Raw genomic sequence first — 57482 nt, forward strand, 5'->3', positions numbered from 1 at the left:
GAATGTCTGAACCCACCCTGCTGCAACGCCGCCACCAGGTCATGGGCGATGCCTCGCCGCTGTTCTACGACGAGCCGCTGGAGCTGGTGAAAGGCGACGGCGTCTGGCTCATAGACGCCGCCGGCAAGCGCTACCTGGACTGCTACAACAATGTGCCCTGCGTCGGCCATTGCCACCCCAGGGTGGTGGCGGCCATGGCCGAACAGGCGGCGACGCTGAACATCCACACCCGTTACCTCAACGAGCGCGTGGTGCGCTACGCCGAGAGCCTCACCGCGACCTTCGCAGAGCCCCTCGACAGCCTGATGTTCACCTGCACCGGCAGCGAGGCCAACGAGCTGGCCCTGCGCATCGCGCGCTTCGCCACCGGCAACAAGGGCGTGATCGTCAGCGACTACAACTACCACGGCAACACCACCAGCCTGGCGGCAGTGACTACCGCGCTGCCCAGCTCCGAGCCGTTCTCCGCCCACGCGCGGGCCGTGCCGATCCCCTGCCTCTACCATGCCGACGGCACGCCCGAGCAAATCGCCGAGCGTTACGTGGCCAAGATCGCCGAAGCCATCGCCGAGCTGCAGGCAGCCGGCGTCGGCCTGGCAGCCATGCTGATCGACACCCTGTTCGCCAACGAAGGCATCCCCCGTCTCCCGGCCGGCTACCTGGAGCGCGTGGCGAAGCTGGTGCGCGATGCCGGCGGCCTGCTGATCACCGACGAGGTGCAATCGGGCTTCGCCCGCACTGGCGACCACATGTGGGGCCACCAGTCGCACCCGCTGGTGCCAGACATCGTCACCCTCGGCAAACCCATGGGCAACGGCTTCCCCCTGGCGGGCGTGGTGACCAACCGCGAGCGCGTGGAGACCTTCGGCCGCAGCAACATGTACTTCAACACCTTCGGCGGCTCGCCGGTGGCCGCGGCCGTCGGCCAGGCGGTGCTCGACGTGATCACCGAGCAGGACCTGCAAGGCAACGCCCGGCGCCAGGGTGCCAAGCTCAGCGCCGAGCTGCACCGCCTCGCCGAGCGCCACTCGATCATCGGTGACGTTCGCGGCCAGGGTTTGTTCTTCGCCGTGGAGCTGGTGCGCGACCGCGCCAGCCGCGAGCCGGCTGGGCTCGAAGCGCGGCGCATCGTCAACCGCATGCGCCAGCGCGGCGTACTGATCAGCAAGATCGGCGGCGACGACAACATCCTCAAGATCCGCCCGCCACTGGTGTTCGAGGCCGAGCACGGCGAGCTGTTCATCGACACCCTGGACCAGGTCCTGAGCGAACTCTGAGGAGCCACCATGAACGACTTTGCCAAGGCTGGTTTCGCAGAGCTTGATCACGACCAGCAGATCGCCTGCCTGCGCGACCTGGCGCTGGACGCGCTACGCCTCTGGGACGGCGATTTCGTCGGCCTGGAACTGCTCAAGTACCGCGAGAACGCAGTGTTCTGCGCCACCCGCAGCGACGGCACCCGCAGTGCCCTGCGCGTGCACCGCGGCGGCTACCACAGCGAAGCGGCGCTGCGCTCGGAGCTGACCTGGATGGAGCAACTGGCCGCCGGCGGTATCGGCGTGCCGAGCATCATCCGCACCCGCAGCGGCGAGCACCTGGCCGAGGTGCGCAGCACCGCGCTGGAAGAATCGCGCTTCGTCGACATGCTCGGCTGGCTGTCCGGCAGCACCCTGGGCTCCGCCGAGCAGGGCCTGAGCGCCGATGGCGATATCGAGGCGCTGTTCCACCAGGCCGGCGCCGTGGCCGCGCGCATCCACCTGAATTCGGCCCAGTGGCGCCAGCCCAACGAATTCACCCGGCACGCCTGGGACGAGGAAGGCCTTGTCGGCGCCAACCCGTTCTGGGGGCGTTTCTGGGAGCTGGACCTGCTCAGCACCGAGCAGCGCGAGCTGCTCCAGCGGGCACGCCAGGAAGCCCGCCTGGACCTGCGCCGCTACGGCCGCAGCCTGGGCAACTTCGGCATGATCCACGCGGACCTGGTGCCGGAGAACCTGCTGCTCGAAGGTGGCGAGCTGCAGCTGATCGACTTCGACGATGCCGGCTTCGGCTGGCACATGTTCGAGCTGGCCACCGCGCTGTACTTCTGCCTGGACGACCCGCGCCTGGCGCAGATCCAGGCGGCGCTGCTGGCCGGCTACGACTCGGTCAAGCCACTGTCGGAAGCCGACCGCGCCGCCCTGCCGCTGTTCCTCGCCCTGCGCGGCACCACCTACCTGGGCTGGGTGCATACCCGACGCAACAGCGAAACCGCGCGGGAACTGGCGCCCATGCTGATCGAGCGCGCCTGTACACTGGCCGCCGCCTACCTCGCCGGCCGCTGAAACTGGCAGAGCGCCGCAACACCCTGGCGCGCAGGCACAAGCCTGCGCGCCAGCACTGACCGATACTCGGCGCACAACCGAGGTGACCCGCAATGACCGGCATCGCCCGCCACCAGGCAACCGACTCCGATGAACTGGCCTGCGCCCTCGCCGGCTGGAGCCAGGACTACACCCAGCTCGGCCACGGCCGCCTGCAGGCGGAGCTGCTGCATGTGCAGTTGCCCGGCGCCTCGCTGATCTACGAACACTCCAACCTGCACCTGCACGAAAACATGGCGCCGCCCGCCGGCCACCTGGTGATCGGCATCCCCCTGCGCGCCAGTGCCGATTCGCGCTTCAACGGCCAGGCCCTGCACGACGACACTCTGCTGGTGCTCGAAGGCGGCCGCGAGCTGGAAATCTGCGCCGCCGGGGAAATCCACATGCTCGGCCTGACCTTCAGCCAGCCACAGCTGGAACGTCTGCTCGGCGCCGAGGAACGTGAGCTGTTCGAGCGCGCGCTGCAGCAGCGGCGCCTGGAGCTTTCCCCTACCGGCGCCGGCGACCTGCGCCGCAGCCTGTGCGACGCCCTCGCCGCCTTCGAAAGCGAGCCGTGGCGGGTGGATGATCCGCAGCAGGCCGGGCATGCCGTGGCCCTGGTGCTCAGCCACGTACTGCAAGCGCTGGAGGAAATCCTCCCCGGCAATGACCGCGAAGGCGCGCCGCGCTCGCTGCAGCAGCATCGCCGCCTGGTGCTGGCGGCCATCGAACGCATGCAGGCCGACCTCTCCGAACCGCTGTCGCTGCTGGAACTGAGCCAGAGCCTGAACACCAGCCAGCGCACCCTGCAGTACTGCTTCCGGCAGATCTGCCAGAGCACGCCGCAGCAGTTCTTCCTCAGCCTGCGCCTGGCCGAGGCGCGCCGCCGGCTCAAGCAGGAGCCGCAGCAGAGCATCACCCACCTGGCGCTGGACCTGGGGTTTGCCAGTTCCAGCCATTTCTCGGCTCTCTACAAACGCCTTTACGCCGAGCAACCGTCGGTAATTTCCCGCGCACGCTGAAGTCCGAGCCGCGTGTGGGAGCGGGCCATGCCCGCGATCGCGCGCATGGCGCGCTCCTACAGGGGACCGCGCGAGCCAAAAAAGCCCAGCGTCCATCTGGCAACCACACCCAATCACTTGGCAGACAGGAGCAACGGCACAGGGCCAGCCCTTACTTAGCATCGGCAGAAGTCACATCCCCTCAATCGACAATAACGAAACGGATGCCTTCACCATGACCCACGCCGCCGTGCTGCGCCCCACCCTGCTCGCCCTGCTCATCGCCGGGGCCAGTTCCGCCAGCGCCTACGAGCTGTACGCGACCGACGACACTCACCTGAACGCCGATCTCTCGGCGACCTTCGGGCTGTTCCACAGCCAGGAACGCTACAACATGACCGGCACCCTGGATGAGGGCTCGTCGTCCTGGCAGGAAGGCTTCATCAAGTACGGCCTGAGCGGCGACCAGAAGCTGGGCGGCGCGGGCACCGCCTACGGCGCCTTCAACCTGCTCAGCTCCGGTACCTGGGGCGATGGCGACGCCGCCGGCTTCAGCGACGGTTCCGAGCGCACCACCAAGATCGAGGACGCCTATGCCGGCTGGCGCTCGGCCGGGCTGTTCCCGGTGCTGGGCGAGGATGGCATCGACCTGTCCTTCGGTCGCCAGAACATCGTGGTCGGCGATGGCTTCCTGATCGACGGCGACGCCCTGAACATGGGCAAGGGCCTGGCCGACGGCGAATACAACCGTGGCGGCGGCTACTACCTGGCGGCGCGCCGCGACTTCGACGAAACCGCCGTGCTGCGCATCGGCGGCAAGGAAGGCTGGCGCGGCGACCTGATGCGCCTGAAGTCGGACAACCGCGCCCAGGCCAACTCCGAGCTGTATGTCGCCACCCTCGAACACGTCGCCCCGGAAGCCACCTTCGGCCTGACCTACATCGACGTCACCGACGTGGACGAGCGCTACGCCTCGCCCATCCAGCTCGACCGCAAGGACATGAAGACCTACAGCCTGCGCGGCACCGGCAATGCCGGCGTGGAGAACCTGTTCCTCTCCGGCGAATACGCCTGGCAGGACAAGCGCGACGCCCAGTACACCGACGACACCGCGAACGCCTGGTACCTGGAGGCCGGCTGGACCTTCTCCGACGTCACCTGGAAGCCCTATATCAGCTACCGCTTCAGCCGCTTCTCCGAAGGCTATGACACCCTCTTCTACGGCTTCAGCCGTGGCTTCGGCACCTGGTTCCAGGGCGAGGTGGCAGGCAACTACTCCGGCCCGTTCAACAACAACACGCGCGTACACAACGTCGGCGCCAGGGTCACCCCGCTGGAGAACCTCTCCATCGGCGCGCAGTACTTCGACTTCCACACCCTGGACACCGACCTGGGCAACACCGACGGTCGCGAGCTGGACCTCTACGCCGAGTGGGCGATCAACGAGCACCTGGTGATCATCCCGCTGGTGGGCCTGTACCAGCCGAAGAAGAGCGCAGCCGAAGGCGGCACCCAGATCGGCAACGACAACAGCAACCTCTACAGCCAGTTGCTGTTCTCCACCACGTTCTGATCCAAGGATTCGAAGCATAAGGAAAGCCCGCCATGCCCAGCCTCCTGACGTCCATCCAGGGCCGTATCACCTGGCTGGCGGGCCTCTGCCTGATCCTCGTCGCCAGCGTCCTGATCGGCCTTTCGCTGTACCAGGCGCGGCAGGACAGCCGTACCATCCAGCACGACAGCGGCGAACTGTTCGCCGTTGCCGCGCGGCACAACCTGGAAACCCAGGGCCAGGTGCAAGCCCTGCTGATCCGCGAGCGCCTGCAGAACAACCTGCTGCTCGGTGAAGGCTTGCTGCGCACCGTGCAGAGCCTGCGCGCGCAACAGCACCAGGGCGGCCTCGACCCCGCCGCGCTGCGCACCGCCCTCAATCATTCGATGGCCGATACCCTCGGCGCACACCCGGAGCTGCTCGGTCTGTTCCTGGTGTTCCAGCCCGATGCGCTGGACGCCGCCGACAGCCAGTTCGCCGCCCGCGAAGACCTGGGCAGCAACGAGACCGGCCGTTTCGCCCTCTACCTGCTGCAGAACGGCGGGCAAACCCAGCGGGTGATCGGCACCGAGCAGGTTCTCGGCGATACCACGCCCGGCCCCAGCGGCCAGCCCTACAACGCCTTCTTCACCTGCTCCACCGGGCACGCCCGCCCCTGCGTGCTCGACCCGTATTTCGACGATGCCTCCGGCCAGCGCCGGCTGGTCACCAGCATCACCCTGCCGCTACTGGAGAACGGCAAGGCCATCGCTGCCGTGGGCTTCGACATCGACCTGGCGGCGCTGCAGCAAAGCAGCGCGGAAGGCAGCCGCAGCCTGTTCGACGGCCAGGGCCGCATCCGCATCCTCAGCCCCAACGGCCTGATCGCAGGCGACAGTGGCGACGCCTCGAAGCTGGGGCAGAAGTTCGCAGACAAAACCGTGCTTGCCGAGATTGTGGCCGGGCGCTCGCAGTCCTTTGATGACGGTGCATCCATCAGCGTGCTGCACAGCCTCGCGCCGGTGCCGGACGCCGCGCCCTGGGGCATCCTGCTCAGCGTGCCGCGCGCGGTAATGCTCGCCCCAGCGGAACGCCTCAAGGGCACGCTGGATGACTTGCGCTGGAAAAGCACCGCGCTGGAAACCGGCGTAGGCATCGCCGCCGGGCTGCTCGGCATGCTGCTGGTGGCGCTCACCGCGCTCGGCATCAGCCGGCCGATCCTGCGCCTGGCGCGGATGCTGGAAGATATCGCCGACGGCGAAGGCGACCTCACCCGCCGCCTCGATTACCCGCGCCGCGACGAACTGGGCCGGCTGGCCACCGCCTTCAACCGCTTCCTCGACAAGTTGCAGCCGAGCATCGCCGCCGTGCAGTCGGCGACCCGCGAGGCGCACTCCACCGCCGACCGCTCGGCGCAGATCGCCCGGCAGACCAGCGACGGCATGCAGCAACAGTTCCGCGAGATCGACATGGTCGCCACGGCGCTCCAGGAAATGTCCGCCACCGCCCAGGATTCCGCCCGGAGCGCCGCCCGCGCTGCCGAAGCCGCGCGCACCGCGGAGCAGGCCTGCGACGATGGCTTCCGCACCCTGGACGCCACCAACAGCGGTATCGACCTGCTGGCCGCCGGGATGAACCAGGCGATGGCCGAGTTGCAGCAGCTGGCGGCGAGCAACGAGCAGATCGGTTCGATCCTCGAAGTCATCTGCGGCATCGCCGCGCAGACCAACCTGCTCGCCCTCAACGCCGCCATCGAAGCGGCGCGCGCGGGCGACGCCGGGCGCGGTTTTGCCGTGGTCGCGGACGAAGTACGCGGGCTGGCCCGGCGCACCCAGGAATCGGTGGAAGAGATTCGCGAAGTGATCGAGAACCTGCAGGCGCGCGGCCTGTCAGTGACCAGCGCGATGCATGGCAGCTTTGCCCAGGCGCAGGGCAACGTCGATCAGGCGCGCCAGGCCATCGACGCCCTGCGCCGGATCGGCGAGGCGGTGAATCTGATCAGCGAAATGAATCTGCAGATCGCCAGCGCGGCGGAGGAACAGAGCAGCGTCGCCGAGGAGATCAACCGCAACATCGCCGGCATCCGCGACGTCACCCAGACCATTTCCGATCACGCGCAGCAAGCCGCCAGCGCCAGTCGTTCACTGAACGACCTGGCCAGCCGGCAGCAGGGACTGGTGGAGCAGTTCCGCGCCTGAGTCAGACCTTGCTGCACATCGGGGTCTGGCGCAGGTACTTGACGGTGTGCTGCTCGCCCTTGGAGTCCAGGTAGACCATGGTGGCCTGGCTGACTTCGCAGCGTTCGTTGGGTTGCGAGATGCTCAGTACCTTGGCCACGTCGAGCGGCATGCCGTAGTGGTACACGGCAGCATCGTCGGCGAAAGCGCTGAAGGACAGCAGCAAGGCGGGGATGGCGAAGAGTGCGCTAAGGGTGGATTTCATGGCAGGAACCTCAGGGATCACGCGGGTCGCGTCGATCGTGGCCCACAGCCATAAATCTAGCCGAGCGGGCGCTCGGGACACAGCGCGACTTCGACAATGAATTTCTGCAGATAGCACAACAATGGCGACTCCCGAGCTGACCTGCCGTGTGATTGTCACGCTTGCTGTTGGCTGATTGGCAGCATTCGAACCCTCGAAGCGTTTGCGGCCAGCGCGTTCTCCCGCAAGAATGAACGCCATTGATCGGATCGGGAGGCGCCATGAGGCGCGTGGCCATGCTGCTGTTCCCCGGCGTGCAGGCGCTGGATGTTTCCGGCCCGCTGGACGTGTTCGCCGAGGCCAATGCCTTCGTCCCTGCCGGCCAGGGCTACCAGGTGCTGACCCTCGCCGCTCCGCCCTTCCCTTTGCGCGCTTCCAACGGCCAACTGCTGGGTGCCGACTTCAGTCTCGATCAAGGTCACGGCGCCGCCGACATCCTGCTGGTGCCAGGCGGTCCGCAATTGCCGGAAGAATCGCCCGCGCCCGAGCTGCTCGACTGGCTGCGTGCGGCCTGCGCCCTGGCGCCGCGCTACGGCTCGATCTGCACCGGCGCCTTCCTGCTCGGCCATGCCGGGTTGCTGGACGGCAAGCGCGTGACGACCCACTGGAGCGATGCACGACGGCTGGCCGAGTTGTTCCCACGGGCGCTGGTGGAGCCGGACCGGATTCATGTGCGCGATGGCGCACTGCTGACCTCGGCCGGCGTGACTGCCGGTATCGACCTGGCACTGGCCCTGGTCGCCGAGGACCATGGCGCGGCGGTGGCGCTGTCGGTGGCCAAGCGGCTGCTGGTGGTGGCGCAGCGTCAGGGCGGGCAGTCGCAATTCAGCCCCTTCCTGCAGGCGTCGGCCGATGAAGGCTCACCGGTGGCGCGCATCCAGCGCTATGTGCAGGAGAACCTCGACCAGCCGCTGGGTGTGCCGCAACTGGCCGCCGAAGTGGCGATGAGCCCGCGCAGCTTCGCCCGCGTGTTCGTCCGCGAGGCGGGCGTGACACCGGCCGAGTTCGTCCAGCGGGCCCGCATCGACGCCGCTCGCGGGTTGCTGGAAGGCAGCGATCTGGCGCTGAAAGTGATCGCCTGGCGCTGCGGCTTCGGCAGCGCGGCGCGCATGCGCCTGGTGTTCGCCCAGCGCCTGGGCGTCACGCCAACGCAGTATCGCGAGCAGTTCCGCCGCGAGGGTTGATCCTCCACGCCAAAGTGTCCGGCGTGCCTCGTCGTAGGATGGCGTGGAGCCCAGCAATACCCATCAATTCGACGCACGATCAGCATGGGTATCGCTGCGCTCCACCCATCCTACCCATGCGCTCACTGATAGCTCCTGCGCGGGCTCAGATCGGCGGCGCCGAGCGCAACATCACCGACTTTAGCGCGAAGGCCGACTTGATCCCCGCCACGCCGGGAATCTGCGTCAGCGTATTGGTGAGGAACAGCTGGTACGCCGACAGGTCCTTAACCACCACCCGCAGCATGTAGTCGGCGTCGCCGGTCATCTGGAAGCAGCTCATCACCTGCGGCGCCTGGACGATGCGTTCTTCGAACCGGGCGAGGTAGTCGCCGGTCTGTTTTTCCAGGGACACCGAGACGAACACGCTCATGCCGCCGGACAGGCGCTCCTCGTCGAGGCGCGCGAAATAACCCTGGATGTACTGCTCTTCCTCCAGGCGGCGCACCCGGCGCAGGGTCGGGGTCAGCGACAGGCCGATGTTCTGCGCCAGATCGCGCCAGGACAGGCGGCCATCGTCGGCCAGGGCGCGGAGGATTTTCAGGTCGGTGCGGTCAAGATCAGCCATTTTCCCTCGTACTACGGAGCGTTGTTTTTATAGTTCAAACACACTAATCCCGAAGCTTATAGCTAGTCAATTTGGAGCAAAAAACCAACCGGTCACACCTATACTGAAACCACAACTACAACAACCGAGGACCTCACCATGAGTGATGTCACCCCCCGCCACGCGACCCCGCGCGGCACCCGCACCGTAGCCCTACCCGGCCGGGTGCGCCCGCCAGGCATGGCCTCTTCCGTCTGCTGATCCACACCCACGATCACAACTGGAGACCGACCATGACCGACTACGCTCCGCTCCGCCTGCACGTCCCCGAGCCCACCGGACGCCCGGGCTGCAAGACCGACTTCGCCTACCTGCACCTGTCGCCCGCCGGCGAGGTGCGCAAGCCCGACATCGACGTGGAACCCGCGCAGACCACCGACCTGGCCTTCAGCCTGGTGCGCGTGCTCGACGAGAGCGGCAACGCCGTCGGCCCCTGGGCTCCGGACCTGAGCCACGAGCAACTGCTGCGCGGCATGCGCCTGATGCTCAAGACGCGCATCTTCGACGCGCGCATGCTCACCGCCCAGCGCCAGAAGAAGATGTCCTTCTACATGCAGTGCCTGGGTGAAGAGGCTATCGCCACCGCCCACACCATGGCCCTGCGCGACGGTGACATGACCTTCCCGACCTACCGTCAGCAAGGCATCCTGATCACCCGCGACTACCCGCTCAAGGACATGATCTGCCAGCTGCTCTCCAACGAGCAGGACCCGCTCAAGGGCCGCCAGCTGCCGATCATGTACTCCAGCCGCGAGAAGGGCTTCTTCTCCATCTCCGGCAACCTCGCCACCCAGTTCATCCAGGCCGTCGGCTGGGGCATGGCCTCGGCGATCAAGGGCGACACCAAGATCTCGTCCGCCTGGATCGGCGACGGCGCCACCGCCGAATCCGACTTCCACACCGCCCTCACCTTCGCCCACGTCTACCGCGCGCCGGTGATCCTCAACGTGGTCAACAACCAGTGGGCGATCTCCACCTTCCAGGCCATCGCCGGCGGTGAAGGCACCACCTTCGCCAACCGTGGCGTGGGCTGCGGCATCGCCTCACTGCGGGTGGACGGCAACGACTTCCTCGCCGTCTACGCCGCCTCGCAATGGGCCGCCGAGCGCGCCCGCCGTGGCCATGGCCCGAGCCTGATCGAGTGGGTCACTTATCGCGCGGGCCCGCACTCCACGTCGGACGATCCATCCAAGTACCGCCCCGCCGACGACTGGACCAACTTCCCGCTGGGCGATCCCATCGCCCGCCTCAAGCAGCACCTGATCGGCCTCGGCATCTGGTCCGAGGAGCAGCAGGAAGCGCTGAAGAAGGAACTGGAAGCCGAAGTGATCGCCGCGCAGAAGGAAGCCGAACGCCACGGCTCGCTGGTGGACGGCCATGTGTTCAGCGCCGCCAACCTGTTCGACGACGTCTACAAGGACCTGCCGGAACACCTGCGCCGGCAGCGCCAGGAGCTCGGGGTATGAATGCCATGAACCAGCAACACGAGAACGCCCAGGCGGTCACCAGCATGACCATGATCCAGGCGCTGCGCTCGGCCATGGACGTGATGCTCGAACGCGACGACAACGTCGTGGTGTTCGGCCAGGACGTCGGCTACTTCGGCGGCGTGTTCCGTTGCACCGAAGGCCTGCAGAAGAAGTACGGCACCTCGCGGGTGTTCGACGCGCCGATCTCCGAGAGCGGCATCATCGGCGCCGCCGTCGGCATGGGCGCCTACGGCCTGCGCCCGGTGGTGGAAATCCAGTTCGCCGACTATGTCTACCCGGCCACCGACCAGCTGGTCTCGGAAGCCGCGCGCATCCGCTACCGCTCGGTCAACGACTTCACCGTACCCATGGTCGTGCGCATGCCCTGCGGCGGCGGCATCTACGGCGGGCAGACCCACAGCCAGAGCCCGGAGGCGATGTTCACCCAGGTCTGCGGCCTGCGCACCGTCATGCCGTCCAACCCATACGACGCCAAGGGCCTGCTGATCGCCTGCATCGAGAACGACGACCCGGTGATCTTCCTCGAACCCAAGCGCCTGTATAACGGCCCGTTCGACGGCCACCACGACCGCCCGGTGACGCCCTGGTCCAAGCACCCGGCCAGCCAGGTGCCGGAGGGTTACTACAGCGTGCCGCTGGACAAGGCGGCCATCGCCCGCCCCGGCTCCGAACTGACCGTGCTGACCTACGGCACCACCGTCTACGTGGCCCAGACCGCCGCCGAGGAAACCGGCATCGATGCCGAGATCATCGACCTGCGCAGCCTCTGGCCGCTGGACCTGGACACCATCGTCGAGTCGGTGAAGAAGACCGGCCGCTGCGTCATCGTTCACGAGGCCACCCGCACCTGCGGTTACGGCGCCGAGTTGATGTCGCTGGTCCAGGAAAACTGCTTCCACCACCTCGAAGCCCCCATTGCGCGCGTGACCGGCTGGGACACTCCCTACCCGCACGCCCAGGAATGGGACTACTTCCCGGGGCCCGCGCGCGTCGGCGCGGCCTTCAAGCGCGCCATGGAGGTCTGAATGGGCACTCACGTCATCAAGATGCCGGACATCGGCGAAGGTATCGCCGAGGTCGAGCTGGTGGAGTGGCATGTCCAGGTCGGCGACGAGGTCCACGAGGACCAGTTGCTGGCGGAAGTCATGACCGACAAGGCCACCGTGGAAATCCCCTCGCCGGTGGCCGGCAAGATCATCGCCCTGGGCGGCGTGCCTGGCCAGGTGATGGCCGTGGGCGGCGAGCTGATCCGTCTGGAAGTGGAAGGCCACGGCAACCACCGTGAAGCCGCACAACCCAAGGCCCACGAAGAAGCGCCGGCCAAGCCGGAAGCCAAGCCGGCTCCCGCCGCCGAGGCACCCAAGCCGGCACCGCGCGTCGAGAGCAAGCCTGTCGCCCCGGCCGCGCGCCCTGCTCCGTCGCCGGCGCCGCGCCGCGCGCCGGGGGAGAAGCCGCTGGCCTCGCCGGCGGTGCGCCAGCGTGCCCGCGATCTGGGCGTGGAACTGCAGTTCGTCCAGGGCAGCGGCCCGGCCGGGCGCATCCTGCGCGAAGACCTGGAGCATTTCCTGGAACACGGCGGCGCGACCATCGCTTCCGGCTACGCCGCGCGCCATGACGAACACCAGATCCCGGTGATCGGCCTGCGCCGCAAGATCGCGCAGAAGATGGCCGAGGCCAAGCGGCGCATCCCGCACTTCAGCTACGTCGAGGAAATCGACGTCACTGACCTCGAAGCGTTGCGCGTGCACCTCAATGCCAAGCACGCGGCGGCACGCGGCAAACTGACCCTGCTGCCGTTCATTGCCCGCGCCATGGTCGTCGCCCTGCGCGACTTCCCGCAGCTCAATGCGCGCTATGACGACGAAGCCGATGTGATCACCCGCTACGGCGCGGTGCATCTGGGCGTCGCGACCCAGAGCGACAACGGGCTGATGGTGCCGGTGCTGCGCAACTCCGAATCCCGCGATCTGTGGGGCAATGCGGCGGAAGTGGCGCGCCTCGCCGAAGCCGCGCGCCATGGCAAGGCCAGCCGCGAGGAGCTCTCCGGTTCGACCATCACCCTGAGCAGCCTCGGCGCCCTGGGCGGCATCGTCAGCACGCCGGTGATCAACTACCCGGAAGTGGCCATCGTCGGCGTCAACCGCATGGTCGAGCGGCCCATGGTGGTCAACGGTCAGGTGGTCGTGCGCAAGATGATGAACCTGTCCTCGTCCTTCGATCACCGGGTGGTCGACGGCATGGACGCGGCGGCCTTCATCCAGGCCGTACGCGCCCTGCTCGAACATCCCGCCACCCTGTTCATCGATTGACGGAAGCCGCTGACATGAAACAGAACCAGACTCTCGAAACCACCCTGCTGGTGATCGGTGGCGGCCCCGGCGGCTACGTCGCGGCGATCCGCGCCGGCCAGCTGGGCATCCGCACCGTGCTGGTGGAAGGCGCCGCCCTGGGCGGCACCTGCCTGAACATCGGCTGCATCCCGTCCAAGGCGCTGATCCACGCCGCCGAGGAGTACCTCAAGGCCCGCGAGTTCGCCGGCAAGTCGCCGCTGGGCATCAGCGTGCAGGCGCCGAGCATCGATATCCAGCGCACCGTGGAATGGAAGGACGGCATCGTCGACCGCCTGACCACCGGCGTCGCCGCGCTGCTGAAGAAGCACGGCGTCACCGTGGTCAGCGGCTGGGCGAAGATCGTCGACGGCAAGACCGTCGAGGTCGACCTTGCCGAAGGCGGCACCCAGCACATCCACACCGAGCACCTGCTGCTGGCGGCCGGTTCGAAATCCGTGGAACTGCCCTTCCTGCCGGTGGGTGGCAATGTCATCTCCTCCACCGAAGCACTGGCGCCGAAGACACTGCCCAAGCGCCTGGCGGTGGTGGGCGGCGGCTATATCGGCCTGGAACTGGGCATCGCGTACCGCAAGCTCGGCGTGGAAGTCACGGTGGTGGAAGCGCAGCCGCGCATCCTGCCAACCTATGACGAGGAACTGACCAAGCCGGTGACCCATTCCCTGCGCAAGCTGGGCATCGAGCTGTACCTGGGCCACAGCGTGATGGGTCTGGAGCCGGATGGTAAAGGCCTGCGCGTGCAGGACGGCGCCGGTTCCCAGCGGGTGATCGAGACCGACCAGGTGCTGGTCGCCGTCGGCCGCCACCCCAACACCGCCGGCTGGAACCTCGACACCTTGCGCCTGGACATGAACGGCCGCGCCGTGCAGATCGACGAGCAGTGCCGCACCTCCATGCGCGATGTCTGGGCCATCGGCGACATCGCCGGCGAGCCCATGCTGGCGCACCGCGCCATGGCCCAGGGCGAAATGGTCGCGGAAATCATCGCCGGCAAGCGCCGCGCCTTCACCCCCACGGCGATCCCGGCGGTGTGCTTCACCGACCCGGAAGTGGTGGTGGTCGGGCTGTCGCCGGAACAGGCCCAGGCCGCCGGCTATGAGGTGTTGACCGCGAGCTTCCCGTTCGCCGCCAACGGCCGCGCCATGACCCTGGAATCCAGCGACGGCTTCGTCCGCGTCGTGGCCCGCAAAGACAACCACCTGATCCTCGGCTGGCAGGCCGTGGGCAAGGCGGTCTCGGAGCTGTCCACGGCCTTCGTGCAGTCGCTGGAAATGGCCGCCTGCCTGGAAGACATCGCCGGCACCATCCACGCCCACCCGACCCTCGGCGAAGCGGTGCAGGAAGCAGCGCTGCGCGCGCTGGGGCATGCCTTGCACGTCTGAAGCCGCCGCTCTCCAATTCTCCAGGCTTCCCCCTCCGACCCGCCGATTGGCGGGTCTTTTTTTGCCGGGAGGGCTTTTCTTTCGTAGGGCGCATAACCCGGAACGGCATATCCGCCGTTGACCAGGCGGCGGATAACGCTGCGCGTTATGCGCCCTACGTCGAACGCTCATGCAGGAACGGGCCATGCCCGCGAACGGCGGACAACGTCCGCCCCTACGCTCCGTGGTCGATCACCGCACGGATTGTCGTTCTGCTTCCGCCGCCACTCATGCGCATCTCACGAGAGATCGACGCCATTGAGGCCAATTAAACGGCTTCAACCCGTCAGATCGCTACAAAACCCACCACTCTATCGCCACATTGACCAAATTAACTATTTGGTACATTTTGCTCCTACAGGCCATTCCCCACTCGGCCATACAAAAACAACGGAGCCACCCTCATGCCCCATACCCTGCTCGTGCTCAACGGGCCGAACCTGAACCTGCTCGGCACCCGCGAGCCCGCCACCTACGGCCACGAGACCCTCGACGACATCGCTGCCCTCTGCCAGCGCACCGGCGCCGAGCACGGCCTGGAAATCGAGTTCCGCCAGACCAACCACGAAGGCCAGCTGATCGACTGGATCCACCAGGCGCGCGGCCGCTGCGCCGGAATCCTGATCAACCCCGCCGCCTGGACACACACTTCGGTAGCCATCCGCGATGCGCTCGCCGCCGTGGAGCTGCCGGTGATCGAAGTGCACCTGTCCAACGTGCACAAGCGCGAGGAGTTCCGCCATCACTCGTTCGTCTCCGCCATCGCCGTGGGCGTCATCGCTGGCCTGGGCAGCGACGGCTACCGCGCCGGCATCCAGCACTTCGCCAAGTTGCTGAAGGGGTGAGCGCCATGACCGAATACCGTACCGTGCTGGCCGGCCTGATCGGCGCCGGCATCCAGGCATCGCGCACCCCCGCCCTGCACGAGCGCGAGGGCGACGCGCAGGGACTGCGCTACCTCTACCGGCTGATCGACCTGGACGCTCTCGGCGTCGATGCCGGCGCCCTGCCCGACCTGCTCGCCGCCGCCGAGCGCATGGGCTACACCGGGCTGAACATCACCTTCCCCTGCAAGCAGGCAGTGATCCCGCTGCTACACGAGCTGTCCGACGAGGCGCGCGGCATCGGCGCGGTGAATACCGTGGTGCTCCGCGATGGCAGGCGCATCGGTCACAACACCGATTGCCTGGGCTTTGCCGAAGGTTTCCGGCGCAACCTCAGCGACGCACCGCGCGAACGCGTGGTGCAACTGGGCGCTGGCGGCGCAGGCGCTGCAGTGGCCCATGCACTGCTCAGCGAAGGCGTGCAGCAACTGACGATCTTCGAAGTGGATTCGGCCCGCGCCCAGGCGCTGGTGGACAATCTCAACGCCCATTTCGGCGGCCAGCGCGCGCGGGTCGGTCACGACCTGGCCGGCGCCGTCAGCGAGGCGGACGGGCTGGTCAACACCACGCCGGTGGGCATGGCCAAGCTGCCCGGCGCGCCGCTGCCGCTGGAGCTGCTGCACGCGGGCCTGTGGGTGGCGGAGATCATCTACTTCCCGCTGGAGACCGAGCTGCTCCGGCATGCCCGCAGCCTCGGCTGCCGCACGCTGGATGGCGGCAACATGGCGGTGTTCCAGGCAGTGAAGGCGTTCGAGCTGTTCAGTGGCGTCGAAGCGGACAGCGAGCGGATGCTGGCGCATTTCAGCGCGATGTAATCGGGCCATGGCGCGGTACCCGCGATGGGTATCGCTTCGCTCCACGCCATCCTACGCAGGTGTACGCCGGCAATAATGGGCAGTGCCCCAACCTGTAGGAGCGGGCCATGCCCGCGATCCGCCGGCAGGGCCGGCGCTGGATTGGCACAAAGTCACCGGGTGAATCGCCACGCGCCGGATGCAGTCGCGGGCATGGCCCGCTCTTACAGTTTCAGCCCTGCCTAGGGCCGCACGTAGCGCAACACCGCCTCGATGATCATGTCCTTGTGCCGCGCCTTGATCGCCGGGTCTTCCAGCTCGACCTGGAACAGCGACCCCACCGTATGGCGGTTGGACACCCGATAGAAACAGAACCCACTGATCAGCATGTGCACGTCGATGGCCTGCAGGCCGGCGCGGAATGCACCACTGGCCGCGCCGCGCTGGAGGATGTCCTCGATGGTGCGCAGGATGTTGCTGTTCATCGAGCGGATCGCCTCGGAGCCGGAGGCGAACTGGCCGTAGTGGATGTTCTCGATGCTGACGATACGCACGAAATCGACGTTGCGGTCATGGTGGTCGAAGGTGAAATCGACCAGCCGGCGCATGGCCTCCAACGGTTCCAGCTCGGCCAGGTGCAGCGACTGCTCGGTACCGCGGATGTCACCGTAGAGCTTCTCCAGCACCGCCTGGTAGAGCTGCTCCTTGCTGCCGAAGTAGTAATAGATCATCCGCTTCGAGGTGTTCATGCGCTCGGCGATGGCATCCACCCGCGCGCCGGAGAGCCCCTGCTGGACGAACTCGACGATGGCAGCCTGGAGGATGTCCTCGCGGGTCTTCTCCGGGTTGTTCTTGCGACCCCGGCGGGCGGTTTCGGCGGGAATCGGCTGGGTGGCGCTGTCGGTCATGGCTCTGCATCGTCAGGCAGGCGCCAGGGGCGCCTGCTGTGGTGAAGGGGTGCGCGGATTATGCGCGCCCCCGCACCCTTCAGGCAAAGCGCGGCGGCTCAGACCTTGGAGCGGCGCGTGGTGCCGTTGCGCGCCTGGGCCATGGCCGCCAGGCGCACGGCGACGTTGGCCGCGCCATAGCCGGCATAGCCGCCGCGACGCTGGATGATCTCGAAGAAGAAGCGCTCCTCGAAGGGTTCGGTGTACACGTGGAACAGCTCGCCGCCGCTGGCGTCGCGGTCGTAGAGGACGTTGAAGTAGGCCAGCTCGCTGAGGAACTCGTCGTCGAAGTCGAAGCGCGCGGCAAGATCGTCGTAGTAGTTGAGCGGGATTTCCAGCAGAGGTACTCCGGCGTCCTTCGCCCGAGCCACCTCGGCGAAGATGTCTTCGCAGGCGAAGGCGATGTGATGGACGCCGGAGCCGCGATAACTGGACAGCGCATGGGAGATCGCCGTGTTGCGGTTCTCCGAGATGTTCAGCGGCAACCGCACACTGCCGTTGGCGCTGCGCAGGGCGCGGCTCTTGACCAGGCCGTAGGGGTCGGGCAGCACCACTTCGTCGTCGGCCTCGAAGTCGAACAGGCCCTTGTAGAACAACACCCAGCTGTCCAGCCCGTCCGCCGGCAACGCCATGGCCATATGATCGATGCGCTGCAGCTTGCCGCTGGGCTGGGCGTCAGGATCGAGGCGGAAGTCGATGTCATAGATGGTCTGTCCGGCGGCGCGTTCTTCGACCAGATAGATCAGGCTGCCGTCCGGTGCGCGCACGGCGGGAATCTCGCGCTCATTGGGCCCGACCAGCCCGCGATACGGCTGACCCTTGTAGTCCTGTGCACGCTCCAGTGCACTGGCGGCGTCACGCACGCGCAAGGCGGTGGCACACAGCGACGGGCCGTGGGCCTCGAAGAAGCTGTGCCCGAAGGAATAGGGCTCGGCATTGAGCACGATATTGATATCGCCCTGGCGCAGCAGGCTCACCGCCTTGGAGCGGTGCTCGCCTGCGCGGGCGAAACCCAGGCGCTCAAGCCAGTTGCCCAGGCGCGCGCCGAGGGCTTCGTCGACGGCGAACTCGAGGAACTCCACGCCATCCAGCTGACTGGCCGGCGGCGGCGCGAACAGGCAGTCGAGCTGCTCCTTCGGCGCACCCTCGCTCTCCAGTCGCGCGCGGGTCTTCTCTTCGAGATAGAGCAGCGAGCGCAGTCCGTCCGCGGCATTGGCGCGCGGCGGCGCGGCGCGGAAGCCGTCGTTGAAGATTTCCAGCGACAGCGGGCCGCGATAGCCACTCTTGAGGATCGGCGCGAGGAAGCCCGCCAGGTCGAACTCGCCCTGGCCGGGGAAGTTGCGGAAGTGCCGGCTCCACTCCAGCACGTCCATGGCCAGGACCGGCGCGTCGGCCATCTGCACGAAGAAGATCTTCTCCCCCGGAATCTGCGCGATGCCCGCCGGGTCACCCTTCAGCGAGAGGGTGTGGAAGCTGTCGAGGATCACGCCCAGCGCCGGGTGATTCACTTCGCGCACCAGGTCCCAGACCTGCTGCCAGGTGTTCACATGGCGGCCCCAGGCCAGGGCTTCGTAGCCCACGCGCAGGCCACGGGCGCCGGCCCGCTCGGCGGCCAGGCCGAGGTCTTCGAGGAGGAACTCGCGCTCGCCCAGGGAGTCGGCGGCAACGTTGCTGCACATCAGCACCAGGTCGGTGCCCAGTTCCTGCATCAGGTCGAACTTGCGCTCCAGGCGGTCGAGGTTGCGCGGCAGCCTGTCGCGGCGGCAGCCCTCGAAGTCGCGGAACGGCTGGAACAGGGTGATCGCCAGCCCCAGATCGGCGCAGACCCGGCGCACGTCGCGCGGGCTGCCGCCGTAATACAGGAGATCGTTCTCGAAGATCTCCACGCCATCAAAACCGGCGGCGGCGATGGCTTCGAGTTTGTCCGGCAGGGTTCCGCTCAAGGAAACGGTGGCGATCGAACGTTGCATTTCTTTGACTCCTGCCGGATGTGCTGAGGGGCTTGTTGGAATCGGTCTCCGGCTGAGTCTGATTATTCTGGCGGTCCGGGTTGCCGGCAATTTAAAGTGTACTAACTGGTTAGTTTTGTGTTCGATTACCGAACCAAAGGCCGTTTATCGAATTGACGCTGTTCCGGCCGCTGCTCAAGATTTAGCCACGTCGACGCAATCCGGCTGCTCCCCGGCACTGCCTTAACCCGGGAACGCATTCCAGCCGCTGCGAGATGGCCTGCGTGTCATCCATAACAATTTCAAGAACGGGTAAATGCTCATGTACATCCCCCACCCTCGCCTCGCCGCCTCCATCCCCCATCCGCAAACCGTCCTGGCCCGCCTGATGCCAGGCCTGTGCTGTCTGCTCGGGCGCCACCGCGCGCACTGATTTTCGCCAGCCACCGCACGTCTTTCCTGATGCCCACGCCGATCAACGGTGGAGCACGCGGGACGCCTGCGGCACGACAATAATTCCCGAGGCTGCGCGTCAGCCCGATTACGGATGGCCCCGATCATGATCCATACGCAATCCGCTCCCCTTGCTGCGGTCGCCCCGCACGGTTCCTCCTTCTTCGGCAAGGTGCGTGGCGCCATGGCCGTCGGCAAGGTGCGCTGGGGCATGCTCGCCCTGGTGTTCTTCGCCACCACCCTGAACTACATCGACCGCGCCGCGCTGGGCGTGATGCAGCCGGTGCTCGCCGAGAAAATGGCCTGGACGGCCATGGACTACGCCAACATCAACTTCTGGTTCCAGGTCGGCTACGCCATCGGCTTCGTGCTGCAGGGCCGGCTGATCGACCGCATCGGCGTGAAACGCGCGTTCTTCTTCGCCGTGCTGCTGTGGAGCTTCGCCACCGGCGCCCACGGCCTGGCCAGCTCGGCGGCCGGCTTCATGGTCTGCCGCTTCATCCTCGGCCTGACCGAGGCGGCCAATTACCCCGCCTGCGTGAAGACCACGCGCCTGTGGTTCCCCGCCGGCGAGCGGGCCATGGCCACCGGCATCTTCAACGCCGGCACCAATGTCGGCGCCATGGTCACCCCCGCGCTGCTGCCGCTGATCCTCGCGGCCTGGGGCTGGCAGGCGGCGTTCCTGTGCATGAGCGCACTGGGCTTCGTCTGGGTGGTGCTGTGGAGCCTGAAGTACTTCAACCCCGAAGAACACCCGACGGTGAAGCAGAGCGAGCTGGACTACATCCAGGAAGCCGACGAGCCGCCAGCCGAGCGCGTGCCCTTCTCCGCCATCCTGCGCATGCGTGGCACCTGGGCCTTTGCCCTGGCCTACTCGCTGACCGCGCCGGTGTTCTGGTTCTACCTCTACTGGCTGCCGCCGTTCCTCAACCAGCAGTACGGCCTGGGCATCAGCGTCACCCAGATGGGCATCCCGCTGATGCTGATCTGGCTGACCGCTGACTTCGGCAGCATCGGTGGCGGCATCCTCTCTTCCTGGCTGATCGGTCGTGGCATGAACTCCATCCATGCGCGCCTGCTGTTGATGTTCATCTGCGCCTGCGCCATCATCGGCGTGATCTTCGCCGCCAAGGCCAGCGGCCTGTGGGTCGCGGTGGCCGCCATCGCCCTGGGCGTCGGCGCGCACCAGGCCTGGACGGCGAACATCTGGAGCCTGGTGATGGACTACACGCCCAAGCACCTGATGAGCACGGTATTCGGCTTTGGCGGCATGTTCGCGGCGATTGGCGGCATGTTCATGACCCAGATCGTCGGCTACATCCTCACCGCGACCCACAACAACTACGCGATCCTCTTCACCATCATCCCGACCATGTACTTCCTGGCCCTGGCCTGGATGTTCTTCATGGCCCCGCGCAAGGTGCCCGGCGCTGCGACCTGACCCTCAACCTGCGCAGGGCGGATAACGCTGGCGCGTTATGCGCCCTACGAGCCGGTGTTGTAACGAAGAACCCCGCCAATCGGCGGGGTTCTGCGTTTTGCGCTCACTGCTTCAGCGGTGTCAGCACCGGGGCCTTCTCGTCCAGCAGCATCCACACCAGCAGTTTGGCCGGCTTCTCGTTGCTGGCGTTGCGCGAGACCAGGTGCGGCGTGTTCGGCGCCTCGTACCAGGACTGGCCAGCCTGGTAGGTCACCGGTTTCTGCCCCTCCAGCTGGGAGATCACCGCGCCTTCGAGCACGTAGGCGAACACCGAGCCGCTGTGCACATGGGCCCCGGAAGACTGCCCGGGCGCATAGGAGACCGTGATCATCAGCCCCTTCTTGCCCGCCGCGTCGGGGAGCTTGTGCTCCTGCTGGACCTCGATCTTTTCCTGGGTGGCATCGTGGGCGAAGAGCGGCAGGCCCAGGGCCAGGCCGAGGCCGGCAAGGAGGCATTTCAGGGAAGTGGTGGCAGGCATGGCGGCATTCTCGGCAGCGGGAAGATGAGTCCACGCTACGCCCGCCGCCGGCGAGGGCCAACAGCCAATTTGGGAGAAGATCGGGGTGCCATTGGTGGTTCAGTACCACAACGGGTTCGCGGGCATGGCCCGCTCCTGCAACAGCACGCGCGCCCTGCAGGATCGGGCCATGCCCGCGATCTGGCCGCGCAGCGGCCACAAAAAAGCCCCGCACTACGGCGGGGCTTTGGCTGCGCGGCGGCAGAATCAGCCCAGCAGCGCACTCAGGTCGAGCAGCCCATCCTTGCGCGGCGGGCACCAGTAGTAGCCGCCGGTGAGCGGCCGGCTGAAGCGGTACAGCGCGTCGGTGATACCGTCTTCCAGCCCGCTCATGCGCCGCAGTTGCACTTCGAAGGCATCCAGGGTGCAGCCGAAGGCCAGGAACATCAGCCCGGCGTCCTGACCCTGGGTCCAGGGCATGGAGCGGCGCACGATGAAAGCTTCCGGCTCGAAGCTCTCCTGGGCGGTGCGCTTGACGTGGGCGGATTCCGGCGCGTCGTCCAGTTCCTCGTTGTCGCTCAGGCGGCGACCCATGATGTCGTCGCGCTCGTGCTGCGGCAGCGCGGCGAAGTCCTGAAGCTGGTGGCGCCATTGCTGGATCGCGGCGAAGCTGCCGCCGGCGAGGCCCGCAGCGCCTTCAACGATGGCGGCGGCGATGGCATCGTCGTCCTGCGGATTTTCGGTGCCGTCCTCGTAGCCGGTCAGGTCGTGGCCGCTGCCATGGCGGAAGGCCTCGGTCAGACTGCCCAGCTCCAGCGCCGGCGCCAGCAGGGACTGGACTTCCTGGGTGCGCAGAAGCAGTTCGCCACGCTCTTCACCACGTAGCCAGACCCACAGGGCATGCGGGGTTGACGGGTTGTCGACGCCCACGCCGGAGATCGCCGGGAACTCCCGCAGCCCGTCGATGCGGCGGCCCAGCGCACGCACCAGCGACTCACCGAAGCCGACCACCGCGCGCTCGCCATCGGCGAACTGCATCAGGCGATCCAGCGCGGCGGGCAGATCCTGCAGCGACTTCAGATCGAAGAACAGGTGGCGGGCGTGGGCGGGAACCGGGGTGGCGAGAATGCCGGGCTGGTAAAGGCTCATGACAGCGTCCTTGAACGAAAGAGCGGCGATTCTAATCGCGCCGCGCGCGAATCCAAACCGCTCTGTATCAAGGACTTGGCGATCAGTTCGCGGATGTGCCCTGCTTGCGCTTGTGCCGATGCCGCCCGTAGCGCCACAACGCCAGGCCGCCGAACACCAGCAGCACCGCGACGAACACCGGCAGGCGGTAAGGCCGCAGGTTGCCCAGCCATTGCTCCAGCAGTTCCCCGGCCCAATACCCGGCGCTGGCGAACAGCAGCGCCCAGCAGAAGGCGCCGAGCAGGTTGATCAGCAGGAAACGCAGCCACCCTACCCGGCTGGCGCCGATCAACAGCGGCCCGGCAAGGCGCATGCCGTAGAGAAAGCGCACCGCGAAGATCGACAGGTGCGGATAACGCTCGATCAACCCGGTGACCCGTTCGACGGCCAGCCCGCGCCGCTGCAGCCAGGGCACGGCGCGGTCACCTGCGCGGCGACCGCCCCAGAACAGCAACTGATCGCCCAGGGTGCCGGCCAGCGTCGCCCACAACACCACCGGCGTGAAGCCAAGCAGCCCCTGGTGCGCAGCGATGCCCGCGAGCAAAAGCATCGATTCCCCCTCCAGCAGGCAACCCAGGAAAAGCACCGGATAGCCGTAGCTGGAAAGCAGTTGGGCGAGGTCGAGATGCTCGAACATGAAGGTCCTTTGAATACGTGCCGTGCCAAGAGCCTAGCGGCTTGGCGAATGTTCTGCTTATCGAACATCGGATGTAAAAAATAAACGACTAACTGGTCAGTCAGGATCGTTAGCACCCAATCAAATCAATCCTTTAACTACGCCATTCGTCTTGAGATGTAATTTTTTTCGCTCATGAGCAATTCAAGTGTTTGACATATTTGACGGATTTGGCAGACTGCGGCCCGTTGTCGCAACTGGTTACGTTTTTCCGGCTCCCACTGCCTGGTGCACCGGATGACCTCGGCCGCGCAACCCAACAAAAACAACTTTGTCAGTCGTGGCCCACCTGCCCGAGCTTCGTCTCGGCAGTACGGTTCCCGGCGAGCCAACGGAACGAACAAATGCTGATCTGGTTTGTAGCGGTGTATCTGGTGATCACCGTAGCTGTCGGTTTCTACGCCACCACCCGCGTGCACAACTCCTCGGACTATGCCGCCGCTGGCCGGAGCATGTCCTTCCCCCTCGTCGTGACCATGGTGTTCGCCACCTGGTTCGGCTCCGAAGCCGTGCTGGGCATTCCCGCCACCTTCCTCGAAGAAGGCTTCGCCGGGATCATCGAAGACCCCTTCGGCTCCTTCGGCTGCCTGATGCTGGTCGGCGTCGTCTTCGCCCGCCCGCTGTACCGCCTGAACCTGCTCACCATCGGTGACTTCTTCCGCAAGCGCTTCGGCCAGCACGTGGAAATCTTCACCAGCCTGGTAATCATCATTTCCTACATGGGCTGGGTCGCCGCGCAGATCACCGCGCTGGGCGTGGTCTTCAGCGTGCTCTCCGACGGTGGCCTGACCACCACCCAGGGCATGATCATCGGCACCATCATCGTCCTGCTGCACACCCTGTTCGGCGGCATGTGGTCGGTGGCGCTGACCGACTTCCTGCAGATGATCATCATCGTCTGCGGCCTGTTCTACCTGGTGTGGCTCATCGGTGACATGGCCGGCGGCCCGGTCAACGTGATCAGCCACGCCGCCAGCGAAGGCAAGTTCACCTTCCTGCACGGCACCTCGGCCAAGGACATCGTCGCCTTCCTCGGCGCCGCGGTAACCATGATGTTCGGCTCCATCCCGCAGCAGGACGTGTATGCCCGCGTGATGTCGGCCAAGACCGAGAAGATCGCCCAGCGCGCCACCATGACCGGCGCCTGCTGCTACCTGGTCTTCTGCATGCTGCCGATCTTCCTGATCTATGCCGCCTCGATGATCGAGCCGGAGATGGTCAAGCACTGGCTGGCCGAAGACTCCCAGCAGATCCTGCCGCACCTGATCCTCGAGCGTACCCCGCTGTTCGCCCAGATCATGTTCTTCGGCGCCCTGCTCTCGGCCATCATGTCCTCCGCCTCGGGCGCCCTGCTGGCCCCGTCGGTGACCTTGACCGAGAACATCGTCAAGCACTTCCTGCCCAACATGAACGACCGCCAGGCCCTGCTGGCCATGCGTTGCAGCGTACTGGCGATGACCGTCGCCACCTGCCTGTTCGCCCTGCTGTCCAACGCCAGCATCTACGAGATGGTCGGCAACGCCTACAAGGTGACCCTGGTCGCCGCCGTGGTGCCGCTGTTCTTCGGCCTGTTCTGGAAGCGCGCCACTACCCAGGGCGCCCTGACCGCCATCGCCTGCGGCCTGATCGGCTGGGTGTCGCTGGAACTGGGTTACCAGGAAGGCGACTTCTGGCCGCCGCAACTGGTGGGCCTGATCTGCAGCGCCATCGGCATGATCGTCGGCTCCCTGGCTCCGCAGTTCAGCCAGCACCGTGGCGAGAGCGTGTCGGACATGGCCGCCGCTGCTGCCGCCAACTGATCACGCTATAGACAAAGAAGAAGCCCCGCCTTGCGGGGCTTTTTTGTGGGCGCGACAGACTCACTCCACGAGCAGGCCATCGTGCGCTGGTCGGCGAACTCCCGCCGCCGGCGATGTGACGGACGCCCCAAGCCTGCCTATCCTGAACCTCGCCCCGTCGAGGATCGGCGGGTAGGCTGCACGTCCCTCACCCGCACCGGCGCTTACATGGATCAGACTTCGACATCGCAATCACGCAGTACCCGGCGGGCCAGCCCATGAAGCGCTGGAGCCGCAAACCGCTGACGTTGCGGATGCTGATACTGGTCTTCGTGCTGCTCGCCGCGCTGGCCACCCTCGGCAACAGCCTGGTGGTCGCCTACAACGTGCAGCGCAGCGCGCTGATCCACTCGACGCTGGAGGCCAATCGCGCCTACGCAGCCAAGGTAGCGTCGAGCATTCACGAGTTCCTCGGCTCCGCGCGGCGCAACCTGGCCTACAGCTCCGGGATACTCGCCAACCATTTCGACGAACCGCCGGTACTGCACGCCGAGGCGATGCGCCTGCAGGCCCAGGACGCCTTCTTCAACTCCATCATCATCGTCGACGCCAGTGGCAAGGTCCTGCAGGCCTATCCCGACTCGCTGCAGATCGTCGGCACCACGCTGCGCTCGGAGGCCGTAAAGGAAGCGCTGCGCCTGAAGCAGCCGAAGATCAGCCAGGCCTACGAGTCCATCGCCGGCAACCTCGTGGTACTGATCTCGCAGCCGATCACCAGCCCGAGCGGCGAGTACCTGGGCCTGGTCGGTGGCTCGGTGTACATCCTCAAGCCCAGCGTGCTGCATAGCATCATCGGCAGCCACTTCCAGCAGGAAGGCACCTTCGCCTTCGTTGCCGACGCCAACCACCGGCTGCTGCACCACCCCGTCCGCGAGCGCGTCGGCGAGGTGGTGAATCACAGCAGCACCATCGAGGCCGCCCTGCGCGGCGAGAGTGGCTCCATGGAGGTACTCAACTACCAGGGCGTGCCCATGCTCGCTGGTTACGCCCAGGTGCCGGAAGCCAACTGGGCGGTCGTGGCCCAGCAGCCGCGCGACCTCAGCCTGTCGCCGCTGAACCTGCTGATGAAGGACATGCTGCTGGGTCTGATCCCGGCGAGCCTGCTCGGCGTGCTGGCGATCTGGGTCGGCACCCTGCTGATCACCCGACCGCTGCGCCAGCTGGCGCTGAGCGCCGAGCAGTTGTCGAACCCGGAAACGCCCCGCGAACTACAGGGCATCAAGACCTGGTACCGCGAAGCGGCGGCGATCCGCAAGGCGCTGCTCACCGGTGTCGGTCTGATGCAGCAGAAGCTTGGCCAGCTGAGCCAGGAGGCGCAAAGCGACGCCCTCACCGGCCTGGCCAACCGCCGCGCGCTGGGTGTAGCGCTGGATGCGCTGGAGCAATCCGGGGTGGCCTACTCGGTACTCGCGGTGGATATCGACCACTTCAAGCGGGTCAACGACACCTGGGGCCACGATGCCGGCGACGAAGCCCTGCGGCGGATCGCGGCGGTGCTGCGCGACTCGTCCCGCGCCGGCGACCTGGCCTGCCGCGCCGGTGGCGAGGAATTCGTCCTGCTGCTGCCGCAGACGTCCCTGGAAACCGCCACCGGCATTGCCGAACGCATCCGCGAGACCGTGGCGCTCACGCAGATACCGCAGGTGGGGCTGGTCACGCTGTCCATCGGCGTCGCCGACCTGGGCGCACTGGCCGTGACCCCGGAAGCGGTGCTCAAGCTCGCCGACCAGCGCTTGTACAGCGCCAAGCAGAGTGGCCGCAACCGCGTCGTCAACAGCGACGACACCTAGGCCAGTGTCGCCAGGCGTGATGCCAGGCGTGATGCCAGTGCGCGCGCCAGTCCGGCAATCCGCCCGCCATCGCCCAGGCCGGGGCGATATAGATGGACGCCCGGGCGCCCTGCTCCAGCCCCAGCGCCAGCGCCAGCAGCCCTGAGGCCAGGCGGCTGGTGCGGCGTTCGAGGTCGGCGAAGGTGATACGTTGGCGGGAGTCGACCACGGCTTCGCGGCCAAGCCAGTAAAAGCGCGCTACGGCGCAGGATTTTACCCAGGTCCACTTGCTGTTCTCGTTGTCAGGGGAAACGCACGAGAGGCCAAGGGCCGCGTGCCGCGCCCGGCCAATACCTCAGCTCGATGCCGGCCATGCCGGAATGCGATGGTTCTCCGCTGCACGCGTCGTACCTGCAGCGGCTCAGCCGGCGGACCGTTCGTCCCTGGCACCGAACACCGGGCGCCCGGTACAGGTCATCCGCATAGGCGACGCGAAAGACGCCGCCCACTGCCAGTGCTCATGCCGAGCCACACACGCTTGACCACTCACGCTCACCCGATCCGGGAGGTGCAAACGATGGGCTGGAATGATCATCAGGATGTCGAACGCTCGGAAGGCCTTCGCCGGCTGCTCGAAGATGGCGCGCTGGAAGCCGACAGCCGCCAGGAAATCCTCGCCCGCTACATCCTCAACCACGGGTTTGCCGCACTGTCGGAAACCCAGCAGCAGGAGTTCCAGGAGCAGTTGCTGCCACTGCTCGACCGCCGTGACCGCAGCGAGGGGCTGATGCCCCAGGGCGACCTCGATCCGGCCATCGACGATCTCGAGCTGGCCAGTTCGCAGATCAACGATCCGGGTAATGAAGACCCCGGTTCGCTGATTGAAATCGAGGTTGCCGAGGGCCTGCACTCTGCCAACCGGTCCAGGCGGCACTGAAAACCCTTTCAAGGCTTAGGAGAACGCCATGACCTTTCCCCTGACCCATTTCTTCGTGCACCCCGAGAAGGCCTGGCACGAACTGCGCGACAGCACCGACCAGCACCCGGCGGCCTACCTGCCGTTCTGGCTGCTGCTGCCGCTGATCCCGGCGGCGTGCCTGTTCATCGGCACCACCCAGGTGGGCTGGCGCCTGCCGGGCAACAGCGAAACCCAGTTCCTCAGCGCCGCCAGTGGCGCGCTGCTCGGCTTCTGGTGCTACGTTGGCCTGGTGGCCGGGATAGTGATCATCGCGTACCTCACGCGCTGGGTGCTGTTCCGCACCGAGGTGCGGCCCAACATCAACCACAGCATGGGCTTCTCCACCGCCGTCGCCCTGCCGCTGATGCTCGCGGGTATCGCCGCGCTGCTGCCCTCGCGCTGGCTGCTGATCCTCGCCGCCGGGGCCGCCACGGCCTATTCCGGCTGGCTGCTGTTCATCGGCCTGCCGATCTACATGCGTCTGACCCAGCGCAGCGCCGCGTTCTATGCGGGTTGCATCCTCGGCCTTGGCTTCCTGGCGCTGCTGACCACGGCGTTCGGCTTCCTGGAAATGTGGGGCCAGACAATGACGGGGGCTGGGGAATATCTGCAGGAGTAAGCGCCGAGATCCTTGGCCTGCAGCAGCCTTCCCGTCGCGCGATCGCGGCAATGGAAGACTGCTGCGCAGCGGGAAAGTCTGCGTAGCCGTTCATTGTTCCGGCTGCGGCACCGGTTCCTCCGGGGGCTGCTGCATTGGCAGCTCCTCGGGAAAGTCCTCGGGAATCTGGCTCTCGCGGTCCGGCGGGGCTTCCTGTGGGTCCGGTCGCTGTGCCTGGGGATGAGCGTACATGGCGAGTCCTCCGGGACATGGGCAGTCTCCATTGGGCGCGCCCTGTCCGCTGAGGTTCGGTTTATCTACCCGACGTGCTTCACCTGCAGCAGCAAAGCCAGCAACTGGTCGCGGTCGAAGGGTTTGGGCAGACGCACCACCGAGTCGGCCAGAGTATCCAGCCGTCCCGCGTAACCGGTGGTCAGCACACAGGTCAATGCGGGGTAGGACTGGCGCACCTGCTGGATCAGCAGCATGCCGTCCATGTCCGGCATGGCGAAATCGGTGATCATCAGGTCGAAGTCGGACTGCTCCAGCCATTGCAGCGCCGCCCGCGCCGAATCGGTTCGCGCGACCTGGCAACCCAGGTCCGCCAGCAGCGCGCTGGTGCCGGCCAGCACCAGCGCGTCATCGTCCACCACCAGCACCCGCAGGCCCAGCGGCTCCAGGGGTTCGCCCATCGCATCGGGCGGCAGTTCGGCGCTTTCTGCTACCAGCTCTGCCTTTGTCTTCACCGCCGGCAACCAGATTTCCGCGGTGGTGCCCTGCCCTGGCGTACTGCGCAACAGCAGCGCGCCGCCCTGCTGCTGGGCCAGTCCATGGACGATGGACAATCCCAGCCCCGTGCCCTTGCCGGTCGGCTTGGTGGTGAAGAATGGCTCGGCGGCGCGGCGCAGGGTGTCCTCGTCCATGCCCAGCCCCGAGTCGGTCATGGCCAGGCACACGTAGTCCCCCGGCGCCAGCTTGCCGCTCTGGCGCGGTCCGACCTGGGCATTGCGTGCCGAGAAGGTGATGCTGCCGCCGCCAGGCATGGCGTCGCGGGCGTTGGTGGCGAGGTTGATGATCGCCAGCTCCAGCTGGTTCTGGTCGCTCATCACGCAGTCCAGCTGAAGCGGAAAGCGCATCTCCAGGCTGATGGTCGGGCCCAGGGAGCTGACCAGCAGCTCGCTCATGTCCTGCAGCAGTGCCGGCAGCTGGATCGGTTGCGGGAACAGCCGCTGCTTGCGCGCGAAGGCCAGCATCCGCTGGGTCAGCTGGGCGCCGCGGCGGGTCGCCTCCAGCGCGTTGCGCCAGATGCTCTGGACCTTCTCGTTGTCCCTGGGCAGTTGTCGTTCGAGCAACTGCAGCCCCCCAAGGATCACTGTCAGCAGGTTATTGAAGTCGTGGGCGACGCCGCCGGTCAGCTGGCCGAGGGACTCCATCTTCTGCGACTGGATCAGTTCGTCGCGGGCGCGCTCCAGCTCTTCCTGGACGCGGCGCTTGTCGGTGATGTCGCGGGTGATCTTGGCGAAACCCAGCAGTTTGCCGGTGTCGTCGAATACCGGGTCAATGACGATATTGGCCCAGAACCGCGAGCCGTCCTTGCGCATCTGCAGGCGCTCTTCCTCGTAGCGCCCCTCGGCCAGCGCGGTGCTCAGGCTGGTCTCGGGAACGCCTCCCTGGCGGTCCTCGTCGCAGTAGAAACACTCGAAACGACGACCGATGATTTCTTCGGGATGGTAGCCCTTGATCCGCTCCGCGCCGGAGTTCCAGCTGGTGACATTGCCCTCGGGGTCAAGCATGTACAGCGCGTAGTCGGTGACGCCATTGACCAGCAGGCGGAAATGCTGCTCGCTGCGGCGCAGGGCCTGTTCGGTCTCGTGCTGCTCGGTGCGGTCGCGGGTGATCTTGGCGAAGCCCAGCAGCTCCCCGGAAACATCGCGGATGGCGTCGATCACCACGTGGGCCCAGAACGAACTGCCATCGCGGTGCAGGCGCCAGCCCTCACTCTCGAAGCGCCCGACCCGCGCCGCCTCGCCCAGCGCCAGCTCCGGCAGTCCGGCCTCGCGGTCGGCGGGGGTATAGAAACGCGAGAAGTGCTCGCCGAGTATCTCATCGGCGGCGTAGCCCTTCAGGCGCTGCGCCCCGGAGCTCCAGCTGCTGACGCGGCCATCGGGGTCGAGCATGTAGATGGCATAGTCGGTCACCGCCTCGACCAGCAGGCGGTAGCGCGCATCTTCGACGAGCTGGGCGGTGCTGGCGGTCGTATCGGGCATCAAGTCTGCTCTCTTGGCTCATTGGAGCAAAGCATAGGCGCAGCCACCTCACTTCGGGCGCCGCCGGACGGCACTCAGTCCAGCGGCAGGAAGACGCTGAACGCCGCGCCGAACCCCGGCTCGCTGCGCAACTCGATGCGGCCGCCGTGGGCCTGGACGATCTGCTCGGAGATGAACAGCCCCAAACCCAGGCCGGCGACACGGGCCGCGCCGGTGCCGCGTTCGAATTGCTGGAAGATGCGCCGCTGCTCGTCGGCGCTGATGCCGTCGCCATGGTCGCGCACGCAGAGTTGCGCGCGGCCATCCGCCACCGCGACGGTCACTTCCACCGGCTGGCCGGGCCCATAGCGCAGGGCGTTGCTGACCAGGTTGCTGATCACCTGCTCCAGGCGGTAGGCGTCCCACACGCCTTCCACCACTTCAGGCGTCTCCAGGCTCAGTTCGCAACCGGCCGCCTGCGCTTGCACCGCGAAGTTGCCCAGCACGCGGCGGGCGATATCGGCGAGGTTCGCCGGCTCCGGGCGGATCGACAGCTTGCCGGTGCGGATACGCGAGACGTCGAGCATGTCTTCGATCAGCCGGTTCAAGCCGGTGAGCTGGCGCTCGTCGCGCTCGAAGAGCACGCCCAGGCGGTCCTGCGCGAAGTGCTCCAGCTTGCCCTTGGACAGGTAAAGACGGCGCAACTGGGTATCCAGCATCAGGCCGTTGAGCGGCGTGCGCAGCTCGTGGGAGACGATGGACATGAAGTCGTCGCGCATTTTCACCGCCCGCTGCAGCTCCACCTGGGTCTCGCGCAGCTCGGCGAGCAGCGCGTCCTGCTCGCTGCGCGCCTGCTCCAGTGCTTCCAGCTGCCGTGCCAGCACCTTGCGCTGGCGATACAGATCGACGAAGACGTTCACCTTGCTGCGCACCGCGTGGTTGTCCAGCGGCTTGTAGAGGAAGTCCACCGCGCCGCTCTCGTAGCCCTTGAACGCGTAGTTCTGCTCGCGCCCGGCGGCGGTGACGAAGACGATGGGGATGCTCTTGGTGCGTTCGGTGCCGCGCATCAGCTCGGCCAGGGCGAAACCGTCCATGCCGGGCATCTGCACATCGAGCAGCGCCAGGGCGAATTCGTGCTCCAGCAGCAGCGACAGCGCCTCATCCGCCGAGGAGGCCTTGAACACCTCGCGCCCCTCGCCCTTGATCAACGCCTCCAGCGCCAGCAGGTTCTCCGGCAGGTCGTCGACGATCAGCAGTTTGCTTCCCTGGTTACGCAGCATGTCGGGTGCCCATTCGGGTCAGTAGCGCGTGAATTTCACGCAGCCGAAGTATGTGGTCCGGGGCGTGCAGTGCAATAGCCGCCTCCGGCATGGTGGACACGGCGGCTTCGGCCGGGTCCTGGACAATGCTCAGCCCGCCTTCGCGGCGGATACGCGCCAGCCCTTCGGCGCCGTCCTGGTTGGCACCGGTCAGCAGGATGCCGGCGAGAGTCTCCCGGTAAGCGTCCGCCGCCGAGTCGAAAAGGATGTCGATGGACGGCCGGGAGAAATTCCGCGGTGCCTCGCGACTCAACGCAAAACTGCGCTCCCGCTCGATGGACAGGTGATACCCGGCAGCGGCGAAGTACAGCGTGCCCGCCTCCACCGGCGCCTTGTCGCGAGCCTCCTCCACGGGGATCGCCAGGCGCCGGGCGAACAGGTCGACCAACTGGCTCTCGTGGTTTTCCGGCAGGTGCAGCACTGCCACCATGGGCAGGGCGAAGTCTGCCGGCAACCCGTCGAACAGCTGGAACAGCGCGTCCACGCCGCCCGCCGAGGCGCCGATGACAACGGCTTCGACCTTGCGCTGCGCGTTCATCGCTTGCGGAACACCCGTTCACGGCGATTCACCACCTCGAATTCCCCGGCGAAGTCGGTGAAATCCAGGCTTTCCTTGCTGCCCAGGCCGAGGAAGCCCCGGTGGCACAGCGATTCATGGAACAGGCCGATAGCACGGTTCTGCAACTGGCGGTTGAAGTAGATGAGCACGTTGCGGCAGGAGACCAGGTGCGTCTCGGAGAACACGCTGTCAGTAGCCAGGCTGTGATCGGCGAAGGTCACGTTGGCGCGCAGCATCTTGTCGAACAGCGCCCCGTCGTAGGCCGCCGTGTAGTAGTCCGAGAGCGAGCCCTTGCCGCCAGCGGCGCGGTAGTTCTCGCTGGCCTGGGCCAGGTCGTCCACCGCGTAAATGCCGCGCCGCGCCTGCTCCAGCGAGCGAGGGTTGATGTCGGTGGCGTAGATCAGCGTGCGCTCGAGCAGGCCTTCCTCGTGCAGCAGGATGGCCAGCGAATGCACCTCTTCGCCGGTGCTGCAGCCGGCCACCCACAGGCGCAGCGACGGATAGGTGCGCAGCACCGGCACCACTTCCTGGCGCAGCGCGAGGAAGTAGCTGGGGTCGCGAAAGAGCTCGCTCACCGAGATGGTCAGGTACTGCAGCAGCTCATGGAAGGCGTGCGGGTCGTGCAGGATGCGCTCCTGCAGGGCCGAGATGCTGCGGCACTCGAACAGCTTGGTAGCGTGCAGCACACGGCGCTTGAGCGAGGTGCCGGAGTAGTCGCGGAAGTCGTAGCTGTACTTCAGGTAGATCGCCTCGATCAGGAGGCGCAGCTCGATGTCCTGGCTGCGATCAGGCATGTCAGATGCGCTCCAGCTTGGGTAGCCATACCCGGATCAGAGAGAACAGGCGGTCGAGGTCGATGGGCTTGGCCAGGTAGTCGTTGGCGCCAGCGCGCAGGCACAGCTCGTGGTCGTCCTTCATCGCCTTGGCGGTCACCGCGAGGATCGGCAGCTTCTTCCAGCGCGCGTCCTGGCGGATCAGGCGGGTCGCCTCGTAGCCATCCATCTCCGGCATCATCACGTCCATCAGCACCAGGTCGATGTCGCCGACCTCGGCGAGCTTCTCGATGGCCTCGCGGCCGTTGCGCGCCACTTCCACGCGGGCGCCCTTGTGCTCCAGGGCGCTGGTGAGGGCGAAGATGTTGCGCACGTCGTCGTCCACCAGCAGGATGCGCCGCTCCTCGAAGGCCCGGTCGCGGTTGCGCGAGGTGCGCAGCATGCGCTGGCGTTCACTGGAGAGCTGCGACTCGACCTTGTGCAGGAACAGCGTCACCTCGTCCAGCAGGCGCTCCGGCGAGCGCGCGCCCTTGATGATGATCGAGCGCGAATACTTGAGCAGCTCGGCTTCCTCGTCACGGGTCAGGTTGCGCCCGGTGTAGACGATCACCGGCGGGAACGAGCAGATGTCCTCCTCGCCCATGCGCCGCAGCAGCTCGTTGCCCTGCATGTCCGGCAGCTTGAGGTCGATGATCATGCAGTCGTAGATGTTGCGCCGCAGCAGCTCCAGGGCCTGTTCGCCCTGCTCCACCGCGGTGATCTCGATGTCGTCGTCGCCGATCAGCCGCGAGACGCTGTCGCGCTGCAGCGGGTCGTCCTCGACCAGCAGGATGCGCTTGACCTCCTGGGTCAGCTTGGCCTCCAGCTTGCCGAAGACCTCGCGCAGTTGCTCGCGAGTGGTGGGCTTGAGCGCGTAACCGATGGCGCCCAGGTGCAGGGCCGCTTCGCTGCGGTCCTCCACGGAGACCACATGTACCGGCACATGGCGGGTGCGCGGGTTGGCTTTCAGGCGTTGCAGCACGGCGAGGCCGGATTCGTCGGGCAGGTGCATGTCCAGCAGGATGGCGTCCGGGCCGTGCTCGTCGGCCAGGCGCAGGCCTTCCTCGGCGCCCATGGCCACCAGGCAGCGATAGCCCAGCTCGCGGGCCAGGTCATAGAGGATGCGGGCGAACTTCGGCTCATCTTCCACCACCAGCACGCAGCGCTGGCCGACGCTGACCTGTTCGCGGTCGTCGGCGAATGCTGCGGCGGCCGGCGCACGCACCACCGGCGGCGCAATGGCGGTCGGGGCAACCGCGACAATCGGCGCAGGCGCGCTGACTACCTCGTCCTCGGCCGGCGCCTGGTAATTCAGCGGCAACAGCAGGCTGAACACGCTGCCCTTGCCCGGCTCGCTGCTGACGATGATGCTGCCGCCCAGCAGATGCGCCAGGTCGCGGGAAATCGACAGGCCAAGGCCGGTGCCGCCGTAGCGGCGATTGGTGGCGCCATCGGCCTGCTGGAAGGCTTCGAAGATGCGCGCGAGCTGGTCCTCGGCGATACCGATGCCGCTGTCACGCACATCGAAGCGCAGCCCCTCGGGCGCGGCGCTCACGCGCAGGGCAACTTCACCGCTGTCGGTGAACTTGAAGGCGTTGGACAGCAGGTTCTTGAGGATCTGCTCGACCCGCTGGCGGTCACTGAACAGCAGCGCCGGAGCGTCCTCCGCGACTTCGGCAATGAAGCGCAGGCCCTTGTTGTCGGCCTGCGGGCGGAACAGCCCTTCCAGCGCTTCCACCAGGCGACGCACGCTGGCGTTCTCCGGGCGCACTTCCAGCTTGCCGGCTTCGACCTTGGAGATATCGAGGATGTCGTTGATCAGGTTGAGCAGGTCGTTGCCGGCGCCGTAGATCGACTCGGCGAACTTCACCTGCTCATCGTCCAGGTTGCCCTGCTCGTTGTCGGCCAGCAGGCGCGCGAGGATCAGCGAGCTGTTGAGCGGCGTGCGCAGCTCGTGGGACATGTTGGCGAGGAACTCGGACTTGTAGCGGCTGGCGCGCTGCAACTCGTCGGCGCGGCCCTGCAGGTCCAGGCGGGCCTGGTTCAGCTCGGTGTTCTTGCCGTCGAGATCATCGCGCTGGGCGGCCAGCTCCTGGGCCTGCTCGGCGAGGCGCTCGTTGGTCTGCTCCAGTTCCGCCTGCTGGGCCTCGAGGTGCGCCTGGGACTCCTTGAGCACCCGCGACTGTTCTTCCAGCTCCTCGTTGGCGGTCTTCAGCTCTTCCTGCTGCACCTGCAGCTCCTCATTGAGCTGCTGGGTCTCCGCCAGCAGGTCCTGCTGGCGCTGGCGATGCTGCGCCGAGGCGATGGCGCTGCCGAGCGTTTCGGCGACGTTCTGCAGGAAGGCCTGGTCGCGCTCTTCCAGCTGGCGCAGGAAGCCCAGCTCCAGCACGCCGACCACACCGCCGTCATTGAGCAGCGGGAGCAGCGCCACGCTCACCGGCTGGCCGTTGCCCAGCGCGGAATTCACCTTCAGGTAGTCCGGCGGCAGGCCGTCGACCACCCGCAGCTTGCGCTGGCGGGCAGCCTGGGCGATCAGGCTTTCATCCGGGGCGAAATAATCCTCGCCCAGCACGCTGGTGGCGAAGCCGAAGGTGCCGGACAGGCGCAGACCGCCGCGATCGTCGCGCACATAGAGCGCTCCCACCGGGGAGGCGACGAACTCGCCGAGGAAGTCCATCAGGCTGCGCCCCAGGGACGGCAACGACTGCTGACCGATCAACTGCTCGCCCAGGCGGCTCTGGCCATCACGCAACCAGGCCTGGCGCGCCAGCGTTTCGTTGTGCAGTACCTGGCGACGCAGGGACTCGGCATAGGACTCGGACAGGCTGACCAACTGCCGGCGACCGAAGTACGCCAGCAGCGTGCCGACCACGATGCTGAATACCAGGTAGAGGATGACCACGCCGGTGGAGAGGCTGGAAGCGAACTGGTTGCGGTCGTGGCGCAGCTGCTGCTCGGTGTTGATCAGCGAGGCGTACTGCGAGCGGATCGCATCCATCATGCTCTTGCCGCGCCCGGCCTTTATGGCGTCGGAGGTGTCCTGGCCCTGGCGGCGCTGCTCGATCATCTGCTGGGCGAAGCTCATCCACTCGTCCTGCATCGAGGTCAGGCGACCCACGCGCTCGACCTGCGGCGGGTTGTCCGCCACCAGCTCCGAGAGGCTCTTCAGGCCGGAATTGATGCGCGGCCGCGCCTGCTCCAGGGGTTCCAGGAAGCCCGGATCGCCAGTGATCAGGAAGCCGCGCAGCCCGCTTTCCTGGTCGACGCTCAGGCGCTGCATCTCGTTGGCGCTGGAGATCACCCGGTCGGTGTGCTCGACCCAGCCCAGCACGTCGAGCATGTAGAGGATCAGGCCGATGAACAGCACCGCGCCCAGCAGGCAGATGCCCAGTGGCAGCGCCATGTTGCGCGCGAGTATGCGGCGGAAGGCGCTTTCGTCGGCGATGGCTTTCTGGTTCATCTGCGGGTTCCCTGATGGCCTATCTTCCCTGGATGCATCCCGCCGGCATGGCGAGATTGCGACAGATGCCAGGTAAGTATTTGAAGTTATTGTAAGAACGTTCTTAAAACTGGAGAAATAATAACGCTAAGCGTTGTAGGCTACATACCAGCTGGCGAATTGACAGCCACTCCTGCGGGACGTTCGAACTTTTTACGGAATAAGCCTGGAGAAAAGTGGAATTATCTCCCGGTGCGCCTTTCCAACGTCCGACAAGGAACAGAAGATCAATCGGTCGCAGGGTTTGCTCGATGCCAAGCTCCCCGGGGGAAACCCCTATTTCACCAGTGCAGGGCCAGGGCGACTTCCTCAACAGCAGTAGCGCCATGGCACCGCTGATCCGCCAGTACGACTGGGCGACCACGCCGCTCGGTCCGATGGACCAGTGGCCGGCCACGCTCAAGGGCATCCTCGAAGTCGGCCTGAACTCGCGCCTGCCGGTGTGCATCTACTGGGGCCCGGAATTCATCCTGCTGTACAACGACGCCTGGAGCGCCATCCCCGGGGACAAGCATCCCGCCTGCCTGGGCCAGCCCGCGCACGTCGCCTGGTCGGACATCTGGTCGATCCTCGACCCCATGTACAACGGCATCCTGCAGACCGGCGTGGCCGCCCACGAGGAAGACCGCCTGCTGCCCATGGTGCGTTTCGGCTACGTCGAGGAAGCCTACTTCACCTACAACGTCAGCCCGATCTTCGGCCAGGACGGCAAGCCCATCGGGCTGTTCAATACCGCCGTGGAGACCACCGGCAACGTCATCGAGCAACGCCGCCAGCGGCTGCTGACGCGCCTGGCGGAGCGCCTCGGGCAGGCCGACGACAGCGCACAGATCTGCGCCCAGGCTTTCGCCCTGCTTGCCGAAGCCAGCCACGACGTGCCCTTCTGCCTGCTCTACCATGCCGGCACCCTGCTCGGCGCCTGCGGCACCGACACCAACGATCACTTCGCCCCCGCGCAACTGACGCTGGACGACGACCCTCTGCACCTGTTCGGCGGTATCAAGGAAGCCCACCAGTCCCCCCTGGGCAGCCAGCACATGCGCGCCTTTGCGCCCTGGCCGGAAGTGCTCGACAGCACCTACGCCACCCCGCTGGATGGCCACACCGACAGCCTGGCGGTATTCGGCATCAGCCCGCGTCGGCGCCTGGACGAGAACTACGCGACCTTCTTCAACGAACTGGCCGCCCTGCTCGGCCATGCCCTGTCCGCCGCCAGCCAGCGTACGGAAGAGCGCAGACTGAAGGTCGCCGTACAGGAAGAAGCCCGCCAGCGCACCCGCGAGCGCGACCGCGTGTGGACAGTGAGCCAGGACCTGCTCTGCGTGCTCGATCACCAGGGCGTGCTGCTCAACGTCAACCCGGCCTGGGGCAGCCTGCTGGGCTGGAGCGAAGAGCAGCTCACCGGCCGCAACAGCGAAGAGCTGGTGCACCCGGACGACCTCGCGCCGAGCATCGACATCCGTTCCACCCTCGCCCGTGGCGAGCGCCTGCAGCACTTCGAAAACCGCCTGCGCCACGCCGATGGCAGCTATCGCTGGATTTCCTGGCACGCCACCGAGGAAAACGGCGTCATCTATGGTTGCGGCCGCGACATCACCGAGCAGAAGCGTGGCGCGCTACTGCTGGAGCAGGCGCAGACCGCCCTGCTCAACGCCCAGCGCATGGAAGCTGTCGGCCAGCTCACCGGTGGCATCGCCCATGACTTCAACAACCTGCTGGCGAGCATTCGCTTCAGCCTCGACCTGATCACCCGCCGCGCGCCAGCCAACGCCCAGCCGGAGCTCAGCCACATCCTCCATGCCGCCACCCAGGCCACCGAGCGCGCCGCCGAGCTGACCCACAACCTGCTGGCTTTTGCCCGCCGTCAGGCGCTGGCCATGCACCCGGTCGACCTCGGCCAGCAACTGCGCAACTGGCACGACGAACTGGTCGAACGCGCCGGCCCGGACGTCACATTGGCGCTCACCCTGGATGACACGCAGAGCGTCCTGACCGATCGCGACCAGTTGCACAAGGCCATGCTCCACCTGGTGGAGAACGCCCGCGACGCCATGCCCGGCGGTGGCAGCCTGGAGATCAGCCTGCGGCGCCAGGAGATCGTCAGCGGCGAGCATGACCTGCCGGCCGGCGACTACCTCGCCCTCTCCCTGCAGGACAACGGCCAGGGCATGAGCCAGGCGACCCTGCCCCACGTCTTCGACCCCTTCTTCACCACCAAGGGCATCGGCCCCAACAGCGGGCTGGGCCTATCGATGGTCTACGGCTTCATCAAACAATCCGGCGGGCACATCCGCCTGCGCAGCGAGCCCGGCCAGGGCACCTGCGTCACACTCTATTTCCCGAGAGGCACCTCAGTGGTCAGCATTCCCGACGCCCCTACGCCCCCCAATGAACCGGCCAACGAGCAGCTGTGCGTCCTGGTCGTCGAGGACAACGACCTGGTGCGCATGCTCACCGTGGAAGTGCTGGAGGAGATTGGCTACCAGGTGCTGCAGGCCGAGGACGCCGAAGAGGCGCTGTCGATCCTGCAGGGAGATACCACCATCCACCTGCTGCTCACCGATGTCGGCCTGCCGGGCATGAACGGCGAGGAACTGGCCGTGGCCGCGCGCGAGGCGCGACCGGAGCTGCCGATCCTGTTCGCCACCGGCTACGCCGAGATCGTGCACATCGATGGCAGCGAGCTGGCCACGCGCATGTCGATGATCGCCAAGCCCTTCTCCATCGACGCGCTGCGCGACAAGGTCAACGGCATGCTCGGGCGCAAGAACGGCTGAACGGCCTTCAATGAGTCAGCAGCACGCTCAGCGTTGCGCGCAGCTTGCCCGGCTTCACCGGCTTGTTCAGCAACGGCATCCCCAGCCGCTGCAACGCACGGCGGCAATCGTCGCTGCGGTCGGCGGTGATCATCAGCGCCGGTAGCTCGCGACGGAAATACTCGCGCAGCCCGCGTACCGCCTCGCAGCCAGTTCGGCCATGGTCGAGGTGGTAGTCGGCCAGGATCACCTCCGGCGCCTTGCCATCCAGAGCCTGCAGCGCTTCCTCGTAGCTGGTCGCCACCAGCACCTCGCAGCCCCACTGTCCGAGCAGCGCCGCCATGCTGGCGAGGATCGCTTCTTCGTTGTCGATCACCAGCAGGCGCCGGCCCGGCAGCGGGTCGCCGGTCACCGGGCGCGGGCCGCTCTCCGCCAGCCCCGGTTGCGGCAGGTCGCGCACCAGCGGCACCTCGAGGGAAAACACCGAACCGCGCCCCGGCACTGAGTGCACCTGCACCCGGCAGCCGAGAATGCCGGCGATGCGGTCGACGATCGCCAGCCCCAGCCCGACACCGCGGCGGTTGGCCGTGCGCCCGGCGTCGAGCTGGTTGAATTCGAGGAAGATGGCTTGCAGCTGGTCCGCCGGAATCCCCCGTCCGGTGTCCCAGACTTCCAGCCTGACGCTATCGCCGCGCCGGCGCGCGGCGAGCATCACGCTGCCGCGCTCGGTGTAACGGCAGGCGTTGCTGAGGAAGTTGCGCAGGATGCGCGACAGCAGACGATGATCGGTGCGAACCGCCAGCGCGGGAATCCGTGAGCGCAGGCGCAGCCCGGCGGCGCGCGCCACTTCGTCGAACTCCGAGACCAGCGGCCCGAGCAGTTCGTCCAGCGGATAGACATCCAGGTCCGGGCGGATAGCGCTCTGGTCCAGGCGGGCGATTTCCAGCAGGTCGGTGAGCAGGTCCTCGGCGCCTTCCAGCGCCTGGTGCGTGCGCTCCACCAGCACCTGTTCGGCGTTCGGCAGCTTGCGCTCGCGCAGGGTGGAAACCAGCAGGCGCGCGGCATTCAGCGGTTGCAACAGGTCGTGACTGGCGGCGGCCAGGTACTTGTCCTTGCTGTTGTTGGCGGCCTCGGCGGCGTCGCGAGCCTCGCGCAGTTGCTGGTTCAGCCCCTCCAGCTCACGGGTGCGCTCGGCGACGCGTTGCTCCAGCTCCTCGTTCAGGCTCTGCAGGCGCTGCTGGGCCTGGACGCGCTCGGTGATGTCGGCGACGAAGCCTTCCACCAGGCCTTCTTCATCCGGCTTGATCAAGAGGTTCATCAGGACGATCACATGGCTGCCATCGCGGCGGCGCAGGCGCGTCTCGTAGCCGAATAGGCCGTCGCGCTCGCGCAGCAGCGCACGGATGCGGCGCATCTCTGCCTCGCCGCCGACGAACAGCTGGCTGGCCATGTCCTGCAGGTTAAACAGCACCTGCTGCGGGTCGTCGTAGCCGAGCATCCGCGCCAGCGCCGGGTTGGCGGCGCGCAGGCCCTGGCTCAGGCTGGCCTGGAAGATACCGTGGACGGCGTGCTCGAAGAGCCATTTGTAGCGGTTGCGCTCGGCTTCCAGCTCATCCAGCCGCGCCACCAGCTCGGGGTAGTGGCTCTTGCGCGCGGAATGGCTGCCCAGGCCGAGCAGCCCGGCCAGGGCTTGTTGCTGCTGCTCGTCAGAGGGCCTCGCCATACACCACCTCGACATCGCGCTGGCTGGACTCGCGAGGGTTGGTGAGGATGCAAGGGTCCTGCATCGCGTGGCGCGAGAGGAAGGGAATGTCGGAACTGCCCACGCCATGCAGGCCCAGGCTTTCGTGGAAGCCCACGGCGTTCTTCAGGGCGATCAGGTGTTCCACCAGGCGCTGGCGGATCTGCGCATGGTTCATGCCGCGGCAGTCGATGCCGAAGGTCTCGGCAATCACCTTGAAGCGCTCGGGCGCGGCACTGTAGTTGAAGGCCACCACGTGCTCCACCAGCACGGCATTGCACAGCCCGTGCGGCAGGTCGAGGTAGCCGCCCAGGCTGTGGGACATGGCGTGCACCGCGCCGAGGATCGCGTTGGAGAACGCCAGCCCCGCCTGCATGCTGCCCAGCATGATCTTCTCGCGCAGGGCGATGTCCGCCGGGTTGGCGATCATCTGCACCAGGTTGCCGTTGATCAGCCGCATGGCCTCCAGCGCGTGGGGGTCGGTGAGCGGGCCGTGGCCGGTCGAAACGAATGCCTCGATGGCGTGCACCAGCGCATCGATGCCGGTGCAGGCGGAGAGGAACGGGTCCATGGTCAGGGTGGTTTCCGGGTCGATCAGCGACACATCGGGCACCACCGCCTTGCTGACGATGGAGAACTTCATCCGCTCGTCCTGGTTGGAGATGATCACGAACTGCGAGACGTCGGCGGAGGTACCGGCGGTAGTGGGGATCAGGATCAGCGGCGGGCTGGGCACGCGCAGGGTGTCCACGCCCTCGAACTCGAGGATGTTGCGGTCGTGGGCGGCGACGATGCCGATGCCCTTGGCGCAGTCCATCGGGCTGCCGCCGCCGACCGCGACTATCACGTTGCAGCCTTCGCTGCGGTAGACCTCGGCGCCACGCATGACTTCTTCCACGCGCGGGTTGGGCGACACCTGGGTGTAACGGCAGAAGGGAATGTCCTGGGCGGCCAGGCTGGCCTCGATATCGGCGACCCAGCCGGCGGCGACTACACCGGGGTCCGACACGACCAGCACCTTGCGGGCGCCGAAGGTTTTCACGTAATTGGCGACATTGTGCCGGCATCCGGCACCGAAAATGATCTCTGGCGAGACGAACTTGCGCAGCTGGCTGAGCTCGTGGGACATCGGGGGCTCTGTCATTATTGTTATGGGATATTTCCGGCAGCCTACTGCATCCGTCAGGTATTGCAATGCGACCTTGGCAGACGGTTCTGACAGTCGGTTCTGACGGCTAATTCTGATAAAAATCAGCCCGCCAGCAGCGCCTGATAGAAACGCCACTCGGCCTCCAGCGCGTGGGCCAGGTTGGCGGCCTGACGGAAGCCATGGCGCTCCCCGGCATAGCGGTGTACCTCCACCGGTACGCCGCGCTGGCGCAGGCTTTCGACCATGGCGTCGGTCTGCGCGGGCACCACCACCGCATCCAGCTCGCCCTGGAAGAAGATCATCGGCGCGTGGATGTGTTCGGCCTGCAGCACCGGCGTGCGCTCGCGGTAGCGCTCGGCGTCCTGATGCGGGTCGCCGATCAGCCAGTCCAGGTAGTCCGCCTCGAACTTGTGGGTGACCCGCGCCAGCGCCTGCGGATCGCTGACGCCATAGAGGCTGGCGCCGCCGCGCAAGCCCGGCAGCCGTGCCAGCGCCATCAGCGCGCTGTAGCCGCCGGCACTGGCGCCCCGCACGAACACCCGCTGGCGGTCGATGCGCCCGGCCTTGGCAAGCCCTTCCCCAGAGAGAAAATCCAGCGCCGCGCCGATGTCCTCCACTTCCACCTGCCCCCAGCCCAAATGCAGGCGCTCGCGGTAGGCGCGGCCATAGCCGCTGCTGCCGCGATAGTTGATATCGGCGACGGCAAAGCCCCGCCGCGTCCAGAACTGGATGCGCCCGTCGAATACCGGGTAGCTGGCCGACGTCGGCCCGCCATGCAGGAACACCACCAGCGGCGGCGCCCCGTCCGTGGCGTAGGGCGGATAGAAGAATCCATGGCCGCATTCGTCCTCGCCCACCGGGTAGTGGAAGGCTTCGCCACGGGACAGCTCGGCCTCAGGCAACGGCCTCTCGCCACCGGCCAGCACCTGGGTGGAACCGTCCACCCGGCGGATCGCCAGCAGCGTCGGCAGGCGGTCCGGCGCAGCGGCGATGCAATAGAAGTGGCGCTCGTCCGCCGCCAGCGAACGGAAGCGGCTGTACTCCGGTGCCAGCCGGCGCTCGCCGCCATGCCCGTCATACAGCACCAGCACGCCGCGCCCCTCTTCGTAGCGCGTTGCCAGCAGCTCGCCACGCGGCAGCGGCAGGAAGGTACGCCCGCCAAGTTGCCAGGGCGCGCTGGCGTGGTCGGCGGCGACGCCGGACAAGGCGCCGAGCACTTCGTGGTACGGCTGCCAGTAGCCGGCGCAGTCGCTGAGCCAGTGCAACCGGCCGTCTTCGGCAAAGCGCGGCTGCTGGATGGATTCATGGCGGGCCTGCCCGGCCAGGCAGCGTTCTTCCCCGGCAAAGGATTCGCACAGCCGGGTGCGCGTCCAGGGCTGGTGCGGGCGGTCCCACTCCACCCAGACGATGCGCTCGGCCCTGCTGTCAGCCACCGGGGAAGAATAGAAATCCGCGCCCGACGCGATCACCCGGCGCCGTCCATCGGCATCTAGGCGGACGATGCGATGGTTCACCCCGCCGCTGCCGTTCTCCTCTTCCACCGCCAGCAGCGCATTCCACGCCGGCACGTAGTGCAGGTCGCCGTAGCGGCAGTCGTCGCGGTGGGTAATCGGCCGGGGCGCACCACCCAGGCGCAGCCAGTACACCTGCTGGTCGCCCTCTTCCACCCAGGCCACGCCGTCGGCGGTGGCGCAGCAGGAACCGCCGCCGTATTCGTAGACACGGCTGCGCACCGAAGCGCCGGGCGGTGTCAGCTCGACGCTCTGCCCTTCACGACGGAGGAACAGCCGGCAGCGCGCGCTGGTGGGGTCGAACGCGGCCCACAGCAATCCGCCATGGGCCACGTGCAGCTCGGCGAAATCCCCGGCGGCGGCCACCGCGCGTTCGGCGCTCCAGTCGCTGCTCTGCATCCTCAGGCCTTGCAGATCAGTTGCGAGGCCCGCTCGTTGCGCAGGGTCAGCGCGCTGAGCGGCGCGGCCGCGGTTTCCGCCTCGCGGCGGGCGTCAAGGATGATGCCGTGGTGGGCCGACTTGGCACACACCGGGTCAGTTGCCTCGGCATCGCCGGTGAGCATGAAGGCCTGGCAGCGGCAGCCACCGAAGTCGCGTTCCTTCTCGTCGCAGGAGCGGCACGGCTCCGGCATCCACGAATCGCCACGGAAGCGGTTGAAGCCGAACGACTCATACCAGATGTGCTGCAGGCTGTGCTCGCGCACGTTGGGGAACTTGACCGGCAGTTGCCGCGCACTGTGGCACGGCAGCGCGGTGCCGTCCGGGGTGACGTCGAGGAACACGCTGCCCCAGCCGCCCATGCAGGCCTTGGGGCGCTCCTCGTAGTAATCGGGCACCACGAAGATCAGCTTGCACGGGTTGCCTTCGGCAGCCAGGCGCTCGCGGTACTGCGCGGTGATGCGTTCGGCGCGCTGCAGCTGTTCGCGGGTCGGCAGCAGGCCGGCGCGGTTCAGCTCCGCCCAGCCGTAGAACTGGCAGGTGGCAAGCTCGACGAAGTCGGCCTCCAGCTCGATGCACAGCTCGATGATGCGGTCGATGCTGTCGATGTTGTGCCGGTGGGTGACGAAGTTCAGCACCATCGGGTAGCCGTGGGCCTTCACCGCGCGGGCCATGGCGAGCTTCTGGGCGAAGGCCTTGCGCGAGCCGGCGAGCAGGTTGTTCACCTCCTCGTCGGCGGCCTGGAAGCTGATCTGGATGTGGTCGAGACCTGCATCGGCGAACTCCTTCAGGCGCTTCTCGTTGAGGCCGATGCCGGAGGTGATCAGGTTGGTGTAGAAACCCAGCCCGCGCGCCGCGGCGATCAGTTCGGCAAGATCCTGGCGCACCAGCGGCTCGCCACCGGAGAAGCCCAGCTGCGCTGCGCCCATCTCGCGGGCCTGGCGGAACACTTCGATCCATTGCTGGGTGGAAAGCTCCTCGCCGCCCCTGGCGAAGTCCAGCGGGTTGGAGCAATACGGGCACTGCAGCGGGCAGCGGTAGGTCAGCTCGGCCAGCAGCCAGAGCGGCGGGCCTACCGGCGCTTCAGCGCAGCTCGATCCAGAATTGAGCATGGGCCACCTCGAGGAATACCAGGATGTCTTCGTCGATGCCCGGCACACCGGGGAAATCGGCACGCAGGCCATCGATGATGCCGGCGACGTCGGCTTGCCCGTCGACCCGGCCGAGAATCGCCCCGGCGCTGTCGTTGAGCTTCACCATCCCCTCGGGATAGAGCAGCACGTGGCAGCCCTGCGCCGGTTCGAATTGCAGGCGGAAGCCCCGGCGCAGTGCCGGTACGCTGTCCAGCGAAGGCAGACTCATCACAGCAACCCCCTGTGCCATACGCGCTCGCTCGTCACCGTGTGGTAGGGCGGGCGCTCCAGTTCATAGGCCATGCTCATCGCGTCGAGCATGCTCCAGAGCACGTCGAGCTTGAATTGCAGGATATCCAGCATGCGCTCCTGGGCCTCGCGGGTGCGGTAGTGCTCCAGGGTGATGCGCAGGCCGTGCTCGACATCGCGGCGCGCCTGGGACAGGCGCTTGCGGAAGTAGTCGTAGCCGGCGGCGTCGATCCACGGGTAGTGCTGCGGCCAGCTGTCCAGGCGCGACTGGTGGATCTGCGGGGCGAACAGCTCGGTGAGCGAACTACTGGCGGCTTCCTGCCAGCTGGCGCGGCGGGCGAAGTTGACGTAGGCGTCCACGGCGAAGCGCACGCCGGGCAGCACCAGCTCCTGGGACAGCACCTGTTCGCGGTCCAGCCCGACCGATTCGGCCAGGCGCAGCCAGGCTTCGATGCCGCCCTCCTCGCCGGGTGCGCCGTCATGGTCGAGGATGCGCTGCAGCCATTCGCGGCGTACGTCGCGGTCCGGGCAGTTGGCGAGGATCGCCGCATCCTTGAGCGGGATGTTCACCTGGTAGTAGAAGCGGTTGGCCACCCAGCCCTGGATCTGCTCGCGGCTGGCGCGGCCTTCGTACATGGCCACGTGGTACGGGTGGAAGATGTGGTAGCAGGCGCCCTTGGCGCGCAGTGCCTGCTCGAATTCGGCGGGGCTCATGGCTTCGCGGGTCATCGCGACGCTCCTTCTGGGAAAAGCGCCATTAAAGGAAAATCCCCATGCCATCGAACGCCACCTCGATACCGCGCGCGTCCAGTTCGGCGCGTTCGGGCGAGGCAATGTCGAGGATGGGATTGGTGTTGTTGATGTGGATGAGCACCTTGCGCGGGCCGTCGATGCCGTCGAGCACCTCGATCATGCCGCCGGGACCGCTCTGCGCCAGGTGGCCCATCTCGCTGCCGAGCTTGTCGCCGACCTCGCAGACGCGCATTTCGTCGTCGCGCCAGAGCGTGCCGTCCACCAGCAGGCAGTCGGCGCGGCGCATCCAGGCCAGCAGCTCGTCGTCCACCTGGCCCAGGCCCGGTGCGTAGAACAGCTTGCCGCCGGTGGACAGGTCCTCGATGAACAGGCCGATGTTGTCGCCCGGATGCGGGTTGCCCCGGTGCGGCGAATACGGCGGCGCACTGCTGCGCAGGGCGATGGCGGTGAGGCGCAGGCCCGGGCAGGCCGGGATGCTGAAAGGCTCGGCATCCAGCGCGATGAGTCGGTGCTTCAGCCCGCCATTCCAGTGCGACAGCATGGGGAACAGCGGGAAGCCGGTGGACAGGTCCTGGTGGACCATTTCCGTGCACCAGACCTCGTGCGGGCAGCCCTCGCGCAGGCTCAGCAGGCCGGTAGTGTGGTCGATCTGGCTGTCCAGCAGGATGATGGCGGCAATCGCCGAATCCCGCAGCCGCCGCGCCGGCTGCAGCGCCGGGAAGGACGCCAGCTGGGCGCGGATGTCGGGTGAGGCGTTGCAGAGAATCCAGTTCGCGCCGTCGTCGGACAGCGCGATGGACGATTGGGTGCGTGGCTGCGCGATCACGCTGCCGTCGCGGACGCCACGACAGTTGCGGCAATTGCAGTTCCACTGGGGAAAGCCGCCACCGGCGGCCGACCCGAGAATTCGGATGTGCATGACAGTGCCCCGTGGGCAGGGGCCCCGGCGGACCGGGGCCGAGTGGATCAGCGGTTGGCGAAGTACAGGGTCACTTCGAAGCCAAGGCGCAGGTCGGTGAAGCTAGGCTTGGTCCACATGGGGTCTGTCCTCTTTCTTGTTGGAAGGCGCCGGCAAGCCCGGCAAGTCGAGTTAAACACCAGGGTCAGGCACTCCGAATGATACTTTCGAAGGAGATTCCCCCCTGATTTGGTAGCGGGCCCGCGACAGCTGTCGCACCCCGCCGCTACAACTGTCCCATCGCTGCGACAGCCGTTGCCCGGTTGCGCCCGCACCTTTTGGCGGCGAGCGCTCTGGCGCAGGGCTCGGCGCCCCGCGCGACGTATTTCGGCACAGGCCTTGCTCGGGCTCTCGTCGCCCGTGACCCACCGGTCTAGACTAGCCAATCCTCGGAACGGTCCTACACGGAGCCGGTCCCATACAAAAACAATGCGCCGCAGTCCGACTGACGGCCGCCGGGAGTGACCATGCACCCGCAATCCCTGGAAAACTGCCCGAACGACCTTGCCGCCTTCATCGCCGATCACTTCGGCGAGCGTGACATCCAGCCAGAGGGCGCCATCGCGCGCTCCTGGTACCGCAGCGTGATGGAGCACCATCTCGACCCGCGCGCGCGGGCGGAAAAACACATCCTCACCGCCGGGGAAATCCGCGAGCACCAGGGCCTGCACCAGGACTACCTGGCGATTGCCAGCCAGGGCGTCACCGGCCTTGCCCGGCGCGTGCTGCCGGCCGGCTTCGCGGTGCTGCTCAGCGACGAGCGCGGCATCACCCTCGATGCGCGCCTGCCCAGCGAGCGCGACCGTTACACCCAGGCCGGGCTGATCGTCGGCGCGCGCTGGGACGAATCCATCGCGGGCACCAACGGCATCGGCACCGCGCTGGCCGCTGGCGAGGCGCTGACCATCCACCGCCAGGAGCACTTCCTGGTGAGCAACTTTCGCCTGAGCTGCTCGGTGGCGCCGATCTTCGACGCCCAGCACCGCCTGCGCGGCTGCCTGAACGCCACCTGCCTGTACAACGACGGGCCCAAGGACGCGCAGTACCTGACCCTGCAACTGGTGATCCTGTACGCCCGGCTGATCGAGAACGCCAGCTTCCGCCAGCGCTACCGCGACCGTCTGACCCTGTCGGTGAAGGCCCGCGACGAGGTGTCGGACCTGGCCAACGAACAGCTGATCGCCCTCGACGAACAGGGCCGGGTGATAGGCGGCAACCACGCCGCCTTCACCGCCTGCCGCGGCGAGCTGCTGGGTAGCCGCATCGAGCAGCTGCTGGAAGCGGACGTCGAGCAGTTGCTCGACCTGAGCAAGGGCGGCGCGCGGGGCATCCGCCTGCGCACCCTGGCCGACCATGCGCTGGTGGACGTCGGCCTGCGCACGCCGGCCAGCCCGCCACGCCGCGGCACGCCGGTCGCCCCTGCGGCGAAGAGTCCGGAACACCCCGATCTCGCCCGCCTCGCCGGCGCCGATCCGCGCCTGCAGGACGGCGTGCGCAAGCTGCGCAAGGTGCTCGACAAGGGCATTTCCATCCTCGTCACCGGCGAGACCGGCACCGGCAAGGAAGCCTTCGCCCGCGCCATCCACCAGGCCAGCGCACGCCATGCCGGGCCCTTCGTCGCGCTGAACTGTGCGGCGATCCCGGAGAGCCTGATCGAGAGCGAACTGTTCGGCTACCGCGGCGGCAGCTTCACCGGTGCCAGCAAGAAAGGCATGAAGGGCAAGCTGGAACTGGCCAACGGCGGCACGCTGTTCCTCGACGAGATCGGCGACATGCCGGCGCACCTGCAGACCCGCCTGCTGCGCGTGCTGGCCGAGCGCGAAATCCTTCCGCTGGGCGCCGAAGCGCCGGTGGCGCTGGACGTGCAGGTGGTCTCGGCGACGCACCAGGACCTGGCCGAGATGATCCGCGCCAAGGGCTTTCGCGAAGACCTGTTCTACCGCCTTGCCGGCATGACCCTGCAGTTGCCGGCGCTGCGCGAGCGCACCGACCGCGAGGCACTGATCGACAGCCTGCTGGCGGGCCTGGGCGGCCACCTGCAGCTCGATGGCGCCGTGCGCGAGCGGCTGCGCGGCCATCCCTGGCCGGGCAACATCCGCCAGTTGCTGAACTGTCTGCGCTATGCCGCCGCCCTCGCCGAGGACGGCCGCATCGACCTGGACTGCCTGCCGATGGAGTTGCATCAGGCTGCTCCCGCCGCCGCTGCCGAAGCGCCGCCGACGACAACCACGACCGCCCTCGCCGCCCGCCTGGACGACGACGAAGCCCGCCACCTGCTGGCGGTGCTGCGTGAGCAGCAGTGGAACATCAGTGCGGTGGCGCAGCAGTTCGGCATTGCCCGGTCGACCCTGTATCGGAAGATGAAGAAGCACGGCATCGTGCAGCCCAACGCGCTGTATTGATCCTTTCCCTTTTCCCTGCGTCCGCTTGTTGCCGGCATGCCCCGCACTCCTGTAGGAGCGGGCCATGCCCGCGACAGACCTTGCGCGGAAAACTCCTGCGCAAGGCACGCATCCAGGCGCAGGGAAAAAGGAGCGAGCCTCACCTGGCAAGGAAGGCCCGCCCAAGCAAAACGGTGGTGCATATCCAGGCACAGTGATCCGCTTTCGCAGGACAGTCCGTACCAGGCCTTCCCCCTCACCCCAGCCCTCTCCCAGAGGGAGAGGGAGCCGTCCGTGCCGGCTGACGCAGCGATTTCAATCTGCACCAGACCAGTCCCCTCTCCCTCCGGGAGAGGGTTAGGGTGAGGGGCTCTTGCACGTCACTCCTGCGCATAAACCACATGCGTATGCGTGTACTCGTACAACCCATGCTTGCCATCCGCACCGCCGATGCCGGACTTGCGGGTACCGGCGTGGAAGCCCTGCATCGCCTCGAAGTTCTCGCGGTTGATGTAGGTTTCGCCGAAGTCCAGCTCACGGCTGGCCTTGAGCGCGGCGCTTAGGTTGCGGGTGTAGATCGACGAGGTCAGGCCGTAGTCGCTGTCGTTGGCCAGGGCGATGGCTTCGTCGAGGTCGTCCACCACCTGGATCGGCAGCACCGGGCCGAAGATTTCCTTGCGCATGATCTCCATGTCGCCCTTGCAGCCGGCGAGCACGGTGGGCTGGTAGTGGAAGCCCTTGCCGAGGTCGGCCACGGCGCCGCCGGTGATGATCTGGGCGCCCTGCCCGGTCGCCGTGCGGACCATCTGCGCGACCTTGTCCAGGCCGATGCGGTTGACCAGCGGGCCCATGTCGAGGTCCGCCTGCACGTTCGGGTCGCCGAAGCGGGTGGCGGCCATGGCGGCGGCGATCTTCTCGATGAACTGGTCGGCCACCTGGCGCTGCACGTAGACGCGCTCGGCGCAGTTGCACACCTGCCCGGTATTGATCACCCGCGAGGCCTTGATGGCGTTCACCGCCAGCTCCAGGTCGGCGTCGGCGAGGACGATGGCCGGCGCCTTGCCGCCCAGCTCCAGGTTCAGCTTGGTGATGTTCGGCGCGGCCGCCGCCATGATCCGTGAGCCGGTGGCGACGCTGCCGGTGAAGCTGATCAGGTCCACCCCGGCGTGGCTGGTCAGCGCACTGCCGGCGCTGGCCCCGGTGCCGCCGACGACGTTGAAGACGCCGGTCGGCAGGTCGGTCTCCGCCACCAGACGGGCGAACTCGAAGCAGTTGATCGGGGTTTCTTCGCTGGGCTTGACGACGATGGTATTGCCGGTCAGCAGCGCCGGCGCCATCTTCCGGGCGATGAGGAAGAACGGGAAGTTCCACGGCAGGATGCCCGCCACCACGCCCAGCGGCTTGCGCAGCAGGAAGATGTGCTCGCCGGCGCGGTCGCTGGTCAGCACTTCGCCTTCCAGGCGGCGCGCCCACTCGGCCATGTAGTCGAGGTAGTCGGCGGTGAAGTTCACTTCCACTTCCGCCAGCGCCGGCACCTTGCCCTGCTCGGCGGTGATGATCTTCGCCAGGCGCGGGGCATTGGCACGGACCTTCTCGGCGATCTTGCGCAGGAAGCCGGCGCGCTCGATGGCGGGCCTGGCCGCCCAGCCCTTCTGCGCCGCGCGGGCGGCGCCGATGGCGCTGTCCACCTGGGCCGCGCTGGCCTCGGGGATGCGCGCCAGCAGCTCGCCGTTGGCCGGGTTGTGTACCTCGATCAACGGCTCGCCAGCGACGAAACGGTTGTCGATGAAGTGCTGGTAGGTTGTCACGTCAGTCATGGGTTGCTCTCCGGTTTGACGGTCACTTGGCGGCGGTCTTCTGCGCGCCGGCCAGTTGTTCCTTGAGGTCGTAGGCGCGCTTGATCAGGTACTGGTGCACGGCCTCGGCCTGCTGCAGGTCGAGGTGGCCCTGGAACGAGGGCATGCCGTCGGGGATGCGGCCGCCGTAGATGATGCCGAGGAAGCGCTGGTGGTTTTCCGCGCTGAGGGTGCGCAGGTCGGGCACCACGCCGCCGCTGATGGCGTTGATGCCGTGGCACTGCGAGCAGCTGCCGTTGAACAGCTCGCGGCCCTGGTCGATCTGCGCGGTGGTGCCGGTCAGCGCCGGCGGCTCGGGCTTGCGGTCGGCCCACTTGTAGTTGATGTCCGGCAGCTTCGCGGTGCCGCCCAGCTTGTAGGTCAGCACCTGGGCGTTGGGCTTGACCCCGGCGCGCAGCGACAGGGCGCCGGCGAAGGTGGAGAAGGCGCCGCCCCAGCCGGCCATGAAGGTCACGTACTGCTCGCCATCCACCTCATAGGTGATCGGCGCGGCCATCACGCCGGTGTTGGCCGGGGATTCCCAGAGCTTCTTGCCGGTCTCGGCGGCGTAGGCCACCACGCGGCCGTCGGCGGTGCCTTCGAACACCAGGTTGCCGGCGGTACTCAGGGTGCCGCCGTTGAAGATGGTGCTGTAGGGAACTTCCCAGCGCTTTTCCTGCTTCACCGGGTCCCAGGCGATCAGCTTGCCGGTCCAAGTGTCGGCGATCTTGCGCAGGCCTTCGGGGTCCTCGGGCATCATCCCGGTGTTGACGTCGAGCTGGTAGATGCTCTTGAACTTGGAGCGCGGTGGCGCGCCTTCGACGTCCTGGTACATCGCCGACATGATGTGCGCGGGGATGTACACCAGCCCCGTGTTGGGGTTGTAAGACATCGGCTGCCAGTCGTGGGCGCCCCAGAAGGCCGGCTGGATCAGGCGCGCCTTCTTCTCCGGGTCCTTCCAGTAGTCGGAGACCTTCTCGTTGCGGATCGGCCGGCCGGTCTTCATGTCGATGCCGGTGGCCCAGTTGATCGGGATGAAGTTCTTCGCCGAGAGCAACTCACCGGTCGCGCGGTCGATGACGTAGAAGAAGCCGTTCTTCGGCGCCTGCATCAGCACCTTGCGCTGTTTGCCGTCGATCTCCAGGTCCACCAGCATGATGTGCTGGGTCGCGGTGTAGTCCCAGGCGTCGCCGGGTGTGGTCTGGTAGTGCCAGACGTACTCGCCGTTGTCGGGGTTGATCGCGACGATGGACGAGAGGAACAGGTTGTCACCCTTGCCTTCGCTGCGGATGCGCGGGTTCCACGAGGAGCCGTTGCCGACGCCGATGTACAGCAGGTTCAGCTCCGGGTCGTAGGACATGGAGTCCCACACGGTGCCGCCACCGCCCTGCTTGTGGTAGTTGTCGCCGAACCAGGTCTTGGCGGCGATTTCCATGCCCTTGCCCTTGGGCATTTCCTTGGGGTCACCGGGCACGGTGAAGAAGCGCCAGTCCTGCTTGCCGGTCTCGGCGTCGTAGGCGGTGATGTAGCCGCGCACGCCGAACTCGGCGCCGCCGTTGCCGATGATGACCTTGCCCTTCACGATGCGCGGCGCGCCGGTGATGGTGATGCTGCGCGTCGGGTCGCTGCGGGTATCGACGCTCCACACGCGCTTGCCGGTCTTGGCGTCGATGGCCTCCAGACGGCCATCGAGCACACCGACGTAGACCTTGCCCTTCCACACCGCCACGCCACGGTTCACCGCGTCGCAGCAGGCTTCGCCGGCGCGGCTGCGGTCGGACTGCGGGTCGTACTTCCACAGCTGCTCGCCGGTGCGGGCGTCCAGCGCGTAGACGATGGAGAACGGCCCGGTGGTGTACATCACGCCATCGACCACGATGGGCGTGGCTTCCACGCCACGGTCGATGTCCAGCTTGTGGCTCCAGGCCAGGCCCAGGTTGCCGACGTTGCTCTGGTCGATCTTCTTCAGCGGGCTGAAGCGCTGCTCGTCGTAGGTACGGCCGGTGGACATCCAGTTGCCCGGCTCGCTGTTGGCGGCGGCGATGCGCTTGCCATCGACGTTGGCCGGGACTTCAGCAGCCTGGAGATTGGGGGACAGACCGGCCATCAGCAGGGAAGCGGTCAGCAGGGAATGACGCAGGGTGGGTTGCAGGCGAACGGAAGGCACGTGCAGGCCAATCGATCTCATGGAGGTTCTCCGATTCTTGTTGGTGCCGCAGATCGTTCGCCGCGGCTTGGAAGGCTCAGAGCAACCGCTGTGCCAGGGTTGCAGGAGTACGCTGAAGGCCCCGTGCTTCCTGGCCTCTGGCATTCCTCACGGGATGTGATGCGGCTGTTGCGGGCGCTACAGGTGTTGCGCGGGACAGCGGCAGGTGTTGCGCGAACGGGACGTTGCGAACGCACTTGTAGGATGGGTGGAGCGCAGCGATACCCATGCTGTCGGCTCACGAAAGACGATGGGTATCGCTGCGCTCCACGCCATCCTACGCAGAGTTGGCCGGCGAGTTTGGCGCGGGTGGATGCAGCGGACCTTGCTCGCGAACCGGAACCACTTGGGAAAAAGAAAACGCGGCAGAAGCCGCGTTCGACGAAGGCCGTCGCCCATGGAAGTGGGCACGGAAGCGGACGGCCGCCCGAACGGGCGCGTCGACACAAGGGATACCCGGTGGAGTGCCGGGCGGTACACCAGAGAAGGGAGCCGGCGAACCTGATGGGGTAAGGTCCGCCGGCTTGCAGCAACGCCTTAGAAGAAGCCCAGCGGGTTGATGTCGTAGCTCACCAGCAGGTTCTTGGTCTGCTGGTAGTGGTCGAGCATCATCTTGTGGGTCTCGCGGCCGACGCCGGATTTCTTGTAACCGCCGAAGGCAGCGTGCGCCGGGTACAGGTGGTAGCAGTTGGTCCACACGCGGCCGGACTGGATGCCCCGACCCATGCGCCAGGCACGGTTGATGTCGCGGGTCCAGACACCAGCGCCGAGGCCGAACTCGGTGTCGTTGGCGATCGCCAGGGCTTCGGCTTCGTCCTTGAAGGTGGTCACGCCCACCACCGGGCCGAAGATTTCCTCCTGGAACACACGCATGCCGTTGTGCCCTTTGAGCAGGGTCGGCTGGATGTAGTATCCGCTGGCCAGGTCGCCCTCCAGGCGCTCGCTGGAGCCGCCGGTGAGCAGCTCGGCGCCTTCGCCCTGGGCGATGTCGAGGTAGGAGAGGATCTTCTCGTACTGCTGCTGCGAGGCCTGGGCGCCAACCATGGTGTCGGTGTCCAGCGGGTTGCCACGCTTGATCGCCTTGATCTTCTTCATCACCTCGACCATGAACGGCTCGAAGATCGACTCCTGCACCAGCGCCCGCGACGGACAGGTGCACACTTCGCCCTGGTTGAAGAAGGCCAGCACCAGGCCCTCGGCGGCCTTCTCGATGAAGGCCGGTTCGGCCTGCATGATGTCTTCGAAGAAGATGTTCGGGCTCTTGCCGCCCAGCTCCACGGTGGACGGGATGATGTTCTCCGCCGCGCAATGGAGGATATGCGAACCGACCGGGGTGGAGCCGGTGAAGGCGATCTTGGCGATGCGCTTGCTGGTGGCCAGCGCCTGGCCCGCTTCCTTGCCGAAGCCCTGGACGATGTTCAGCACACCCGGCGGCAGCAGGTCGCCGATGATCTCGGCCAGCAGCATGATCGACAGCGGCGTCTGCTCCGCCGGCTTGAGCACCACGCAGTTGCCGGCGGCCAGTGCCGGGGCGAGTTTCCACGCGGCCATCAGCAGCGGGAAGTTCCACGGGATGATCTGTCCGACCACGCCCAGGGGTTCGTGGATGTGGTAGGCGACAGTGTTCTCGTTGATCTCTGCGGCGCCGCCTTCCTGGGCACGGATGCAGCCGGCGTAGTAGCGGAAGTGATCGGCGGCCAGCGGCACGTCGGCGTTGAGGGTCTCGCGCACGGCCTTGCCGTTGTCCCAGGTCTCGGCGACGGCGAGCTGCTCCAGGTTCTGTTCGATACGGTCGGCGATCTTCAGCAGGATCAGCGCGCGGTCCTGCACCGAGGTACGGCCCCAGCTGCCGGCCACGGCGTGGGCAGCGTCGAGGGCACGTTCGATGTCTTCGGCGGTGGAGCGCGGAAACTCGGCGATGACTTCGCCGTTCACCGGGGAGGTGTTGCTGAAGTACTGGCCCAGCACCGGCGCGACGAACTCGCCGCCGATGTAGTTGCCGTAGCGCGGCTTGAGGGTGACGACGGCGCCTGGGGTTCCGGGTGCGGCGTAGATCATGGGGTGCTCTCCTGTCGGTTCCCGGCCTCCATCGGCCAGGTCATGGAGCGATCTTAGGCAGCGCCCTTCCCGACCCGGAATGCACCCATGGGAGTGGTGGGTTACTCATTTGGTAGTAGATGCGGTGGGCGTGGCTGTTTGTAGGGCGGATAACCCGGAACGGGTTATCCGCCGATACCACGCTGGCGGATCGCGGGCATGGCTAGCTCCTACAGGTTGAGTTTCGCGCCAGCGCAAAAGCAAAGGGCCGGCTCAATGGCCGGCCCTTTGCCTAGATCAAACGAACCTCACTTCTTCGCCACCAGATCCTTGGGCAGCTTGAAGGTCCAGATCATCCCGCCCTGGTCGAGGTCCTTGATGCGCTTGGCCACCTCGCCACCCCACAGGGGCACCGCGCCGCCCCAGCCGGAAAGCACGGTCACATACTGCTCGCCGTCCATCTCCCAGGTGATCGGCGAAGCGATCACGCCCGAGCCGGTGTTGAACTGGTAGAGCTTCTTGCCGGTCTTGGCGTCGAAGGCCATCAGGTAGCCCTCGGGGTTGCCGGTGAACACCAGGTTGCCGTGGGTCGCCAGCACGCCGCCCCACAGCGGCGCGTAGTTCTCGTAGCGCCAGACCTGCTTGCCGGTCTTCGGATCGATGGCGCGCAGCACGCCGATGTACTTCTCGTTCAGCGGCTTGATGGTGAAGCCCGCGCCGAGGTACGCCGCGCCTTTCTTGTAGGCGATGTTCTCGTTCCACATGTCCATGCCCCACTCGTTGGACGGGACGTAGAACAGACCGGTGTCCTGGCTGTAGGCCATGGGCATCCAGTTCTTGCCACCCAGGAAGGACGGCGCGACGAACACCGAAGTGCCCTTCTCACCACCCTCGCTCGGAGCACCCGGACGGTGGGCGTCGTCGTAGATCGGCCGGCCGTTCTCATCCAGGCCCTTGGCCCAGGTCACCTTGTCGACGAAGGGGAAGCCACGGATGAACTTGCCGTTGGTGCGGTCGAGAACGTAGAAGAAGCCGTTGCGGTCAGCGGTGGCCGCGGCCTGCACGGTCTTGCCGCCGTCCTTGTAGTCGAAGGACACCAACTCGTTGACGCCGTCGAAGTCCCAACCGTCGTGCGGGGTGGTCTGGAAGTGCCACTTGATCGAGCCGTCTTCCGGGTTCAGCGCCAGGCGCGAGGAGGAGAACAGGTTGTCGCCCGGACGCAGGTGCGAATTCCACGGCGACGGGTTGCCGGTGCCGATGAACAGCGAGTCGGTGCTCGGGTCGTAGTAGCCGCCCAGCCAGGGCGCGGCGCCGCCGGTCTTCCACAGGTCGCCCGGCCAGGTCTTGCCCGCCTCGCCGCCGGAGATGCCGTTCTCCACCGCCTTGCCGTCCTTGTATACGTAGCCCATGTGGCCTTCCACGGTCGGACGGCTCCACAGCAGCTCGCCGTTGGTGGGGTTGTAGGCC

Annotated in this window: 46 protein-coding genes and 1 pseudogene (2 of these 47 only partly in view); 21 read left to right on the forward strand and 26 right to left on the reverse strand. The window is 66.7% G+C overall.

Translation table 11 applies throughout. The features are described from left to right. The 7 genes and pseudogenes from IB255_RS19005 to IB255_RS31320 all read left to right on the forward strand — a co-directional run. Positions 1-10 carry the end of an amino acid permease gene (locus IB255_RS19005; protein WP_192210689.1) on the forward strand. 1331 nt of this gene lie to the left of the window's left edge, so the window shows 10 of its 1341 coding nt (coding positions 1332-1341); its start codon lies beyond the left edge, outside the window; it ends in the stop codon at positions 8-10. Continuing rightward, positions 3-1277, forward strand: a complete 1275-nt coding sequence (locus IB255_RS19010) for an aspartate aminotransferase family protein (RefSeq protein ID WP_192210690.1) — start codon at positions 3-5, stop codon at positions 1275-1277. Before IB255_RS19005 ends, IB255_RS19010 begins: the two co-directional genes overlap by 8 nt. Positions 1278-1286: 9 nt before the next feature. Beyond that, positions 1287-2321, forward strand: coding sequence for a phosphotransferase enzyme family protein (locus IB255_RS19015; protein ID WP_081519786.1), 1035 nt, complete (start codon positions 1287-1289; stop codon positions 2319-2321). Between the two features lie 92 nt (positions 2322-2413). Next, positions 2414-3361 carry a helix-turn-helix domain-containing protein gene (locus IB255_RS19020; RefSeq protein ID WP_081519785.1) on the forward strand — a complete coding sequence of 316 codons (948 nt, stop codon included), beginning with the start codon at positions 2414-2416 and terminating at the stop codon, positions 3359-3361. Positions 3362-3575: 214 nt separating this feature from the next. After that, complete coding sequence (locus IB255_RS19025; RefSeq protein ID WP_192210691.1) at positions 3576-4913, forward strand: hypothetical protein; 1338 nt, start codon at positions 3576-3578, stop codon at positions 4911-4913. A 1133-nt stretch (positions 4914-6046) separates the two neighbouring features. Further along, positions 6047-6211, forward strand: a pseudogene (locus tag IB255_RS31315) (HAMP domain-containing protein); the annotation flags it as partial. Positions 6212-6340: 129 nt separating this feature from the next. Next, a complete protein-coding gene (locus IB255_RS31320; RefSeq protein ID WP_412548127.1) occupies positions 6341-7069 on the forward strand; it encodes a methyl-accepting chemotaxis protein in 729 nt (242 codons plus the stop codon). 1 nt (position 7070) lies between these two features. On the opposite strand, the gene IB255_RS19035 is transcribed toward IB255_RS31320, so the two are convergent. Then, the gene (locus tag IB255_RS19035) at positions 7071-7313 is read right to left on the reverse strand and encodes a DUF2790 domain-containing protein (protein WP_081519782.1); all 243 of its coding nucleotides are present in this window, start codon (positions 7311-7313) and stop codon (positions 7071-7073) included. 260 nt (positions 7314-7573) lie between these two features. Between IB255_RS19035 and IB255_RS19040 the strand changes: the two genes are divergently transcribed. Beyond that, entirely contained in the window at positions 7574-8536 is a 963-nt protein-coding gene (locus IB255_RS19040; RefSeq protein WP_081519781.1) for a GlxA family transcriptional regulator, read from the forward strand. Positions 8537-8681: 145 nt separating this feature from the next. Here IB255_RS19040 and IB255_RS19045 read toward each other — a convergent pair whose 3' ends face one another. Then, complete coding sequence (locus IB255_RS19045) at positions 8682-9143, reverse strand: Lrp/AsnC family transcriptional regulator (RefSeq protein ID WP_015477328.1); 462 nt, start codon at positions 9141-9143, stop codon at positions 8682-8684. 272 nt (positions 9144-9415) lie between these two features. On the opposite strand from IB255_RS19045, the gene IB255_RS19050 reads away from it, so the two are divergent. From IB255_RS19050 to IB255_RS19075, 6 genes are all read left to right on the forward strand, one after another. Further along, on the forward strand, positions 9416-10648 hold the full coding sequence (locus IB255_RS19050) for a 3-methyl-2-oxobutanoate dehydrogenase (2-methylpropanoyl-transferring) subunit alpha (RefSeq protein ID WP_192210692.1): 1233 nt from the start codon (positions 9416-9418) through the stop codon (positions 10646-10648). Beyond that, a complete protein-coding gene (locus IB255_RS19055; RefSeq protein WP_081519779.1) occupies positions 10645-11697 on the forward strand; it encodes an alpha-ketoacid dehydrogenase subunit beta in 1053 nt (350 codons plus the stop codon). The genes IB255_RS19050 and IB255_RS19055 overlap by 4 nt, the downstream gene beginning before the upstream one ends. Beyond that, the gene (locus IB255_RS19060) at positions 11698-12981 is read left to right on the forward strand and encodes a dihydrolipoamide acetyltransferase family protein (protein WP_081519778.1); all 1284 of its coding nucleotides are present in this window, start codon (positions 11698-11700) and stop codon (positions 12979-12981) included. A 14-nt stretch (positions 12982-12995) separates the two neighbouring features. Further along, complete coding sequence (gene lpdA, locus IB255_RS19065) at positions 12996-14402, forward strand: dihydrolipoyl dehydrogenase (protein WP_192210693.1); 1407 nt, start codon at positions 12996-12998, stop codon at positions 14400-14402. Between the two features lie 443 nt (positions 14403-14845). Beyond that, a complete protein-coding gene (aroQ, locus tag IB255_RS19070) occupies positions 14846-15286 on the forward strand; it encodes a type II 3-dehydroquinate dehydratase (RefSeq protein ID WP_192210694.1) in 441 nt (146 codons plus the stop codon). 5 nt (positions 15287-15291) lie between these two features. Then, positions 15292-16140, forward strand: coding sequence for a shikimate dehydrogenase (locus IB255_RS19075; RefSeq protein ID WP_151187000.1), 849 nt, complete (start codon positions 15292-15294; stop codon positions 16138-16140). Positions 16141-16361: 221 nt separating this feature from the next. Here the strand turns inward: IB255_RS19075 and IB255_RS19080 are convergent, their stop codons facing one another. Together IB255_RS19080 and quiC are read right to left on the reverse strand one after the other, a co-directional pair. Next, a complete protein-coding gene (locus tag IB255_RS19080; protein ID WP_081519774.1) occupies positions 16362-17027 on the reverse strand; it encodes a TetR/AcrR family transcriptional regulator in 666 nt (221 codons plus the stop codon). Between the two features lie 98 nt (positions 17028-17125). Beyond that, positions 17126-19036: a 3-dehydroshikimate dehydratase QuiC gene (gene quiC / locus IB255_RS19085; RefSeq protein ID WP_192210695.1), complete on the reverse strand. Its 1911-nt coding sequence runs from the start codon at positions 19034-19036 to the stop codon at positions 17126-17128. Between the two features lie 538 nt (positions 19037-19574). Between quiC and IB255_RS19090 the strand changes: the two genes are divergently transcribed. Then, a complete protein-coding gene (locus tag IB255_RS19090) occupies positions 19575-20909 on the forward strand; it encodes an MFS transporter (RefSeq protein WP_192210696.1) in 1335 nt (444 codons plus the stop codon). Between the two features lie 103 nt (positions 20910-21012). On the opposite strand, the gene IB255_RS19095 is transcribed toward IB255_RS19090, so the two are convergent. The 3 genes from IB255_RS19095 to IB255_RS19105 form a co-directional block, all read right to left on the reverse strand. Beyond that, complete coding sequence (locus tag IB255_RS19095; RefSeq protein ID WP_192210697.1) at positions 21013-21426, reverse strand: cupin domain-containing protein; 414 nt, start codon at positions 21424-21426, stop codon at positions 21013-21015. Positions 21427-21672: 246 nt separating this feature from the next. Then, the gene (locus IB255_RS19100) at positions 21673-22554 is read right to left on the reverse strand and encodes a Dyp-type peroxidase (RefSeq protein ID WP_151186996.1); all 882 of its coding nucleotides are present in this window, start codon (positions 22552-22554) and stop codon (positions 21673-21675) included. A gap of 82 nt (positions 22555-22636) precedes the next feature. Continuing rightward, the gene (locus tag IB255_RS19105; protein WP_192210698.1) at positions 22637-23230 is read right to left on the reverse strand and encodes a DedA family protein; all 594 of its coding nucleotides are present in this window, start codon (positions 23228-23230) and stop codon (positions 22637-22639) included. 383 nt (positions 23231-23613) lie between these two features. On the opposite strand from IB255_RS19105, the gene IB255_RS19110 reads away from it, so the two are divergent. Together IB255_RS19110 and IB255_RS19115 are read left to right on the forward strand one after the other, a co-directional pair. Then, on the forward strand, positions 23614-25068 hold the full coding sequence (locus tag IB255_RS19110) for a sodium:solute symporter family protein (RefSeq protein ID WP_192210699.1): 1455 nt from the start codon (positions 23614-23616) through the stop codon (positions 25066-25068). Positions 25069-25325: 257 nt separating this feature from the next. Further along, positions 25326-26897: a diguanylate cyclase gene (locus tag IB255_RS19115; protein ID WP_192210700.1), complete on the forward strand. Its 1572-nt coding sequence runs from the start codon at positions 25326-25328 to the stop codon at positions 26895-26897. Here the strand turns inward: IB255_RS19115 and IB255_RS19120 are convergent. Further along, positions 26878-27105: a hypothetical protein gene (locus IB255_RS19120; protein ID WP_192210809.1), complete on the reverse strand. Its 228-nt coding sequence runs from the start codon at positions 27103-27105 to the stop codon at positions 26878-26880. The two genes, IB255_RS19115 and IB255_RS19120, sit on opposite strands and share 20 nt — an antisense overlap. Before the next feature lie 348 nt (positions 27106-27453). On the opposite strand from IB255_RS19120, the gene IB255_RS19125 reads away from it, so the two are divergent. Next, on the forward strand, positions 27454-27813 hold the full coding sequence (locus tag IB255_RS19125) for a hypothetical protein (protein ID WP_192210701.1): 360 nt from the start codon (positions 27454-27456) through the stop codon (positions 27811-27813). 28 nt (positions 27814-27841) lie between these two features. Then, positions 27842-28453 (forward strand): Yip1 family protein, encoded by a 612-nt coding sequence (locus tag IB255_RS19130; protein ID WP_192210702.1) that lies wholly within the window; start codon positions 27842-27844, stop codon positions 28451-28453. A gap of 90 nt (positions 28454-28543) precedes the next feature. Here IB255_RS19130 and IB255_RS19135 read toward each other — a convergent pair whose 3' ends face one another. The 6 genes from IB255_RS19135 to IB255_RS19160 form a co-directional block, all read right to left on the reverse strand. Beyond that, a complete protein-coding gene (locus IB255_RS19135) occupies positions 28544-28684 on the reverse strand; it encodes a hypothetical protein (RefSeq protein ID WP_167523184.1) in 141 nt (46 codons plus the stop codon). 65 nt (positions 28685-28749) lie between these two features. Continuing rightward, positions 28750-30699 carry a PAS domain-containing sensor histidine kinase gene (locus tag IB255_RS19140; protein ID WP_192210703.1) on the reverse strand — a complete coding sequence of 650 codons (1950 nt, stop codon included), beginning with the start codon at positions 30697-30699 and terminating at the stop codon, positions 28750-28752. A gap of 74 nt (positions 30700-30773) precedes the next feature. After that, positions 30774-31958 (reverse strand): hybrid sensor histidine kinase/response regulator, encoded by a 1185-nt coding sequence (locus IB255_RS19145; RefSeq protein WP_192210704.1) that lies wholly within the window; start codon positions 31956-31958, stop codon positions 30774-30776. After that, complete coding sequence (locus tag IB255_RS19150; protein WP_081519763.1) at positions 31948-32535, reverse strand: chemotaxis protein CheB; 588 nt, start codon at positions 32533-32535, stop codon at positions 31948-31950. Before IB255_RS19150 ends, IB255_RS19145 begins: the two co-directional genes overlap by 11 nt. After that, the gene (locus IB255_RS19155; RefSeq protein ID WP_151186989.1) at positions 32532-33350 is read right to left on the reverse strand and encodes a CheR family methyltransferase; all 819 of its coding nucleotides are present in this window, start codon (positions 33348-33350) and stop codon (positions 32532-32534) included. The genes IB255_RS19150 and IB255_RS19155 overlap by 4 nt, the downstream gene beginning before the upstream one ends. Before the next feature lies 1 nt (position 33351). Further along, positions 33352-36828: a response regulator gene (locus tag IB255_RS19160; RefSeq protein ID WP_192210705.1), complete on the reverse strand. Its 3477-nt coding sequence runs from the start codon at positions 36826-36828 to the stop codon at positions 33352-33354. Positions 36829-37193: 365 nt separating this feature from the next. On the opposite strand from IB255_RS19160, the gene IB255_RS19165 reads away from it, so the two are divergent. Beyond that, complete coding sequence (locus IB255_RS19165; protein ID WP_192210706.1) at positions 37194-39644, forward strand: PAS domain-containing sensor histidine kinase; 2451 nt, start codon at positions 37194-37196, stop codon at positions 39642-39644. A 7-nt stretch (positions 39645-39651) separates the two neighbouring features. On the opposite strand, the gene IB255_RS19170 is transcribed toward IB255_RS19165, so the two are convergent. From IB255_RS19170 to pqqA, 8 genes are all read right to left on the reverse strand, one after another. Next, positions 39652-41346: a NahK/ErcS family hybrid sensor histidine kinase/response regulator gene (locus IB255_RS19170; protein ID WP_081519759.1), complete on the reverse strand. Its 1695-nt coding sequence runs from the start codon at positions 41344-41346 to the stop codon at positions 39652-39654. Continuing rightward, positions 41330-42493, reverse strand: a complete 1164-nt coding sequence (gene ercA, locus IB255_RS19175; RefSeq protein WP_081519758.1) for an alcohol dehydrogenase-like regulatory protein ErcA — start codon at positions 42491-42493, stop codon at positions 41330-41332. Before ercA ends, IB255_RS19170 begins: the two co-directional genes overlap by 17 nt. A 122-nt stretch (positions 42494-42615) precedes the next feature. After that, positions 42616-44424: an alpha/beta hydrolase family protein gene (locus IB255_RS19180; RefSeq protein WP_081519757.1), complete on the reverse strand. Its 1809-nt coding sequence runs from the start codon at positions 44422-44424 to the stop codon at positions 42616-42618. A 2-nt stretch (positions 44425-44426) separates the two neighbouring features. After that, positions 44427-45575, reverse strand: coding sequence for a pyrroloquinoline quinone biosynthesis protein PqqE (gene pqqE / locus IB255_RS19185; protein ID WP_081519756.1), 1149 nt, complete (start codon positions 45573-45575; stop codon positions 44427-44429). After that, on the reverse strand, positions 45547-45825 hold the full coding sequence (gene pqqD / locus IB255_RS19190; RefSeq protein ID WP_192210707.1) for a pyrroloquinoline quinone biosynthesis peptide chaperone PqqD: 279 nt from the start codon (positions 45823-45825) through the stop codon (positions 45547-45549). Before pqqD ends, pqqE begins: the two co-directional genes overlap by 29 nt. After that, on the reverse strand, positions 45825-46574 hold the full coding sequence (gene pqqC, locus IB255_RS19195) for a pyrroloquinoline-quinone synthase PqqC (protein WP_081519755.1): 750 nt from the start codon (positions 46572-46574) through the stop codon (positions 45825-45827). The genes pqqD and pqqC overlap by 1 nt, the downstream gene beginning before the upstream one ends. A 28-nt stretch (positions 46575-46602) precedes the next feature. Next, positions 46603-47517, reverse strand: coding sequence for a pyrroloquinoline quinone biosynthesis protein PqqB (gene pqqB / locus IB255_RS19200; protein WP_081519754.1), 915 nt, complete (start codon positions 47515-47517; stop codon positions 46603-46605). Positions 47518-47564: 47 nt separating this feature from the next. Then, complete coding sequence (gene pqqA / locus IB255_RS19205) at positions 47565-47636, reverse strand: pyrroloquinoline quinone precursor peptide PqqA (protein WP_003106462.1); 72 nt, start codon at positions 47634-47636, stop codon at positions 47565-47567. A 387-nt stretch (positions 47637-48023) separates the two neighbouring features. Here pqqA and IB255_RS19210 point away from each other — a divergent pair, with 387 nt between their 5' ends. Next, positions 48024-49958, forward strand: coding sequence for a sigma-54-dependent Fis family transcriptional regulator (locus IB255_RS19210; protein WP_139791646.1), 1935 nt, complete (start codon positions 48024-48026; stop codon positions 49956-49958). 359 nt (positions 49959-50317) lie between these two features. Here IB255_RS19210 and aldA read toward each other — a convergent pair whose 3' ends face one another. From aldA to IB255_RS19230, 4 genes are all read right to left on the reverse strand, one after another. Further along, positions 50318-51754 carry an aldehyde dehydrogenase gene (gene aldA / locus IB255_RS19215; protein WP_081519752.1) on the reverse strand — a complete coding sequence of 479 codons (1437 nt, stop codon included), beginning with the start codon at positions 51752-51754 and terminating at the stop codon, positions 50318-50320. 22 nt (positions 51755-51776) lie between these two features. Further along, positions 51777-53960: a PQQ-dependent dehydrogenase, methanol/ethanol family gene (locus tag IB255_RS19220; protein ID WP_081519751.1), complete on the reverse strand. Its 2184-nt coding sequence runs from the start codon at positions 53958-53960 to the stop codon at positions 51777-51779. A gap of 555 nt (positions 53961-54515) precedes the next feature. Beyond that, positions 54516-56036: an aldehyde dehydrogenase family protein gene (locus tag IB255_RS19225; protein ID WP_081519750.1), complete on the reverse strand. Its 1521-nt coding sequence runs from the start codon at positions 56034-56036 to the stop codon at positions 54516-54518. A 287-nt stretch (positions 56037-56323) separates the two neighbouring features. Continuing rightward, positions 56324-57482: the 3' portion of a methanol/ethanol family PQQ-dependent dehydrogenase gene (locus tag IB255_RS19230; RefSeq protein ID WP_081519749.1), read on the reverse strand. 614 nt of this gene lie beyond the right edge of the window; 1159 of the gene's 1773 nt are visible here — the last part of the coding sequence; the start codon falls outside the window, past its right edge; its stop codon occupies positions 56324-56326.

Source organism: Pseudomonas sp. PDM22, from assembly GCF_014851965.1.
In the GTDB taxonomy this organism is placed as follows: domain Bacteria; phylum Pseudomonadota; class Gammaproteobacteria; order Pseudomonadales; family Pseudomonadaceae; genus Pseudomonas.

What these genes read in the sequence shown, in the direction of transcription:
- pqqD (WP_192210707.1), bottom strand. Translation starts at nt 45,825, where the DNA reads ATGAGTCTGCCTTCGCTGGACAGCGTACCGGCACTGCGCCGGGGCTTC.
- IB255_RS19060 (WP_081519778.1), top strand. Translation starts at nt 11,698, where the DNA reads ATGGGCACTCACGTCATCAAGATGCCGGACATCGGCGAAGGTATCGCC.
- IB255_RS19225 (WP_081519750.1), bottom strand. Translation starts at nt 56,036, where the DNA reads ATGATCTACGCCGCACCCGGAACCCCAGGCGCCGTCGTCACCCTCAAG.
- aldA (WP_081519752.1), bottom strand. Translation starts at nt 51,754, where the DNA reads ATGACTGACGTGACAACCTACCAGCACTTCATCGACAACCGTTTCGTC.
- IB255_RS19045 (WP_015477328.1), bottom strand. Translation starts at nt 9,143, where the DNA reads ATGGCTGATCTTGACCGCACCGACCTGAAAATCCTCCGCGCCCTGGCC.
- IB255_RS19220 (WP_081519751.1), bottom strand. Translation starts at nt 53,960, where the DNA reads ATGAGATCGATTGGCCTGCACGTGCCTTCCGTTCGCCTGCAACCCACC.
- IB255_RS19115 (WP_192210700.1), top strand. Translation starts at nt 25,326, where the DNA reads ATGAAGCGCTGGAGCCGCAAACCGCTGACGTTGCGGATGCTGATACTG.
- IB255_RS19020 (WP_081519785.1), top strand. Translation starts at nt 2,414, where the DNA reads ATGACCGGCATCGCCCGCCACCAGGCAACCGACTCCGATGAACTGGCC.
- ercA (WP_081519758.1), bottom strand. Translation starts at nt 42,493, where the DNA reads ATGTCCCACGAGCTCAGCCAGCTGCGCAAGTTCGTCTCGCCAGAGATC.
- pqqB (WP_081519754.1), bottom strand. Translation starts at nt 47,517, where the DNA reads ATGCACATCCGAATTCTCGGGTCGGCCGCCGGTGGCGGCTTTCCCCAG.
- IB255_RS19210 (WP_139791646.1), top strand. Translation starts at nt 48,024, where the DNA reads ATGCACCCGCAATCCCTGGAAAACTGCCCGAACGACCTTGCCGCCTTC.
- aroQ (WP_192210694.1), top strand. Translation starts at nt 14,846, where the DNA reads ATGCCCCATACCCTGCTCGTGCTCAACGGGCCGAACCTGAACCTGCTC.
- IB255_RS19170 (WP_081519759.1), bottom strand. Translation starts at nt 41,346, where the DNA reads ATGGCGAGGCCCTCTGACGAGCAGCAGCAACAAGCCCTGGCCGGGCTG.
- IB255_RS19140 (WP_192210703.1), bottom strand. Translation starts at nt 30,699, where the DNA reads ATGCCCGATACGACCGCCAGCACCGCCCAGCTCGTCGAAGATGCGCGC.
- IB255_RS19095 (WP_192210697.1), bottom strand. Translation starts at nt 21,426, where the DNA reads ATGCCTGCCACCACTTCCCTGAAATGCCTCCTTGCCGGCCTCGGCCTG.
- IB255_RS19180 (WP_081519757.1), bottom strand. Translation starts at nt 44,424, where the DNA reads ATGCAGAGCAGCGACTGGAGCGCCGAACGCGCGGTGGCCGCCGCCGGG.
- IB255_RS19155 (WP_151186989.1), bottom strand. Translation starts at nt 33,350, where the DNA reads ATGCCTGATCGCAGCCAGGACATCGAGCTGCGCCTCCTGATCGAGGCG.
- IB255_RS19090 (WP_192210696.1), top strand. Translation starts at nt 19,575, where the DNA reads ATGATCCATACGCAATCCGCTCCCCTTGCTGCGGTCGCCCCGCACGGT.
- IB255_RS19105 (WP_192210698.1), bottom strand. Translation starts at nt 23,230, where the DNA reads ATGTTCGAGCATCTCGACCTCGCCCAACTGCTTTCCAGCTACGGCTAT.
- IB255_RS19100 (WP_151186996.1), bottom strand. Translation starts at nt 22,554, where the DNA reads ATGAGCCTTTACCAGCCCGGCATTCTCGCCACCCCGGTTCCCGCCCAC.
- IB255_RS19150 (WP_081519763.1), bottom strand. Translation starts at nt 32,535, where the DNA reads ATGAACGCGCAGCGCAAGGTCGAAGCCGTTGTCATCGGCGCCTCGGCG.
- IB255_RS19025 (WP_192210691.1), top strand. Translation starts at nt 3,576, where the DNA reads ATGACCCACGCCGCCGTGCTGCGCCCCACCCTGCTCGCCCTGCTCATC.
- IB255_RS19050 (WP_192210692.1), top strand. Translation starts at nt 9,416, where the DNA reads ATGACCGACTACGCTCCGCTCCGCCTGCACGTCCCCGAGCCCACCGGA.
- IB255_RS31320 (WP_412548127.1), top strand. Translation starts at nt 6,341, where the DNA reads ATGGTCGCCACGGCGCTCCAGGAAATGTCCGCCACCGCCCAGGATTCC.
- IB255_RS19055 (WP_081519779.1), top strand. Translation starts at nt 10,645, where the DNA reads ATGAATGCCATGAACCAGCAACACGAGAACGCCCAGGCGGTCACCAGC.
- IB255_RS19125 (WP_192210701.1), top strand. Translation starts at nt 27,454, where the DNA reads ATGGGCTGGAATGATCATCAGGATGTCGAACGCTCGGAAGGCCTTCGC.
- IB255_RS19130 (WP_192210702.1), top strand. Translation starts at nt 27,842, where the DNA reads ATGACCTTTCCCCTGACCCATTTCTTCGTGCACCCCGAGAAGGCCTGG.
- lpdA (WP_192210693.1), top strand. Translation starts at nt 12,996, where the DNA reads ATGAAACAGAACCAGACTCTCGAAACCACCCTGCTGGTGATCGGTGGC.
- pqqC (WP_081519755.1), bottom strand. Translation starts at nt 46,574, where the DNA reads ATGACCCGCGAAGCCATGAGCCCCGCCGAATTCGAGCAGGCACTGCGC.
- IB255_RS19110 (WP_192210699.1), top strand. Translation starts at nt 23,614, where the DNA reads ATGCTGATCTGGTTTGTAGCGGTGTATCTGGTGATCACCGTAGCTGTC.
- IB255_RS19145 (WP_192210704.1), bottom strand. Translation starts at nt 31,958, where the DNA reads ATGCTGCGTAACCAGGGAAGCAAACTGCTGATCGTCGACGACCTGCCG.
- quiC (WP_192210695.1), bottom strand. Translation starts at nt 19,036, where the DNA reads ATGCAACGTTCGATCGCCACCGTTTCCTTGAGCGGAACCCTGCCGGAC.
- IB255_RS19010 (WP_192210690.1), top strand. Translation starts at nt 3, where the DNA reads ATGTCTGAACCCACCCTGCTGCAACGCCGCCACCAGGTCATGGGCGAT.
- IB255_RS19035 (WP_081519782.1), bottom strand. Translation starts at nt 7,313, where the DNA reads ATGAAATCCACCCTTAGCGCACTCTTCGCCATCCCCGCCTTGCTGCTG.
- IB255_RS19165 (WP_192210706.1), top strand. Translation starts at nt 37,194, where the DNA reads ATGGCACCGCTGATCCGCCAGTACGACTGGGCGACCACGCCGCTCGGT.
- IB255_RS19080 (WP_081519774.1), bottom strand. Translation starts at nt 17,027, where the DNA reads ATGACCGACAGCGCCACCCAGCCGATTCCCGCCGAAACCGCCCGCCGG.
- IB255_RS19040 (WP_081519781.1), top strand. Translation starts at nt 7,574, where the DNA reads ATGAGGCGCGTGGCCATGCTGCTGTTCCCCGGCGTGCAGGCGCTGGAT.
- IB255_RS19075 (WP_151187000.1), top strand. Translation starts at nt 15,292, where the DNA reads ATGACCGAATACCGTACCGTGCTGGCCGGCCTGATCGGCGCCGGCATC.
- IB255_RS19015 (WP_081519786.1), top strand. Translation starts at nt 1,287, where the DNA reads ATGAACGACTTTGCCAAGGCTGGTTTCGCAGAGCTTGATCACGACCAG.
- pqqE (WP_081519756.1), bottom strand. Translation starts at nt 45,575, where the DNA reads ATGCTCAATTCTGGATCGAGCTGCGCTGAAGCGCCGGTAGGCCCGCCG.
- IB255_RS19135 (WP_167523184.1), bottom strand. Translation starts at nt 28,684, where the DNA reads ATGTACGCTCATCCCCAGGCACAGCGACCGGACCCACAGGAAGCCCCG.
- IB255_RS19160 (WP_192210705.1), bottom strand. Translation starts at nt 36,828, where the DNA reads ATGAACCAGAAAGCCATCGCCGACGAAAGCGCCTTCCGCCGCATACTC.